The organism is Mycobacterium sp. E342 (genome assembly GCF_001667665.1).
GTDB lineage: Bacteria > Actinomycetota > Actinomycetes > Mycobacteriales > Mycobacteriaceae > Mycobacterium.
The window spans coordinates 1-56,212 of sequence record NZ_LZJM01000199.1; the positions used below are offsets into that span (position 1 = coordinate 1).

Consider the following 56,212-nt stretch of genomic DNA (forward strand, 5'->3'; position numbering starts at 1 on the left):
GGCGGGGTCGACGCCCACCGACGCCCAGGACCGCACGGTCGCCAGCGCCGGCAGGCCGAGTTCGTCGCTCGCGATCGTCAGCGCGGCCGCACCGTCGTTGGCGCCGCACGCGTTTCCCGCCGTGATGGAAAACCCCTCGATCTCCGGATGCAACGGCTTGAGTGCGGCCAGCTTCTCCATGGTGGTGTCGCGGCGGGGGTGCTCGTCGACCGCGAACAGCCCGTGCGGCGTCTCGATCGGGACGATCTCCTCTTTGAAGCGGCCCTCGTCGATCGCGAGCGACGAACTCGGCCTGCCGGCGCTGGCGACCGTGCGGTCCTGGGCGTCGGTGGGCGTCGACCCCGCCATCACCGGGCTGGCCCCGGTGGAAGCGATCCCGAAAGCGCTTGCCCGCGCCGGGCTTTCGATCTCGAACGTGGATCTGTTCGAGATCAACGAGGCCTTCGCCGCGATGTGCGTGGCCACCGTCAAGCTGCTCGACCTCGACCCGGACAAGGTCAACGTCAGCGGCAGCGGCTGCTCGCTCGGACACCCGGTGGCGGCGACGGGCGCCAGGATGCTGGTCACGCTGGTGCACGAGTTGCGCCGTCGTGGCGGTGGATTCGGGGTTGCGGCCATGTGCGCGGGCGGCGGGATGGGATCCGCGACCGTCATCGAGGTCCCCGCACCCTAAATGGAGATCGCCGACTTGATTGCCGGCGCGCGCAACGGATCTCCGCGCGCGACGGGTCGGCTCCTTTCCCTGGTCGAGGGCGAGCGCCGCGACGAGGTGCTGGCGAGCATCGAGCCCGCGCCGGTCAGCGTCATCGGTATCACCGGGCCGCCGGGGGCCGGCAAGTCGACGACGATCGCCGCCCTGGTCGGCGCCTACCGGGAACGCGGGTGCCGGGTGGCGGTGCTGGCGGTGGACCCGTCGTCACCGTTCAGCGGTGGTGCGCTGTTGGGCGATCGGATACGAATGGCCGCGCACATCAATGACTCCGACGTGTTGATCAGGTCGGTGGCGACCCGCGGTCATCTGGGGGGACTGGCCGCGGCGGTCCCGGCCGCGATCCGCCTGCTGGGGGCGATCGGTTACCACGTGGTCCTGCTGGAGACGGTGGGGGTGGGGCAGTCCGAGATCGAGATCGCCGCCGTCGCCGACCCTACCGTCGTCATCCTCAATCCCGGTGCGGGCGATGCGGTCCAGGCCGCCAAGGCGGGGGTGCTCGAAGTCGCCGACATCGTCGTCGTCAACAAGGCCGATCGCGACGGTGCCGCGCAGACCGTGCGGGACCTGCGAGCCGAGACCGACGCCCCGATCGTCAGCCTCATCGCTGAGCGCGGGCAGGGCGTCGCGGAACTGGTCGCCGCCATCGAGGACCACCACCGCGCCGACAGTCGCGCGCGCCGGCTGGCCCGCGCCAAAGCGCAGATCCTGTCACTGGCGCAGACGCGGTTGCGCACCCGGCCGGACCTCGACCGGCTCGCCGAGGCGGTCGTCGACGGCGACCAGGACCCGTACTCGGCGGCCGAGCGGCTGCTGTCACCGGCCCCGCAAGAGCCGGACTGACGCCTCGCGCTGTCCCCCGATCGGGGGAACGGGGATTCATCCCGTTTGCGGACCGATCGGCGGAGGCCCGGCCGCGCCGATCTCCCTACGTTGATCTTGTGCTCAACGGCACGATCCGCGATGAGTTAGGAGACCCGGCAATGGCTCGCACACCCGAACTGTCGGCCGCACACCTCGGTGAACAGCTGGAACTGTACCGCCGGATGTGGGTGCTGCGACTGCTCGACATGGCACTGGAAGAGTCGCGAATCGACGGTCTGCTCAACGGCCCCATGGTGGCCGCGTTCGGCCAAGAGGCTGTGGCCGTCGGCACGATCGCGGCGCTTCGGCCGGGCGACATCATGAGCACCGCGATCCGCCATTTCGAACACGCCCAGCGAGTCGGTCAAGTCCTGCCGTTGGGACCGGCCATCGCCGAGATGATCGCGCCGAGGCCAGTCGCCGCCTGCGGTGTGCAGGAAAGCCCGTTCGCGGCCGAATGGAAGCAGATATTCGCCACGTCGAACCCGCTGCGGCGATCGATCCTGTTCGCGCTCGGCGACGCCTACGCGCAGCAGGTGGCCGGCGGAGGCAAGGTCACGCTGTGCGTCGTCGGGGACGACGCGGTGAACTCACCCGAGTTCAAATCGGCCGCGACGATCGCGCTGTCGTGGCGCCTTCCGGTGGTGTTCGTCGTCGAAAACATTCGCGACGGGTCCGGTGTGCGCCGGGGTCCCCGCGAGCGCCACGGGCTGCCGGTGCTGTCGGTCGACGGCAAGAACGTTGTGACGGTGCATGACTCGGTCGCCCAAGCCGTGCAGCGTGCCGGTGCCGGCGGTGGCCCCACCCTGGTCGAGGCGGTCACCTACCGGACCAACCACCCCGCCGGAGTCGATCCGCTGGTTTACGCCCGGCGCCAGCTGACCCGTGCGGGCGTCAGCGCCGCCCACCTCTACGAGGTGGAACGCCGGGCTCGGCGCCTGGTCGGCGAGGCGGCCGCGTTCGCGAACGCACAACTGCGCGCGGAGCGTCCGGCCCCGGTGAGCGAACCGGGCCACTGGTCGTCCGCTAGCTGAGCAGACCTTGCCGCATCGCCTCGGCAACGGCGGCCCCGCGATCGCTGACGCCGAGCTTCTCATACAGGCGCTGCACGTGGGTCTTGACCGTGGACGGGGCCACATACAGCTCGGCCGCGATCACGGGGATGCTTTGGCCGCGTGCAATCCTGTTGAGTACCTCGCGTTCTCGCGCGCTGAGCACGGGACCCGTCGGTTCCGCCCGGTGACGGATCTCCGCGGTGAGACCTCCCACCAGTGCTGGCGCCACCACGTCGCGCCCCTGCGCGCAGTCGAGCACGGCCTTGACGATCTCGCTGCGCGTCGAGTCCTTCAACACGAACCCGGCGGCCCCCTGCTGCAGTGCCTGGTACACGATGGCGGGCTCGTCGTGCGCCGAGATCAACAGGACGCGAGTCGGCAACTGCTGACTCCGCACCGCCGCCGCCACCTGCCCGCCATCCATGCCGGGCATCCGGTAATCGAGCAGAGCGACGTCGGGAGAGTGCTCCTTGATCAATTCCAGTGCCGTCGAGCCATCCTCGGCCTCCGCGACGACATTCACCGAACCGCTCGACGAGAGCGCGCGCACAACGCCTTCCCGAAACAGCGGGTGATCGTCCCCGACAACCACCCGCACCTTTTCGGACGATGCTGGGCCGGCCATGGCGATGAGTCTAGCCCGCAAAGAGACGACGGCAATCGGCCGAAACGCTGATGCGCGCCGAAGCGGTTTGCCCCGACGGAACCGCCGCGGCTGAGTACTGTGTTCGCGTGGCGGTCGCCAGTGACGTGGAACTGGGTCGGGTGCGCAGGCTTCACCAGCTGCGCTCGTACCGGCTTGCAGCGGTCCTGCGGATCGGTGTGGTGGGCCTGATGATCGCTGCGATGATCAGCGGCACCCGCCGGTCCGAGTGGTTCCAGCAAACTGTGCTGATCATCGCGTACTCGGGGGTCGCGCTCTGCGCGCTGGCGCTGGCATTTTCACGCAGCCGGCGATGGCTCGGCCGGGGCCGGCTGGCCCGGGTCGGCCGCCTGGAGCCGTTCGCGTTCACCGTCATCGATGTTGTCGTGCTGACGGTCTTCCAAGTGCTGTCCACCAATGGGCTGCACCCGTTGCTGATCATGACCGCCCTGCCGATCCTGATAGGGCTCGATGTCTCGTCCCGGCGCGCGGCGATGGTGCTGATCTTCTCCATGGTGGGATTCGCGATCGCGGTGCTCGAGGACCCGGAGATGGTCGGCTCGATCGGCGTCACCGAAGCCACGTTCCGGTTCCTGCTCTACGGGTTCCTCTGTGTCACAGCGTTTGTGGCGGTGCGCGTTGAGGAGCGGCATACCCGGTCGATAGCCGGACTCAGCACCTTGCGCGAAGAACTGCTGGCCCAGACGATGACCGCGTCCGACACAGAGCAGCGCAGGATCTCGGAATCCATTCACGACGGGCCGCTGCAGGACATCCTGGCCGTGCGCCAAGAGCTCGTCGAATTGGATGCGGCGATGCCCGGTGACGACCGGGTGGAGCGCGCGCTTGCCGGACTGCAGATGGCGTCGGAGCGATTGCGGCAGGCGACTTTCGAGCTGCATCCGGCCGTTCTCGAGCAGGTCGGCTTGGCGGCGGCGGTCCAGCAACTGGCGACCTTCGCCGCCCAGCGATCGGGCATCGAGATCGCGACCGACATCGACTACCCGATTCGGAGTGACATCGACCCGGTGGTGTTCGGGGTGGTGCGCGAGTTGTTGTCCAACGTCGTGCAACATTCCCGGGCCCGCAGCGCGTCGGTCACGCTCGGAATCACCGACGAGATCTGCGTCTTGCATGTGATCGACGACGGTGTGGGATTCAACGACGAGACGGTTGCGCGCCGCCTCGGCGAGGGCCACATCGGATTGGCGTCACACCGGGCCCGCGTGGAGGCCGCCGGGGGAGTGTTCGTCTATCTCGATGTTCCGGCGGGCACCCACATCTGCGTCGAGCTGCCGATCGCCAGATGAAGTGATCGCTCGCTGCCCGTAGCCCGCTACGTCAGGTCGACGGACTTCCCGGTGGCGGCGGCGTGGCCGGCGCGGTATCCGAAAACCATTGCCGGGCCCAGGGTCCCGCCCGCGCCACCGTAGGCGCGGCCGGTGACGCCGGCCATCGCGTTGCCGGCGGCGAACAGGCCCGGTATCGGATCACCACCGACGTGCAGCACGCGCCCGTCGTGGTCGGTCCGCGGCCCACCCTTGGTGCCCATCGCACCGATGCGCACCGGCACCGCGTAGAAGGGAGCGGTGTCGATCGGGCCGAGGGTTTTCCCGGCGAGTGTGGTCGCGCTGTCGTCGCCCCAATAGCCGTCGTAGGCGCTGGACCCGCGCCCGAAATCGGGGTCGGCCCCTTCGGCGACGTGGCGGTTCCAATCCTCGACGGTGCGGACCAAGCCGCCCGCGTCGATGCCGGTCTTGGCGGCCAGCTCGGCGAGGGTCGTCGACTCGCAGAACCAGTCCGGGACGGGCTGTCCCGGTTCGGTGCCCAGGAACCCATAGCGCTGCAAGTGAATTGAATCGAACACCATCCATCCGCGGTCGTTGACGTAGCCGCCGCGGGGATCGAGGTAGTGAAAGGCGCCGGCCATCGAGTTGTAATCGCACGCCTCGTTGACGAAGCGGTGCCCCGCCGAGTTGACGATGATGCTGCGCGGCCGGGTGCGCTCCAGACGCACGCTGCGGCTGCGTGGCTTGCCGTCGATGGTGTCACCGGGAATTTGTACGATCGGCACCCACCACGCTTCGCCCATGTTGGCCAGGTCGGCGCCGTGCGCCATGGCCATGCGCAGGCCATCGCCGGTGTTGTTGGGTGGAGACACCGCGCCGTGCATCGGGCCGCGCAGGAATGCCTGCACCAGACCCGGATCCCATTCGAAGCCACCGACACCCAGGACGACTCCGCGGCGCACGCGCACGTTGATCGTTCGCTCGGCCAACGCGATGCGCACCCCGACGATTTCGCCATCCTCCGCGATGAGCTCTTCGGCCCGGGCGTCGGTGTGCGGTGTGATCCCGGCGTCGAGCAATCCCTTGAGCAGACCCGCAATCAACGCCGTGCCGGCGACGCAGAGGTCGCTGCCTTTGTCGATCGTCACGTGCAGGCGCGCCCTGGTTTCGGCGTCGATACCGACGTTGGACCAGTCGGCGGGAAACGAGGTGATCCGCTTGCCCCACTCCCCGATCTGGTGCAGGTCGAACGGCCCCGCACTCAGTGATCGGCCTCCGCTGGGCTGTCCCCCCGGCAGCTCCGGCCGGTAGTCGGGGAAGCCGGTGGCGATCTCGAAACGCAAACCGCTGTGCGCCTCGACGAAGTCGAGCATCGCCGGTCCGGTGTGCACGAACGTTTCGACCAACTCGTCGTCCATCGAGCCCAGGGACTGCGCCCGCAGGTAACGCAATGCGTCCGCAGGCGTCAATTCCCCTTCGGGGCAACGGTTATGGGCGGGAATCCACACCACGCCGCCCGACACCGCGGTGGTCCCGCCGACGGTCGGCGCCTTCTCGAAGACCTCGACCGAGGCGCCGGCGGCGGCCGCCGACAGGGCGGCGGTGAGCCCGGCGCCGCCCGTGCCGAGCACGACGACATCGATTTCTGTGTCCCAGGACATGGACTGCTAACCCTTCAGCTCAGCAGCTCGGACAGCTGCTTCGCGGCTTTGACGACGGCATCCTTTCCGCGCATCACGACGTCTTCGCGGTGGGAGATGAGGTTGATGCAGGTGGGCGGGGATGGGGCCGGGCGGCGGACCGCCACGGCGAGCCCGTAGGTGTTCGGCTCGATCTCTCCGTACGTGGTCACCCAGCCGCGTTCGCGCGCGCGGGTGACCAGCTCTCGTTCCCCCGGCCGCGGCGGCATGCTCGCGAGCAAGGCGATTCCGGCGGCGCCGCGGTTCAGCGGATAGCGACTGCCCTCATGGAAGGACAGTTGGTAGGCCACGTGGCTCGGGACGATGACCGCGATGGCCACCTGCTGGTCGCCCTCGGCGATGAGCAACGACACGGTGGTGCCGAGCTCGTCGGCCAGCGCGCGCAGCGTCGGAAGGCTGACTTGGCGCACGTTGCGGTCGAATGATGCGCCGAGCACGGCCAGCCCGGCGGCGGGCCGGTAGCGGCCGTCCTCGCCCTTGGCCACCAGCCGAAACTCCGCCAGCGTCGTCAGCAGTCGGTAGGCGATGGTGCGATGCACCCCGATCTGGTCGGCGAGCTGTTGCACGGTGAGCCCGCCGGGGGAGTCCGCGACCGTCTGTAGCGCGGTCAGTCCCCTGGCCAGCGTCTGCGAACCCGTAGCCGAACCCGTCACAGCCTTGACAGACCCACATCCGAAAGCGAAGCTCTATATATAACGCACATCAATGTGCGATATTAGCACAATGGGTACGGCAAAAACGAGAACGAGATTTCCCATCTTTCGGCCGGAGAGGAACCGTGGCGGAGTTCGAGAGCATCTGGAGCGATCTCCAGGGCGTCGCGTTCGAGCAGGGCTACCTCGACGCCGGGGGGGTGCAAACCCGTTATCTACGGGCCGGCGACCCGGGCAAGCCGGTGCTGGTGCTGTTGCACGGCTCCGGCGGGCACGCCGAGGCGTACGTCCGGAACCTGGGGGCTCATGCCGAACACTTCTGGACGTGGTCGATCGACATGCTCGGGCACGGCTACACCGGCAGGCCCGGCCACCCGCTGGAAGTCCGCCACTATGTCGAGCACCTGATGGCGGTCCTGCGCACCGTCGGCGTCGACCGCGCCAGCATCAGCGGTGAATCGCTGGGCGGCTGGGTGGCCGCCCGCGCCGCCATCGACCACCCCGACGTGGTCGACCGGCTCGTTCTCAACACCACCGGCGGCTCCCAGGCCGACCCGGTCGTGATGAAGCGCATCATCACCCTGTCGATGGCGGCAGCCGAGAACCCGACCTGGGAAACGGTGCAGGCACGGATCAAGTGGTTGATGGCCGACAAGTCCAAGGACTACGACGACCTGGTCGCCAGCCGTCAACGCGTCTACCGCCAGCCGGGATTCGTCGACGCGATGCGCGACATCATGGCGCTGCAGGACCCGGAGATTCGGGCGCGAAACATCATCGGTCCCGACGAGTACGGCGCGATCACGGCGCCGACGCTGGTGCTGTGGACCAGCGACGATCCCACCGCGGACGTGACGGAGGGTCGCCGCATCGCGTCGATGATCCCCGGCGCGCGCTTCGAGGTGATGCCCGGCTGCGGGCACTGGCCGCAGTACGAGGACGCCAAGACCTTCAATCGTTTGCATCTCGACTTCCTGCTGGGGCGGTGATGGTCGAGGCGGGGCGCGAGCAGGCAGCGACCGAGACCGACGTTGTGGTGGTCGGGGCGGGGCCGGTCGGGCTGACGTTGGCGAATATTCTTGGCCTGCAAGGCATCCGCACGGTGGTGGTCGAAGAACGCGACACCCTGATCGATTATCCCCGCGGGGTGGGGCTCGACGACGAGGCCTTACGGACCTTCCAGTCGGTCGGACTCGCCGACCGGGTGGTGCCGCACACGGTGCCCAACCAGATCCTGCGTTTCGTCGACGCCAAGCGGCGCGTGCTGGCCGAAATGGCCCCGCCGGATGCGCGTTTCGGATGGCCGAAGCGCAACGGCTTCGTCCAACCGCTCGTCGACGCCGAATTGCTTGCCGGCCTGGGACGATTCGATCACGTCGAGGTGTGGTGGGGGCGGCCGATGACGGCGTGCCGGGAGGACGGCGACGGGGTCACCGTCGAACTCGGCGGCGGGCGCGACCACGAAACGTCCAGCCTGAGCGCGCGTTACGTGGTCGGCTGCGACGGCGGTCGCAGCATGACCCGCCGCATGATGGGTGTGTCTTTCGACGGGACGACCTCGTCGACCCGGTGGCTGGTGGTCGACGTCGCCAACGACCCGCTCGGCCATCCCAACAGCGAGGTCGGCGCCGACCCCGAACGTCCGTACGCCTCGATCTCGATCGCGCACGGAATTCGCCGGTTCGAGTTCATGATTCACGCCGACGAGACCGACGAGCAGGCGGAGGATCCGGCGTTCCTGACCCAGATGCTGGCCCGGATGGTGCCGCATCCCGACCGCGTCGACGTGATCCGGCGCCGGGTCTACACGCATCACTCGCGGATCGCCGGCGCGTTCCGCAAGGGCCGCATGCTACTGGCCGGCGACGCCGCGCATCTGATGCCGGTATGGCAGGGCCAGGGTTACAACAGCGGAATCCGGGACGCGGCCAACCTGGGTTGGAAGCTCGCCGCGGTGGTAAGCGGCCGCGCCGACGACAAGCTCCTGGACACCTATGACGTGGAGCGCCGCAAACACGCGCGGGCGATGATCGACCTGTCCACGATGGTGGGTCGAGTGATCTCACCGACCAACCGGCGGATTACCGGCGCCCGCGACCTGCTCGTGCGGTCGGCGTCAATTGTGCCCTCGCTCAAGCGGTATGTGCTGGAAATGCGGTTCAAACCGATGCCGCGCTACGAGCAGGGCGCCGTCGTGCACGGCCCCGCCTCCAGTCGGGCGGATTCGCCGGTGGGCACCCTGTTCATCCAGCCCCGGGTCGACACCCGCGATCGCCACAACGTGCTGTTGGACGACGTGCTCGGGGACTGGTTCGCCGTGCTGTGCTGGAACAACCACCCCCGCAGGATCCTCGGCGACGTCGCCTTCGCGAACTGGAAAGCGCTGGGCGCCCGGTTCGTTGCGCTGCGGCCCCTGACCCAGCTGCACTGGACCGGCCACGACGATCCCGACGTCGTGGTCGTCGGCGATCGCGACGGGGCCGTCAAATCCTGGTTCGACACCCACCAGGAATCGGTGTTGTTCCTGCGTCCTGACCGGTGCATCGCCGGCGCCTGCATCGCTCAACGCGCGCCCGACCTGAGCGTCGCCCTCCTCGACGCACTCACGCTCACGCCGCGAGGGGGTGATCCGCAAAGTGGCACTGGCTCTGTGCTGTATGTCGCACAGCCCGCTCCTGAATCTTCCGGGGCCGTCGCGGGACCTGCTTGACGACATCGAATCCGCGATCGCCGACGCCCGGCATTTCGTCGACGACTACGACCCCGAACTCGTCGTCGTCTTCTCCCCGGACCACTACAACGGCTTCTTCTACAAGATGATGCCGCCCTTCTGTATCGGCACGAGCGCCAACGGGGTTGGGGATTACGGCACCCATGCCGGTCCGCTCGACGTTCCGGAGCAGCTGGCCACCGAGTGCGCGAAGACTGTGCTGGACGCGAGCGTCGACATCGCCGTCTCGGCCTGCATGGACGTCGACCACGGCACCGTGCAGCCGCTCGAGAAGCTGCTCGGCGAAGCCGCCTCTCGCCCGGTCATACCCATCTTCGTCAACGCGATCGGCGCGCCACTGGGGCCGTTGCATCGCTGCCGGGCGCTCGGTTCCGCCGTCGGCGCCTATCTGGTCACACTGGACAAGCGGGTGCTGGTGCTGGGATCCGGCGGGTTGTCCCACAGCCCGCCGGTGCCGACCCTGGCGACCGCGCCGCCGCCGGTGCTCGAGCGCATTGTGCACGGCCGGCCGATGACAGCCGAGCAGCGGCAAGCGCGGCAGGCGGCCGTGATCGACGCGGCCAAGAGCTTCGCCGCCGGCGACAGCGACCTGCAGGGACTGAACCCGGCGTGGGATCAGCGGTTCCTCGAGATCGTCGACGGCGGCCGGCTGGGTGAACTCGACCGGTGGTCGAATTCGTTCGTGGCCCACGAGGGCGGCAGCTCCGCCCAGGAAATCCGGACCTGGGTCGCCGCGTTCGCGGCGCTGGCGAGTGCGGGCCCCTACGAAACGGTGGGGCGCTACTACAAACCGGCCGCTGAGCTGATCGCCGGCTTCGCCATCAGGACGGCGGTCCCGAAATGACCGCGGCGCCAGACGGCTTCGACCACGTTGTCGACGTGGTCGTCGTCGGATCGGGCGGCGGCGGCATGACGGCAGCGCTGACCGCCCAGGCCGCCGGCCTGGACGCGTTGGTCGTGGAGAAGTCGTCCTTCTTCGGCGGCTCCACCGCTCTGTCCGGCGGCGGCATCTGGGTTCCCGGCGCGCCCGCCCAGCGCAGGGAGGGTTATAGCCCCGAACCCGAACGCGTCGTCGAATACCTGCACCGGATCACCGACGGACTGGTCAGTGAGGCGCTCATCCGGCAGTACGTCGAGTCGGCCCCGAAGATGCTCGGATTCCTCGAACGTCTGTCGGGATGGTGCGAGTTCGTCTGGAAGCCCGGCTACGCCGACTATTACCCGGAACTGCCCGGGGGATCCGAACTCGGCAGCACGATCAACGTGCCGCCCATCGACCTGCGCAAGCTCGGCCCCGACGAACAGCGGCTGCTGCAGCCCCTGGCGCTGGCGCCCAAGGGAATATGGCTGGGCCCCAAGGAGCTTCGCACCTTCTACCGGATCCGGCAATCGTGGGCCGGCAAGGCCGTTTTGCTCAAGCTGATCTCGCGGATGGTCCGGGCGCGGGTCTTCGGCGAGCGCATGGCGGCGATCGGCCAGTCACTGGCGACTCGGCTCAGGTTGACCATGCGGGAGCGCGGCATCCCGCTGTGGCTGGACTCCCCGATGACCGAGTTGCTCACCGACGCCGCGGGGGCGGTGAGCGGTGTGGCGGTCGAACGGAACGGCGAAACGCAGCGGATCGGCGCGCGCCTGGGGGTCATCCTGGCTTCCGGAGGCTTCGACCACGACCTGGCCTGGCGCAAGGAACTCCTGCCCGTTGTGGACCAGGACTGGAGTTTCGGCAACCCCGCCGCTATGGGTGACGGTATCCGTGCGGCCCAAAAGATCGGCGCGGCAACGGACCTGCTCGACGAGGCGTGGTGGTTTCCCGCCATCCAATGGCCGGATGGCCGCATGCAGTTCATGCTCAACGAACGCATGATGCCGGCGCAGTTCATCGTCAACGGCGACGGCAAGCGCTTCATCAACGAGGCCGCACCGTACATGGACTTCGGTCACGCGATGATCGACGGGCAGAAATCGGGGGTCACCCACATCCCCTGCTGGTTGATCACCGACCACAGGTCGTGGAATCGCTACGTCATCGGCGGCCACCTGCCGATACCCAAAATCCCGGGAGCGCCGGTGCCCACCGGCCGTAAGGTCCCCGCGGGGTGGCTGGAATCGGGCGTGGTCAAGGCGGCGACGACGTGGCGGGAAATGGCGGCCAAGATCGGTGTGCCTGCCGACAACCTGGCCGAAACCGCCCGTCGTTTCAACGAACTCGCCGGCAAGGGCCACGACGACGACTTCAATCGCGGGGACAGCGTCTACGACAACTACTACGGCGACCCGACGCTGCCCAACCCGAACCTGTACCCGTTGGGCAAACCGCCGTACTACGCATTCCGGATCGTCCTCGGCGACCTCGGAACCTCGGGTGGCCTGCGGACCGACGAGTACGCGCGCGTGCTCCGCGACGATCAGACCGTGGTGCCGGGCCTGTACGCGGTGGGCAACACCTCCGCCCCGGTGATGGGACGCAGTTACGCCGGTGCGGGGGCAACCATCGGCCCCGCCATGACCTTCGGCTTCGTCGCGGCGAATCACATTGCCGCACGCGCAGCCAAACGGACCCTTAGTTCTCATAGGAGGTAACGATGAAAATCTCGCTGTTCTACGAATTCGCCCTACCGCGGCCCTGGGCGCCCGACGACGAACACGTCATGATGCAAGAGTGTCTCGACGAGGTCGAAGCCGCCGACAAGGCCGGCTTCTCCACCGTGTGGCTGACCGAGCACCACTTTCTCGAGGAGTACTGCCACTCGACGGCGCCGGAGATCTTTCTGGCCGCGGCCAGCCAGCGGACCAAGAACATCCGCCTGGGGTTCGGCATCATGCACCTGCCCCCCGTGGTCAACCACCCCGCGCGGGTAGCCGAACGGATCGCCACGTTGGACCTGCTCTCCAACGGCCGCGTCGAGTTCGGCACCGGCGAATCGTCCTCGGTCGGTGAGCTCGGCGGATTCAACATCGACCCCGCCGACAAGCGGGCGCAATGGGAAGAGGCGCTGGAAGTCTCGGTCCGCTGCATGATCGAGGAACCGTTCGCCGGCTTCTACGGCGAGCACGTCCAGATGCCGGCGCGCAACGTCGTTCCCAAGCCGCTGCAAAAGCCGCATCCGCCCGTCTGGGTCGCCTGCACCCGGCCGGCGAGCGTGCAGATGGCCGCCCAGAAGGCAATCGGCGCACTGAGTTTCGCCTACACCGGTCCCGGGCCGCTGACCGAGCGGGTGAATGGCTACTACAAGGAGTTCGAAGAGAGCGGCGTTCCCGTCACACCGCGGATCAATCCCAACATCCTGGCCATCGGGGGCGACCTGTCCATGATGGTCGCCAAGACCGACGAGCAGGCGCTGCAACGGCTGGGGCAGGGCGGCGGATTCTTCTCGTTCGGGATCATGCACTACTACATGACGGGCGTGCACACTCCCGGGCGGACCGGCGTGTGGAAGCGTTATCTCGAAGAGGTGGAGAAGGATCCGACGCTGGCCTATGGACCGGGACGGGGCGCGATCGGGTCGCCGTCGACCGTCCGGGAATTCCTGCGCGGCTACGAGGAAAGCGGTGTCGACGAGATCATCCTGCTGCTCAACCCGCGCAGCCACGAGGGCACCATGGAATCCATCGAGCTGATGGGCTCCGACGTGCTGCCCGAGTTCATCGAGCGCGACGCCAAGGCGGTCGCCGAGAAGGCGAAGCGGCTGGAACCCGTCATCGAGAAGGTGGAATCGCGGCGTCCGGCGTCCACCGCGCCGGTGTTCGACGAGAAATACTCGTTCGGGGGCCTGCCCACCGGCCGGGGCGGTAAGTTCACCGCCAGTGAGATCCCCGAAGCCATGGCGGAGATCAACGAGGGCCGCGTCCAGGCGGCGCAGCGCCTGAAGGACCAGCAGCAGAAGAAGTGACCCCGCAAGGTCGCTGAATGAGGAGCCGGGCTTGGGATCGATCGACGAGCTCTGGCGTTACGACGGCCGCCGCGCGGTGGTGACCGGATGCGCCTCGGGCATCGGCGCGCACGTGGTGCGCCAGCTCACCGAACTCGGTGCGGACGTCATCGGGCTGGACAAGCGCCGGCCCGACTTCCGGCTCAACGGCTTTCGTGAGGCGGACCTGGCCGACCCGGGTTCGATCGAGGACGCCGTGGCATCGATCGACGGGCCGGCCGACGCCCTCTTCAACGTCGCCGGTGTCTCGTCCGGGATCGGTGATCCGGCGCTGGTCGCCACAGTCAACTTCCTGGGCCTGCGTCATTTGACCGAGGCGCTGGTCCCGAACATGGCTGCGGGATCCTCGATCGTGAGCGTCTCCTCCCTCGCGGCGGCCGCCTACCGCGAACATGCGGCGGAGGTGGCACCGCTGCTGAACACCGCGACGATGCAGGAGGGCATCGATTGGTGTCACGCCAATCGCGAAGGCCTGGGCAATGGCTACCAACTGTCCAAGGAAGCGATCATCTATTACACCATGCGAAGTGCTACGCCGTTGGGCGCCAGGGGAATCCGCATCAACTGTACGGGACCCGGGGTTACCGAGACTCCGATCCTCGACCAGCTGCGCACGGCGTACGGGCAGGGCTTCCTCGACGACATCCCCAAACCTTTGGGTCGGGTTTCCGACCCCGCGGAACAGGCCGCGGTATTGCTCTTCCTGAATAGTGGTGCGGCCAGCTACATCACGGGGCAGATCATCTGGGTGGACGGCGGAAACGTGGGCGCGGCGATCGCTCGTGAGCTCTTGAATGGACGGGAAGGAGCCCCGTGACCGACTTGACTGATTTCCGCCGGGTCGCGCGTGAGGTCTCGAATTGGGGACGGTGGGGGGACGACGACGAGCTCGGCACTCTGAACTTCATCACCGCGGAGAAGGTCGCCCAGGCGGCGAGTTTGGTCAGGCACGGCAAGGTGTTCCCGCTCGGCGTCGACTTCGGCGCCTCGGGGCCGCAGGGCGCCTTCGAGTTCCGGCACAACCCGGTCCACATCATGACCGTCGACGGGGGGGACGTGAACACGCTGGCCAAGTACGGGCCCAGCTGGCCGCGTAACCCGTTGGCCCAGCAGCTGAGTGGTTACATGACGGCCGACAACCCGTTTCGGTTCAACGACGACATCATCATCATGCCGCTGCAGGCGGCCAGCCAGTGGGATGCGCTGTCCCACGTCTACTACGACGATCAGCTCTACAACGGCTTCGCCGCGGATTCGGTGACCAGCATGGGCGCCTACCACTGCGGCATCGACAAGGTCGACGTCAAGGGCATCACGTCCCGCGGCGTGCTGCTGGACATGGTTCGCCATCGGGGGGCGGAGGTCTTCCTGGAAGCCGGGAACCCGATCTCGCCGGAAGAACTCGACGACGTGCTTCGCGCCCAGGGTGTGACGATCGGCCGAGGTGACATCCTGCTCATCCGGACCGGCTGGTGGACAAGATTTCTGATGACCGGGAACAAAACGGAAGGCTATTCCGGGCTGGACTGGCGATGCGCCCAGTGGCTGCACGATCACGAGATCGCGGCCGTCGCCGCCGACAACCTTCAGGTCGAAGACCTGGTGTCCGGAATCGACGGCATCACCTTCCCCCTGCATCTGCTCTGCCTGCGTGATATGGGGATGATCTTCGGCGAATACTGGGATCTCACCGCGTTGGCCGAGGACTGCGCCGCCGACGGCGTCTACGAGTTCCAGCTCGTCGCCCCGCCCCTGCGGGTGGTCGGCGCCGTGGGCTCTCCGGTCAACCCGATCGCGATCAAGTGATGGACTTCCAGCGCAGGACCATCCTGGTGGACGGCCTGACGACCGGCTATTTGGAAGCGGGCGACGGCGACCCGGTGGTGCTGCTGCACGGCGGGGAGTTCGGCGCCAGCGCCGAATTGGGCTGGGAACACAACATCGCCGCGCTCGCGTCGCGGTACCGGGTGCTGGCGCCGGACCAGCTGGGCTTCGGCCAGTCGGCGAAGGTCATCGACTTCGTCGACGGGCGCGGGATGCGGATTCGGCACGTGGCGCGGTTCTGCGAGCTGCTCGGCATCGACTCGGCGCACTTCGTGGGCAACTCGATGGGCGCGATCAACCTGCTCACCGATGCCACCTCGGACGCGCCGCGGCTGCCCGTCCGCAGCCTGGTGACCATCTGCGGAGGTGGGGAGATTCAGCAGAATCGGCACTTCGAGGCGCTACAACAGTACGACGCAACGCTTCCCGGCATGCGGCGCATCGTCGAGGCGCTGTTCGCCGACCCGGGCTACCCCGCCGACGACCGCTACGTGCGGCGCCGCTACGAGTCCAGCACCGCGCCCGGCGCGTGGGAAGCGGTCGCCGCGGCGAGGTTTCGCCGCCCGGGCGCCACGCCGTCCGCCACGCCCTCGAGTACCCGCTCGTACGAACGCATCACGGTGCCGACGCTGGTCGTGGAGGGGAGAGACGACAAGCTGCTCCCGGCCGGCTGGGCCGCTCAGATCGCCAAGGCGATCGACGGCGCCCGCTCGGTCGTGGTCGACCAGGCCGGCCACTGCCCGCAGATCGAACAGCCGACCACGGTGAACCGGCTGCTCTTGGACTTTCTCGCCGCGAGCGCCTAGAACACGTAGTCCAGCCGGGTCTGCATGCCGGCTTCTTGGTGATAGGTGTTGTGGCAGTGCAACTGCCACAGGCCGGGATTGTCGGCCACCAGCACGGCGAGCAACTTCTGCTTGGGCAGCACCATGAGGGTGTCCTTGCGCGCACCGGGACTACCGTCGGCCTTGATCAGTTGAAACGTGTGGCCGTGCAGGTGCATCGGGTGATACATCATCGTGGTGTTGTCGAACGTGATCGTGGGCCGATCACCCTGACGGACGTGCAGCGGCTCGGTGTCGCTGTAGGGCTTTCCGTTGATCGTCCACTTGTATTGGGTCATGTTGCCGCCCAGGACGACCGGGAGGTTGAGGCCGGGCTGCGGCCGGCCCAGGTTGACGGGTGTTGTCGCGGTGAACATGTCGACGGTGCCCACCCGTCGGTCGAGTTCGGCCGGACGGAGCCCCGGGTCGGGTGCGCTGCCCGCCCCGGTGGACAGCAGCGTTCGCGCCAACGCGTTCTTCCCTTCGGCGAGCGCGACCAGCGGGAAAACGCCGTCGGCTGCGGTCACGATGACGTCGTAGCGCTCGGCCATGCCGATGAGCAGGGCGTCGACCTGGACCGGCACCACGGGATAACCATCGGTATGGGTGACCGTCATCGAATGGCCGGCCAGCGCGACGCGGAACGTGGTGTCCGAGCCGGCGTTGATGAAACGGATCCGGATGCGCTGTCCCGGCTTGGCGTTGAAGGTCATGGGGGCGGCGGGGATTCGGCCGTTGATCAAGTAGTAGGGGTAGGCGATGTCCCCGGCGTCGCCGCCGAGCAGATCGCTCTTGCCGACGCCTCCCCCCGGCGCCCCGGCTGCCGGGCTGCTCGAGGTGGTGGTGCTGATCGACGATGTCGAGGTCTCACCGGTCGACGACGTTGTCGTCGGCGTCTCACTGGCCGTAGTGGTGGTAGTGGTGGTCGCACTCGTCGTGGTCTCGGGGGCGCTTGGTGGGGCGGGTTTGTTCGGGCTGGTCAGTTCGGTGTACAGCTGCTGCGGCGACTTCCCGACCCCGTCGGTCCAATCATCAAGAACCACAATCCATTCGGCGTCGTAATTGCCTTCGGTCGGGTCGTCGACGATGACCGGCAGGTACAGGCCCGTGTCGGCGTCCAGACCGGTGTGCGGGTGGGCCCAGTAGGTGCCGGCATTCGGGACGGAGAAGCGGTAGGTGAAGTCCTGCCCGGCGGCGATGTTCGGGGTGGCGGGCGCGGCGCCGTCCATGTCGTTGCGCAGCGCGATGCCGTGCCAATGCACCGAGGTCGGGCGGTCGAGCCGGTTCGACACCGTCACCTCCAGCTCGTCGCCGATCCTGGCCCGGATCGGCTTGCCCGGAATGGTGTTGCCGTAGGCCAGCGTGCGCACGACCGGTCCACCCAGGTCGATCTGGACCTGCTGGGCGGTCAGGCCGGCGGTGACGGTGCGGCCACTGTGCGGTCGGGCGGCCTCGGCCGCGGCGATGGCGGCGGCCAGCTGAGCGTTGGCGGATGGCGGCGGCTTCGACTGACTGCACGCTGCCAGCGCGAAGCCGCCGGCGATTCCGGCGGCCATGAATCCGCGCCTGGTGAGCCGAGCGCCGGGGACAGTGGTCTCGCCCGTGGGAAGCACAGACATCACCGCTCCTCGTCGTCGTCGATCCTTGGCGTCCTATACGCTGCTCGGCCGCGGGGCTGCGCGCAACTACCTACGCGGTTCATGTCGAGACTGCCGCCAGGGTCGTGCAGTCGATGGCGGCCACAGCCCTCATGGCAATCTCGGATTGTCGGGTTGCCTACTGGGCGCCGTTGGGCGCGTGGGAAGCCATCCAGGCGCCGAACGTGGTGGGGTAGACGACGACGTCTTCGCCATCAACGGGGACGATGCTGCGGTCGTCGAGCACCGCACCGTAATAGCGGGCGTCATTGTCGGTGACCACCCGGCGCTCATCGCCGGTCGCGGCGAACCGGGTCCGGATGAAATCGTCCATACCGCGCTTCTCGGGGCCGGCGATGTTGATCAGCCCGTTGATGGGGTCGCCGGTCGTCGCACGGGTCACGGCCGTGGCGACGTCCGCGGCGGCGATCGGCTGGAACGCCCCGTGCGGGGCGCGGACGGTGCCACCGTCGGTCATCGAATCGGCGATGCCGTCAACGAATTCGAAGAACTGGGTCGCCCGCACGATCGAATACGTGGCTCCCGAGCCCACGATTTCTTCTTCCTGGGCGACTTTGGCTCGCATGTAACCACTTTCAGCCGTCCGGTCCGCCCCCACGATCGAGAGCGCGACGTGGTGCTGCACGCCGGCCGCCCGCTCCGCCTCGAGCAGGTTGCGGGTAGAGGTGGTGAAGAAGTTCAAAACGTCCTCGTCGGCCCAGGACGGCGAGTTGGAGACATCGACAACCGTGTGGACGCCGGCCAACGCGTCGGCGACGCCCTCGCCCGTGACGGCGTTGACCCCCGACCTCGGCGAGGCCGGGACGGCCTCGTGCCCCAGCTCGGTGAGCTGGGCGACGACCTGCGATCCGATGAGTCCGCTGCCCCCGACGACCAAAACCTTCATGACCACGCCTCCCGAATCTCCCGACGAACTGGCCCACCCAGCATGGCCCTTGCACGGGCCCTGCGGAACCCTCCGTGTTTCCGCGAGGCGACGCCGAGTCACGGCAGCCCTTAAATCAACTGCTTGACTTAATGCTCGCGGCCCCGATTAACTCGTCGGGTGGTCAACGAATTGGACGGCAAGGTCGCCATCGTCACCGGCGGGGCGTCCGGCATCGGCCGCGGCATCGTGGAACGGTTCGCCGCCGAGGGGGCGCGGGTCGTCATCGCCGACGTCGAGACGGCCATGGGCGAGGAACTGGCCACCACGCTGGGCGCCGCCGCGCTGTTCCGGCGGACCGACGTCTCCGATCCCGGACAGGTCGCGGCGTTGGTCGCCGCCGCCGTCGAGCAGTTCGGTGGCCTGCACGTCATGGTGAACAACGCCGGAATCTCGAGCCCGCTGCGCCGGCTGCTCGACGACGACCTCGCCGACTTCCACCGCGTGATGGGCGTCAACGTGCTGGGAGTGATGGCCGGTACCCGCGACGCCGCCCGGCACATGGCCGACCGCGGCGGCGGGTCGATCATCAACCTGACATCGATCGGCGGGATCCAGGCCGGCGGCGGGGTGATGATCTACCGTGCCTCGAAAGCGGCGGTCATCCAGTTCACCAAGTCCGCGGCAATTGAGCTGGCGCACCACGAGATTCGCGTCAACGCGATAGCACCAGGCAGCATCCCGACGCCGATCCTGGCGTCGTCGGCGGTCGACGTGGACCCGGCGGAGCTGGCGCGGTTCGAGGCGCGGATCCGCCAGGGGATGCGTGACGACCGGCCACTGAAGCGGGAGGGCACGCCCGACGACGTCGCCGAGGCGGCGCTGTACTTCGCCACCGATCGGTCCCGCTATGTCACCGGTGCGGTGCTGCCGGTCGACGGGGGGACCTCCGCCGGCAAGGTGATCCGCTCGCGCAACAGCGGGTGAGGGTTCGCGTCAGGGCCCTTCGGCGGGATGCCCGGCGTGGGTTTCCAGCCGTAGCTTGGCCAGGGCCTGCGCGCGCGTGAGGTCTTCGGTGCCGGCGCTTTCCGCGATCACGCTGTGGGAATGCGTCAACACGCTCAGCACCGCCTCGGTGGGAAGGTCGGGGAACTGGCGCGCCAGCAATTCGGCCGCGCTCCTCAACTCGAACAGTTTGGGATACGCGCGGTCCGCGGGGGTGGGCGGCACCACGCGGGTGACATCCTGGGCGTGTTGCAGCACGGCGACCGTCTTCTTGCCTTCTTTGATCGGCGAATTCATCGGTGTCCACACTTTGTAGACGAATTCGCCCGGATTCCGCGGGTCGGGAAGGTCGTAGCGCTGCACGCCCAGCCAGTGCCGGACCCCGCGGCGGAGGACGAACTCCAGCGACGCCGAGACGTTGGCCACGCCGTCGGCTTCCGGGTCGGCCGGGTTCTCCGGGAAGGCGTCGAACAGCGGACGGCCGAGCAAGCTTTCCCGCGGGTGCCCCGACACCCGTTCGCAGGCCACGTTCACCGCACGGATCCGCCAGTCGGCATCGGTCACCAGGTACGGCGCCCACTTCGACTGGAACCACGCGGAGTCCTCGATGGCCGAGACCCGGTTGGCTGACAACATGACTACCCCCACCGGTCCTTCACTGTCCTGGCACCACCACGCTCCCGACACGCAAGAAACCATCGTGACCCCGCGGGGCCGACCCCGGCGAGGGACCTTTGTCACCCGCCGTCCGCCAAGTGGCATCCAAGCGGTCACCCAGCCGCAAATCCCAGAATTAAATCAATCGCTTGACTTAATCGATGGGCCACGGTTGACTGACCGGGTGACCACCATCGGCCGGACCGTTCGCACCGAACGGGCCAGCTCCACCCAGGAAGCGATCTTGGTCGCGGCCGAGCGGCTGTACGCCGAGCACGGCATGTTCGCGGTGTCGAACCGGCAGGTGAGCGAGGCCGCCGGCCAAGGCAATAACGCCGCGGTCGGCTACCACTTCGGCACGAAGGCCGACCTGGTGCGGGCGATCGAACACAAGCACCGCGGGCCGGTAGAGCAGCTACGCGAGCAGATGGTGGCCGAGCTGCTCGAGTCGGGCGGTTCCACCGAGCTGAGGGATTGGGTCGCCTGTCTGGTGCGTCCCCTCACCGACCACCTGGAGGAGCTCGGCAACCCCACCTGGTATGCGCGATTCGCGGCGCAGGCGATGACCGATCCCGCCTACTACAACATCATCGTCAAGGGCGCCCTGAGCTCGCCCTCCCTGGTTCAGGTGGTCGAGGGCATCAACGGCTGCCTGCCGGAGCTGCCGGCCGAGGTGCACTTCGAACGAAACATCATGGCCCGCAACCTGTTGATGCACACCTGCGCCGACCGGGAACGCGCGCTCGCCGCGGGCGCCTCGCCACCGGGGCGGTCCTGGCGGGCCGCCGCATCGGGCCTCATCGATGCCATCGTGGGGCTGTGGCTGGCACCCGTGACGTCGTACGAGTGAAAGGTCTGCAGATGAAAGTGACTGTCGACCAAGACGTCTGCGCCTCGTCGGGAAATTGCGTGATGAACGCCCCTGAGGTGTTCGACCAGCGCGACGACGACGGCGTCGTCGTTCTGCTCAACCCCAATCCGTCGGCCGAGCAGGCCGAGGGCGCGCGGCGCGCCGCCGCGGCCTGCCCCGCGCTGGCCATTCACATCGAGGAATGACATGCCCGAGACGATGACGAACACTTCCGCGACCGACGCGGCCGCGGAGATCCCGGAGTATCCGATGCCGAGGCAGGCGGGCTGCCCCTTCGCCCCGCCGCCCGGTGTCACGGCGCTGGCCGAGGCGCGACCGCTGTCGCGGGTGCGGATCTGGGACGGCAGCACGCCGTGGCTGGTCACCGGCTATGAGCAAGTGCGGGAACTGTTCTCGGATTCACGCGTCAGCGTCGACGACCGCCTGCCCGGGTTCCCGCACTGGAACGCGGGCATGCTGTCCACCGTGCACAAGCGCCCGCGGTCGGTCTTCACCGCCGACGGCGAAGAGCACACCCGGTTCCGCCGCATGTTGTCGAAACCGTTCACGTTCAAGCGGGTCGAGGGTCTGCGACCGACCATCCAGCAGATCACCGACGACCACATCGACGCGATGCTGGCCGGACCCCAGCCCGCCGACGTGGTCACCGCGTTGGCGCTGCCGGTCCCGTCGCTGGTGATCAGCCAACTGCTCGGCGTTCCTTACGAGGACGCGGACATGTTCCAGCGCCACGCCAACGCCGGGCTGGCGCGCTATGCGACGGGCGACGACACCGTCAAAGGCGCCATGAGCCTCAACAAGTACCTCGCGGAGCTGGTCGAGGCGAAAATGGCGAACCCGGCCCAGGACGCGGTCTCCGACCTCGCCGAGCGGGTCAAGGCCGGCGAGCTCAGCGTGAAGGAAGCGGCCCAGCTGGGCACCGGACTGCTGATCGCCGGGCACGAGACCACCTCGAACATGATCGGCCTCGGGGTGCTTGCCCTGCTGATGAACCCCGACCAGTTGGCCGTCATCCGCGACGCCGAGGATCCCAAGGTCATCGCCAGCGCGGTCGAGGAACTGTTGCGCTACCTGAGCATCATTCAGAATGGGCAGCGCCGCGTCGCGCTCGAAGACATCCACATCGCCGGGGAGACCATCCGCGCCGGCGAGGGCATCATCATCGATCTGGCCCCGGCCAACTGGGACCCGCACGCCTTCCCCGAACCCGAACGGCTGTACCTGCACCGCTCCGGGGCCGACCGCAACGTCGCCTTCGGCTACGGCCGGCATCAATGCGTGGGGCAGCAGCTCGCCCGCGCCGAGCTGCAAATCGTCTACCGCACCCTGTTCCGCAGGGTGCCCACGCTGGAATTGGCCGTCCCCATCGAGGATGTTCCCTTCAAGGATGACCGACTCGCCTACGGCGTCTACGAGCTCCCGGTGACCTGGTAGCCCCAGGCCGCAACTGTCCCAATGCCGATCCGAATGGAGGGTCAACGATGACGACTCACACCAGCACCGCGACGCTTTACCCGCCTGGCGGCTTCGGCGCCCCGAAGGATCGGCGCGGCCACGCCGCGGGCGCGGACGTCGGCCTCCCGCCAGGGACCGTGGTGTTCTCCGCGGACAACCACATCTCGCTGGCCGACGACATTTTCTACCAACGCTTTCCGGACGACCTCAAGGACAAGGCGCCGCGGATCTGGTACGAGGACGGCGCCTACCAGGTCGGCCGCAAGGGCCAGTCGTTCCTGCCGGGTGACTTCAGCGCGGTGCTGATGCAGTACGACGACCTGCCCGGTGCGGCGAGCACCAACATCGAGGCCCGCATTCAAGAACTGCACGACGACGGCGTCGAGAAGGAATTGGCCTTCCCCAACGCGATATTGGCGCTGTTCCACTACCCGGACAAGAACCTGCGCGAGCTGGCCTTCCGCATCTACAACGAATACATCGCGGAGCTCCAGGAGCGCTCGGGCGGCCACTTCTACGGTGCCGGGCTGATCAACTGGTGGGACCCCCAAGGGGCCAGGCGCACGCTCGACGAGCTGAAGTCGTTGGGGCTCAAGACGTTCCTATTACCGTTGAATCCCGGCAAGGGCGACGACGGCAACCCGATCGACTACTCCAGCACGTCCATGAGGCCGGTTTGGGACGAGATCGAGGCCGCCGGCCTGCCGATCACGCACCACATCGGGGAGACGCCGCCAAAGAGTCCGACCGAATTCAACAGCGTCGTCGTCGGAATGATGATCAACATCGACGGGTTCCGGGAAACCTTCTCCAAGTATATCTTCGGAGGGATCCTCGACGACCACCCGGCTCTGCGGATCGGCTGGTTCGAGGGCGGCATCTCCTGGGTTCCGTGGGCGCTGCAGGACGCCGAGCACCTGGTGGCGTCCTACCAGCACATGTTCAACCGGCCGTTGCAGCACGACGTGCGGCACTACTGGGACAACCACATGAGCGCGTCGTTCATGGTCGATCCGCTCGGGCTGGAGCTGATCGACAGGATCGGGGTGGACAAGGTCATGTGGTCCAGCGATTACCCGCACAACGAAAGCACTTACGGCTACTCCGAGAAGTCACTGGCCGCCGTTGTCGACGCCGTCGGTCCCGCGGACGCCGCGAAGATCGTCAGCGGCAACGTCACGAAGTTCCTGGGCCTGTAGGGGCGGCCCGATGACGACGTTCGCGCAAGCGGGCGCGGGCACCAGCAGCCTGGTGATCCCGGAGACGCCCGACCTGAGCCGCATGCGCCGGGAGACCGGGACGCGGCTGCGCTCGGCGATGGCCGAACGCGGTGTCGACGCCATGATCCTGCTGGGCAACAGCGCGGTGGTCTACGCCACCGGCACCAGCTGGCCGCTGGGTGATGCGGGCCTGTCCTACGTGGAGCGGCCGGTGGCCGTGGTGCTCGCCGCGGACGAGTGGCCGCACCTGTTTTTGCCTTTCCGCGAGGGCGCCTCGCAAGAGTCGGGTCTGCCCGCCGATCACGTGCACGGCCCGGTGTATCTCGAGTTCGACGAGGGCGTAGACGATTTCGCTCGCGTGCTGGCCGACCTGATTCCCGCCAAGGCGGTGATCGCGGTCGACGAATGCACCGGCGCGATGACGCGGGCCGCAAAGTCGTTGTTCCCCAGCGGTGCGCCCGTCGATGCCGCGGCCATCGTCAGCGCCGCCAAGTCGGTCAAGACACCGGACGAACTGTCGTGCATGCGCACCGCCATCCGGATCACCGACGAGGCGATGGTCGAGGTCCACAAGCGGCTGGCCCCGGGAATCCGCCAAACCGACCTGTCGGCAAGCTTTTTGCGGCGGGCCTTCGAATTGGGTGCCACGGCCAGCATGCTCGAGCCGATCTGGCAGGTGATGCCGCCCAGCAAGGCCGAGGGCGTGTGGACCACGCACGGCGACCTGGCGTTGCCCCTGCTGAGCACCGAGCGCGAACTGGCCGAGGGCGACGTGCTGTGGACCGACGTCAGCATCACCTACCACGGCTATTGCTCGGACTTCGGACGCACCTGGATCGTCGGCCGGGACCCGTCGTCACGCCAGCAGGCGCAGTTCGACCGGTGGTTCGAAATCATGTCCGCCGTCCTGAGCGTCGCCAAGGCCGGTGTCACGGCGGCCGATCTGGGGCGGGCTGCCACCACCGCCAACGGCGGCAGCAAGCCGTGGCTGCCGCACTTCTACCTGGGCCATGGCATCGGCGTAAACGCGGCCGAAATGCCGATGATCGGAACGGATCTCGGTCAGGAATTCGACGAGAACTTCGTCCTGCAAGCGGGCATGGTGCTGGTGTTGGAACCCGTGGTGTGGGAGGACGGCACCGGCGGATACCGCAGCGAAGAGGTCCTGGTGATCACCGAGGAAGGCTGGATCCGATTGACCGACTACCCCTATGACCCCTATGGCTCCCATGTCAGTTGAAGTTTGCCCCGACGACCGCGCGCTGCGCTCGGGCCGCCGTCAGCGCGTGCTGGAACAGATGGCGGCGCACGACCTCGACGTCCTGGTCCTCGGCCGCCAAGCCAACGTCCGTTACGTCACCGGTGCACCGCAGTTGTGGGTCGCGGGCACCCGGCCATTCGGTCCGACATGCGTGCTGGTGCGCGCGAGCGGCGCCATCCATCTGCTCAGCACGTGGGACGAAGGCGTCCCCGAGGACATCCCACACGAGAACCTGTACGGCATCTCGTGGAATCCGATGAACACCATGTCGGCGCTGCGCCGCATCGATGGCGCCGCCACCGCCCGACGCGTCGGGACCGACGCGATGTCACCGGTGTTCGCGCAGCTGCTGCCGACGGCGTTTCCGCAGGCGGAGCTCGTCGACGGCGAGCTGGCGATGCGCGCCGCCCGGCGCGTCAAGACGGCCGAAGAAGCGGTGTCGTTGCGGGAGGCGATCGCGGTGGCCGAAAAGGGTTTGGCCGCCGCGGTGTCCGAACTACGACCGGGCGTGAGCGAGCAGGCGCTGGCCGGGGCGCTGCTGGAGGCTGTCGCTGCCGGCGGGGTGAGCACCCCGTCGAACCAGGATGTGGCGTGGGTGACCTCACCCGATCACCCGTGGCGGCGGGCCGCCGGCGAAGGCCGCGTCAAAGACGGTGACCTGGTGGCATTCTCCGCCGGTGTGCTCGCCGGTGGTTACATCGGTGAGGTCGGGCGAACCTGGCCGGTGGGCGAGGCGCGGGGTGCGGTTGGGGTGTATCGACGATGGGAACGCCTGTGGGGCAGGCTGCTGGCGGCATGCCGACCCGGGGCGGGGGCAGGCGAATTGCTGGACGCCTACCGGGCCGCGGGCGAGCCGGCGCCGCCGATGCCGGTGGCCCGCGGCCTGGGCATGGGGTTCGACCCGCCGGTGATCTCCCGGCACCTGCCCGCGACCGCGGCCGCCGAACGGTTGGAGCAGGGCATGGTGCTGGCGGTCACGGGCTACGTCTGGGAGTCGGGCGTCGGCGCCGTTTTCGGTCGGGAGGCCGTGTTGATCTCCGCCGACGGGCCCGAGGTGCTGACCTCCAGCCCGTCCTGGCGCGAATAGCCATGTCCGGCACGTCCGGTCCGCCCGCCGAGGAGATCATCAAGTACCACAAGGACCCCGAGACCCACATCGCCACCATCACGTTCGATCGCCTGGGTCAGCTCGACGCCCCCACCATCGCCGCCCGCCTGCGCTACGCGGACCTGCTGCACCGCGCCTCGATCGACGACGAGGTCAAGGTGTTGGTGATCCGCGGGTCCGGCGAGGACCTCGGCTCGGGCGCGGATCTCGTTGAGGAAATGGCGGCGCAGACCTCGGCGGACGAGCATCACCGGCTCGCCGAGTACCGGATCGGCGACGAGGATGTCCACTTCCCCCCTGAGGGTTCGTTCCGGCATGGCGCGACCCTGGGCCAGTGGTACGCCAACCCGAACTCGGGAATACGCGGCCTGCAGGATTTCAAGAAGATCAGCATCCTCGAGGCCAAGGGCTACTGCTACGGCTGGCACTTCTACCAGGCGGCCGACGCGGACCTGGTGATCTCGAGCGACGACGCGCTGTTCGGGCATCCGTCGTTCCGCTATTACGGCTGGGGGCCGCGGATGTGGTGGTGGGCGCAGACCATGGGAATCCGCAAATTCCAGGAAATGGTGTTCACCGGAAGGGCTTTCACCGCAGCGGAGATGTACGACTGCAACTTTCTCAACAGTGTGGTGCCCCGCGCAGAGCTCGAGGCGGAGGTGGAGAGGTACGCGCTGGCCTGCGCACGCAACCGCCCCACCGACACGGTGTTCATGCAGAAGGTCTTCTTCGAGATCATGAAGCAGTTCCAGGGCGAGTATATGGGCAGCATGCTCAGCGGCTTCTTCGAATCGATGGGCGGCCGCGTCCGGCCGGACGGTCCCGACGATTTCACCCTCGGCGACGCCATCGAACGGGGCCTCGGCGCAGCGGTGAAGGACAACGACGACAAGTTCCCCCCGGAATGGCGCCTGAGCAAGAAGGGCCGCAAAGGCGGGGGCGGCAAGGGGGAGCGCGACCGGAAACGGAAGCGCTAGTGGCGGAATCCACCGTGGAACCACCGCTGGCCGGGTATACCGTGGTCGAACTGTCCACCGGCATCGCGGGTGCCTACTGCACCAAGTTGCTGGCCGGCGGCGGGGCGGACGTCGTCAAAGTCGAACCCCCCGAAGGTGATCCGCTGCGTTCCTGGTCCGCCTCCGGGGCGGCCATACCGCCCGGCGGCGACGGGGCGTTGTTCTCCTTTCTGGCCGGGTCGAAACGCAGCGTCGTCGCCGATCCCGGCATCGCCGACGACGTCGAGCTGGTCGACGGGTTGCTGACGGCCGCGGATGCGGTGGTCTGGTCCGGCGGCTCGAAAATCGCTGAACGTCAGGACTTCGCGCCCGCGGCGATGCACCGGCGCCATCCGCATCTCACCGTCATGTCGATCACGCCCTTCGGGCTGGAGGGGCCCTGGCGGGGTCGGGCGGCCACCGAGTTCACGCTGCAGGCATGGTCGGGCGGAATCATCGGCCTCGGGCGCGGCGAGGCCGACCGCGCCCCGGTGTACGTCGGCGGCCAGGTCGGCGAGTACCTGGCGGGCCTCTACGCGAGTGCGGCCATCCTGGCATCGCGCCACGGCCGCAACGGCGATGGGCCCGGTGAACTCGTGGACCTGTCGATGCTGGAGACGCAAATTCTCTCCCTGACCTACTATCCCGTCACGTACTTCGAGATGCTCGGGCGCCCCTGGCGGGACGCGCGTCGCATCACCGTGCCGGGCGTGGCGCGCGCCAAGGACGGCCTGGTCGACGTCGGCTGCGGGACGGCTCAGCAGTGGTTCGACCTGTGCGCGATGGTCGGGCACCCGGAATGGATCGATGAGGATTCATCGCTGACGATCACCGAACGGGCGAACATCAAGGCCGCAGAGATCTACGCATGGTTCGAAGACAACACGATCGACGAGATTCGCGAACTCGCAACGGCGTTCCGGATTCCCAACGCCCCGGTGGCCAACGGCGCCAACATCGCATCGCTGGACCACTTCCGAGCACGGCGCTCCTTCGTTCGCAACCCGGCCGGGAAGTTCCAGCGGCCGGGCCATCCCTACCGCATGGCGCCCGCGCGGCTGCGCGGGCCGGAACGGGCGCCGCGCCTGGGCGAGCACACCGCGCAGTACCGCGCCGCGGAGCCCGTTTCCCGCCCCACACCCACCGGAGAAGCGAATCGGTTGCCGCTGAGCGGGCTTCGCGTGCTGGACATGACAACGTTCTGGGCGGGCCCCTGCTGCACCCACTTCTTGGCGATGCTGGGTGCCGAGGTCATCCACGTCGAGTCCGCCCGCCGTCCAGACGGGACGCGGCTCATCGCCGGCGTGCCCGTCACCGAAGATCAATGGTGGGAGAAGTCACCGATCTTCGCGGCGCTGAACACCAACAAGAAGGGCCTGACGCTGGACCTGCAGAGCCCGCGCGGCCGGGAACTCCTGCGCCGGCTCATCGCGACCTGCGATGTGGTCGTGGAGAACTTCACACCGCGGGTGCTCGACCAGATGGGGTTGGATTTCGCCGCCGTGCAAGCCATTCGACCCGACGTGGTGATGGTCCGGATGCCGGGGTTCGGGCTGGACGGGCCGTGGCGCGACAACCCGGCCTTCGCCTACGTTATCGAGGCCGCATCCGGACTGACGTGGCTGACCGGGTATGCCGACCGCCCTCCCTACGACCCGTATTCGATCGGCGACCCCAACGCGGGCGTGCACGCCGCTAATGCGCTGCTGCTGGCGCTGGAGCATCGGCGCCGCACCGGGCAGGGCGTGTTCGTCGAAGCGGCGATGGTGGACGCCGCGCTCAGCATCGCCGCCGAGCAGATCATCGAATACTCCGCCTACGGGGCGCTGCTGGAACGCGCGGGCAACCGGGGACCGACTGCGGCGCCCCAAAACCTCTATCGCAGCGCCGACACCGACGAATTCGGCCTGCGCGACTGCTGGGTCGCGATAGCGGTGAGCACCGACGAGCAGTGGAACGGCCTGTGTGCGGCCATCGGATCCCCCTCGTGGGCAACCGATCCCGAGCTGGCCTCCGTAGCCGGCAGGAAGAAATACCATGACGCAATCGACAAGGGGTTGGCCGAATGGTGTGAGCGGCGAGGCGGCGACGAGATCGTCGCAACCCTGTGGGACGCCGGCGTCCCGGTGGCCAAGGTGATGCAACCACACCGCCAGACCGAGCTGGAGCAGCTCGCGTTCCGCGGCTTCTTCGAGGAAGTCGACCACCCGGTCAACGGCCCCGCTAGGCTCAGCACCGTGCCGATGAGAATGTCAGCCGGCCCGTCGAGGTTCCACACCCGGCACGCGCCGCTGCTGGGGCAGCACAACGACGAATTGCTCGCCGGACTCGGCTTGAGCGACTCCGAGATCGCCCAGCTGGAAGCCGACGGCGTCATCGGCCGAGCGCCGGTGATGTGACCGCAGATGGCGATCGATCCCTCGGACATCATGCTCACCGGCCGCGTGGCGGTGGTCACCGGTGGGGGAGCGGGCATCGGTCGCGGCATCGCGGCCGGCCTTAAGGCCTTCGGTGCGTCGGTCGCGATCTGGGAACGAGACCCGCAGACCTGCGCTGATGCCGCGGAATCCATTGGGGCGCTGGGCATCGTGACCGATGTACGGGACAGCGCCCAGGTCGACGACGCGCTGCAGCGCACGAACGCCGAACTCGGCACACCGACAATCCTGGTCAACAACGCCGGCGGGGTGTTCTCGTCGCCGCTGCTGGAAACCAGTGAGAACGGCTGGGATGCGCTCTACCGGGCCAATCTGCGCCACGTGCTGCTGTGTACGCAGCGCGTCGCGAGGCGGATGGTGTCCGAGGGCGTCGGCGGCAGCATCATCTCGGTCACCTCGATCGAGGGCGTGCGCGCGGCGCCGGGCTACGCGGCGTACGCGGCGGCCAAGGCCGGTGTCATCAACTACACCCAGACCGCCGCGCTGGAACTGGCGCCCCACGGCATCCGGGTCAACGCGATCGCGCCCGACATCACGCTCACCGAAGGCCTGGCGCAGCTGGGCGGCGACGCCGCGCTGGGCGGCGACGCCGCGCTGAGCGGGATCGGCCACGTGGTGCCGCTCGGGCGCCCCGGCCATGTCGACGAAATGGCCGGCGCCGCGGTGTTTCTGGCGTCGGACATGTCGTCATATCTGACGGGGCAGACCCTGCACGTCGACGGCGGCACCCACGCGGCGAGCGGTTGGTATCACGACCCCCAGACGGGCGCCTACCGGCTCGGCCCGGCCGGCTAGTGGGTCCACCCCTCGGCGGCCTGCTCGGAGAAGGTGTGGTCGATGCGCTCGAACCTGCGACGAATCGAGGCGCGGGCGGCCTCGTGCGGCAGCACGTACAGGCGGTTGGCCAGGATCGCGTCGGCCGTCAACCGGGCGACATCTTCCACGCCGACGCCCTCGTCCTGCGTCGGTAGCGTCCCGTCCGCCGCCTTCGGCGAAGACGACAGCCCGTAGTCCGCGCCCCGGATCCGTTCCGAGTTGGAAACCAGTTTGGTCTCGACGACCATCGGGCACAGCACCGAAACGCCGATGCCGTTGTCCTTGACCTCGCGGGCGAGCGTCTCGGCCAGGCCGACCACACCGTATTTGGCGACGCCGTACGCTCCCAGGCCGGCGTTGGGGACGAGGCCGGCGAAGGACGCGGTGAAGGCGATGTGGCCGCCCGTGCCCTGTTCGAGCAGCCTCGGCAGGAACGCCTCGACGGCGTGGATGTTGCCCCACAGGTCGATGTCGATGACCCAGCGCCAGTCGTCGTGGGTCATCTGCGCGATCGGACCCGCGACCACGATGCCGGCATTGCTGAAGACGACGTCGACGCGGCCGAGCAGGCGGAAGGATTCTTTCGCGAGGTGAACCATTTCGTGGAGATGCCGGACGTCGCACACCACGCCGTGTGCGTCGAATCCCTGGGCGCGCAGGTGGTTTACCGCCTGCTCCAGGCCGGGCTGATCGACGTCGGAGAGCACCACGCGGGCGCCCCGGCGGGCGAATTCGGTGGCGGTGGCCAGCCCGATACCGCTCGCACCGCCCGTGACGACGGTTCCGCGACCTGCAAATCCGTCCATGCGACGGAACTCTATTTCAAGCAGCTACCCGCATCGATGGGCAGGGTCACGCCGGTGATGTAGCGGGATTCGTCCGAGGCGAAGAACAGCACCGCGTTGCTGACGTCGATCGGTTCCACCCACGGAATCGGCAGGGTGTGGAACAGCTGACAGATCGGCGCCATGTCGTCGGGGCCGGGATTCTCCAGGTCGGGGCGGAACATCTTGAAGGTGCCCTCGTTGTGCAGCATCGGCGTCTTGACATGCGTGGGGTGCACCGAGTTCACCCGAATCATGTGCTGTCCCAACTCGACTCCGAACGCGCGCATCAACCCGACCACCCCGTGCTTGGCGGCGACGTAGTGGCCGGTGTGGGGGTAGGCCTTGAGCCCCCCGACCGAGCTGGTCAGGATGATCGAACCGCCCCGGCCGCCCGACAAGAGATGCGGTACACCGGCTTTCACGGTCTTCCACACCCCGGCCAGGTTGATGTCGATCATCTCCGTCCAGTCTTGCTCGCTCGTCTTGTCCAGCGTGTCACCGCCGTTACCGATCCCGGCATTGGCCACGATGACGTCGAGCCGGCCGAGTTGTTCGACGCCGCTGTCCACCGCGGCCTTGAGCGCCTCGAAGTCGCGCACGTCGACTTCGGCGGTGACGATCCTGCGGTTGTGTCCCTTGACCAGGTCGGCCGTCTCGGCGAGATCCTCGGGTGTCGACGCCGGGATCGCGGTGTCGGTGACGCCGTCGCGGATGGGCTTGCAGATGTCGACCGCGATGATGTCGGCGCCTTCCTGCGCCAGCCGCACCGCGTGGCTGCGGCCCTGACCGCGCGCAGCTCCGGTGACGAAGGCGACTTTGCCCTCAACACGTCCCGTCATGGCTTTCTCAACTCCTGACTAGTGATCGCACGCCTGGGTGCGGAACGGCCCGCGTCCCCGGACCGGTATCTCCCCGCCTTCGCACAATGTCACCACCCCGTCGCGGGTGTCAATGGCGAATCCGTTTTGGCTATTTATCGTTCTGGATATTAGAGAATTAGATTCTCCGCAGCAAATGGCCTGTGCGCTATGTGGTCAGCCGTGGCAATTGTGGGGCCGCTACGCCTCGCGGCTACCCGACGAAGCCGCGCGAGCAGAAATCCCAGACCTCGTCGCCGGTGATGGGGTGGACCGTCGCGTCGTCGGAGCCACCGCTGGATTGGGCGATGAACATGACGGTCTGCATGGTCATCGCGGCCATTCGCTTCGGATTGACGCCCGTGCGCAGTCTACCGGCGTCCGACGCCGCTTCCATCAGTTCGGTCAGCAACGCCAAGAGGGGCGCATGCGCCACCTTGACCTCGGCCGGGTGTGTGACGAGCAAACGGGGTGCAAAGTCGGTGAACAGCGGCCGCTTGGCGGTCGGGTCCGGCCGCGAGGCCTCATACAGGAGCTGGACGGCGACCTTCAGCCGCTCCAGCGGATCTGTCTGGCTTTCCGTGGCGGCGCGAATCTGGTCGGCGGACCGGCTCAGCGCGTCTTCGAACAGCGCCAGCAGCAACTCATGCTTGCCGTCGAACTGCAGGTAGAAGCTGCGTAGCGACTGGCGGGACCGGTCGACGACCTCCTGCACGGTAAAGTCCGTGGAGCCCTTCTCGATGATGATGGCCTGGGCCGCGTCGAGGAAGCGCTGAACGCGTTGGGCGGCGCGCAATTTCGCCGTCTTGATCGACCTCTCGACGGCGCGCTGCTTCCAGGCGGGCTCTTCGCTGGGGCTGGTCACAGCCGGCTCGGCTGATTGCCGCGAGGGGAGAACATGATTGGACTCTACCGGAGAACGCCGTGACATCGCTGCGCTCGACCCCCTCACGGATCATGTGTCGGAGATTGTAACTTCCTCGTCACGAGAATACTATTCTCTTAGACGTGTGTATGGAAGCGTAATCATAAGAGCGAACCGGGCCGTCGGCGGAAATCGTGATCTACCGACGTGGGGAAGTGCTCACGACCGTTGCGGGGAGTCGCGTGCAACTCACCTTTGACGCCGACGTGGAGGCGTTCCGCGCCGAATTCACAGCCTTCCTGGATGCGCATTCGCCGTCGGAGGCCGAGGCGTCCGAACGGCCCCGCTCCAGCTCGCACGTCCCGCCCTGGGCCCGGCGGTGGCAGCGGTTGCTGTTCGACAGCGGATGGCTGCTCCCCGGCAATCCGCCCGAGTTCGGCGGACGTAACGCGACGCTGTTGCAGCAATACGTGTACTTGGAGGAGCTGGGGCGGCGGCGCGTCTATCAAAGTTTCAACCCGCAGGGCGTGGGCATCATCGCGGCCTCGTTGTTGACCTTCGGCTCGCCGGAACAAAAGCGGAAGTGGGCGGTGCCGATCCTGCGAGCCGAGATCACCGCGTCGCTGGGGATGAGCGAGCCCGGAGCGGGTTCGGACCTGGCGTCGCTGAAGACCCGGGCGGTGCTCGACGGCGACCACTTCGTCGTCAACGGCCAGAAGGTCTGGACATCCGGCGCCCACGACGCCGACGTGCTGCTGACGTTCGTGCGCACCGATCCAAAGGCGCCGAAACACAAGGGCATCAGCGTGTTGCTGATCCCCACCGACACGCCCGGTGTGGTGCGCCGCCCGTTCGCGTCGATGTGCGACAGCGACGAGGTCGACTTCAACGAGGTGTTCTTCACCGACGTGCGGGTGCCGGCCGAGAACCTGGTGGGTGAGCTGAACCAGGGATGGCGGGTGGCCACCGGTTCTCTGGGGCACGAACGCGTCATGCTGTGGATGGGATACGTCGACCTGTTGCACGAACTGAGCATCGATTTCCGTCCGTCGGGCCCGCTCGAGCGTGACCGCTACGCCAGTCTGGTGATGGACGCCTACGCGCTGCGGCTACTGGGCTCCACCGTGTTATCGCGGGCCGCCCGCGGGGACGAGGACGTTCCGGCCCAATCGGTGCTTAAGCTGCTGGGCTCCGAGGCCCTGCAACGGGCATCCGAGGACGCCCTGAATGCCGCCGATGCGGAGGGGCTTGTGCACCGCGCGGTGACCGCCCCGTTCGCTCCGCTGAACCTCGACAGCCACTACCGCAGCTGGTTCGACCGGTACGCGCGCACTTTCGCCGCCACGATTGCCGGTGGCACGTCGGAAATTCAGCGGAACATCATCGCCGAGCGTGTGCTGGGGATGCCGCGGAACTAGCGGGCGTCCAGCCAGGCGTAGTACCCGATCGCGACGAGCCCGGCGGCGATCGACACCGCCCCTAACACCATGCCCGCCAGCGCGGTTCGCAGGTTGCTCGCTTCGCCCCGCAGCACCCGCCTGCGCGCCACGTCGCCCGTAATCACCGCCGCGATGCCGAACGGCACCCCGACCAGCATCCAACACGTGCCGACCGCGACCAGACCCACGAGCAGCGAGGCGACGCCCATCTCGTTTCGGGGGGCTGGCTCCGGCTGACTCATCGCGTCCCCTCCTGTTGGCGGCCAGACGCAGTCTACGCGCCGGTTCCGGGCCGCGCTTGACGGGCCTGCGAGGCTAGAGCTGGGCAAGGCGCGGCGCAAACCGCTTGTCCACCAGAAGTTTTCCCGCCTCGTGGGTCAGCTCACGAGTGTTGCCCAGCAGGCCGTCCAGGATGAGTGACCGTTTGACGTGGTGGTGTAGCGGGTGCTCGGCGGTGAAGCCGATGCCGGCCAGCACCTGCTGGCAGTGCCGGGCGGCGGTCAGCGCGGCCTGGCCGGCGGCGGCCTTGGCCAGTAGCGAGGCCAGCCCGTCGTGGTCCTCGGCCTGTGCGGCGACGTGCAGCGTCGCTTCGGCGCCCTCGATCGCGACGAGCGTCTCTGCCAACCGATGCCGGATCGCCTGGAACGAGCTGACGTGCCGGCCGAACTGCACGCGGTCCAACGCGTGCCGGCGTGCCAGCGACAGCATGGCCCGGCCGGTGCCGACCAACCACCAGCCCAGTGCCCGCCTGCCGGCGTCCAACGCGGCCGGCGGCAACGAATCTCCTTGCGGCGCCCGCCGTATCGGCAGCGCGTCGTCGAGGGCCGACCCGACGCGTTCGCCACGCTCCCAGATCACCCACGAGGCGCCGGCGAACGGTAGCGGTGGGGTACCGCCGCGTGCCGCGCCGATCTCGCGTGACACCACGTCGTTCAGCACCGGGGCATGCGCGCCCGTCTCGCCGAGTAATCGGAACACCAAAGGAACTGCGGTGGCGGGCATCTCGTCCAGCATGTCGCGCCAGCCCAGCTCGGTCAGCGCCGCGTCGAGCTTGCCCCCCGATGCGGCCGCCATCGTTGTTCGCAGCGAGGTTTCGAGCAGGCGCAGCGACTCGAGATCCGTCGACTCCACGGCTCAGTCCTTCCCGAGGTCGAGCAGCCGGCGCGCGATGATGTTGCGCTGGATCTCGGCGGTGCCGCCGTAAATGGTCGCCGCGCGCGAGTACAGGTATTCCGGGCGCCACGGCGTGTCGTCGAGTTCGAGCGTTCCGGGCAGCAGGTCGCGGACGGTGTCGTAGAGCCGTTGCTCGGCGGCGGCGAGCAGCACCTTGTCGATCGACGTGTCCGGTCCCAGCCGCGCCCCGTCGCGCAGCCGGTGCTGGGTGTTACGGGATCGGCAGCGCAGCGTGTGCAACGCCAAATACGCTGCCCCAAGCGCGGATTCGTCCGTCTCGCCGGCGTCGCACGTCTGGGCGATGAGGTCGTCGAAGCGGGAGTACAGGTAGGCGATCCGCTGCCAGAAGCACGTGGACCGCTCGTAGGGGAGCAGATCCATTGCGAGTCGCCAGCCGTCGCCCGGGCCGCCGAGCATCCGGCTTGCCGGGATCACCACGTCGTCGTAGTAGACCTCGCAGAATTCGTCGACGCCGTGCATCGTCCGGAGCGGCCGGATGGTGATGCCCGGGGTGTCGAGGTCGACGAAGAAGGCGGTGATGCCGTCGTGTCCGGGCGCGGTGCGGGTCAGCAGGACACAGCGGGTGGAGAACTGCGCGAAGCTGGTCCAGACCTTTTGTCCGTTGACGATCCAGTCGTCGCCCCGTGGCGTGGCACGTGTGGTCAGCGAAGCCAGGTCGCTGCCGGAGCCCGGTTCGGAAAACCCCTGACACCAATGCTCTTCACCGCGGAGCAGCCGTGGCACCATCTCGGCGGCGAGCTCTGCCGGAGCGTAATCGATCATCGTGGGCGCGAGCACCTCGAGCATCGAATAGGGGCCCGGCTCGGCGAGGCGGCGACCGACCACCTCTTCGCCGACGATCGCTCGCAGCACCGCGGGACCACCCAACCCGCCGACATCGGCGGGCCAGCCGTACCGCATCCAGCCGGCGTCGTAGAGTGCGCGGCTGACCCTGGCGAACTGCCGCATGTGGCCCTGCAGGGAGTGGTCGGGACCGGGGGTCAGATCATTGTCGTCGAGCCACGCACGCAAACCCGCCCGGAACTCCGCGACATTCACGGCGTGGGACGGCCGACGGCGTGCGGGCGCCCGGAGTCGTGCACGCCGCTGCGGCGGATGAACGTCATGGCACGGGTTTTCAGGCGCCATCCGTCGGGGGTGCGGGCGTAGGTGTCGCGGTAGTAGCCGATCCGCATGTCATGGGTGGCGTGGTCGATGAAGCACAACGGCTGGGTGCCGCTGGCGGAGTCGCCGTCGATGTCGACGAGCGCTGTTCCGGTGAGGAACAAGCCCTTTGGCGCGGCCGCCACCAGCTCCGGAAATCTGTCCAGCCGGTAGGTGTCACCGAACGCGCTGTAGGTCCCATCCGGGGTGAACACCCCGATGAGCCCGTCGATGTCTTCCTGGGTGATGGTGACTGCGTAGCGGGCGAGCAGTTGCTGGATCTCGACCAGGTCGTCAGTTCGAGTTGGCTGTCTTGTCGACATAGACCTTGCCGCCTTTCATGACAAAGCTCACGTTCTGGGTAACGGTGATGTCTTCCAAGGGGTTTCCCGGCACCGCGATGATGTCGGCGAGCTGACCCGTCGTGAGCCTGCCCCGGTCGGTCGAGTTGATCAGTTCGGCCGCGGTCACCGTCGCCGCCCGCAACACGGCCAGCGGTGGCAGGCCCCAGTTCACCAGGGTGACCAACTCGTCGGCGTTGCGTCCGTGCGGGATCGCGGGCGCGTCGGTGCCGACCGCGATCTTCACGCCGGCTTCGTGCGCCGCCAGGATGGACGTCCGCGCCTTGGGGAACATCTCGGCGGCCTTGGTCTGCAACTCCGGGGCGGCGTGCGAGACGTCCATGGCATCGCCGTCGGCCAGGCGCCGGGTGCTCACCAGGAAGGTGCCGTGCTCGACCATCGACGCGATCGCGTCGTCGTCGATCAAAAACCCATGCTCGATGCAGTCGATGCCGGCGTCGACGGCATGCACGACCGCCTCGGCGCCATGCGTGTGGGCGGCGACGCGCAGCCCTCGCCGATGCGCCTCGTCGACGATCGCGCGCAGTTCCTCGTCCGAATAGTGTTGCGCGCCGGGCGGACCGGTCAGTGACATCACTCCGCCCGAGCAGCAGACCTTGATCAGCTGGGCGCCGTGTTTGATCTGGTAGCGCACCGCCTTGCGGATCTCGTCGATGCCGTTGGCGATGCCCTCCTCGACGGTCAGCTCCAGCGCGTGCGGCGCGAACGCCGCGAACATCGTCGGATCCAGGTGGCCGCCGGTGGGGGTGATGGCATGCCCGGCCGGCACCACGCGCGGGCCGTCGATCCAGCCGGCGTCGATGGCCTTGCCGAGTGCGACGTCCAACAGGTAGCCACCGGTCTTGACGAACAGGCCGAGGTTGCGCACGGTGGTGAACCCGGCGCGCAGCGTGCGTCGCGCATTGCCGACCGCGCGCAGCACCCGCGTCGGCGGATCGTCCTGAACCTGGGACAGGCCGGGCTTCTCCCCGCGGCCGCCCATCAGCAGGTTGACCTCCATGTCCATCAGCCCGGGTAGCAGGATCGCCTCGCCGAGGTCGATCAGTTCCCCCTCGGGCTCCCCGCCGACACTCGCGATCCGGTCGCCCTCGATCTGCACCAAGCCGGGGGAGACGATCTCGCCGGCGTCGATGTCGAGCAGGCCGGCGGCCTTGAGCGTCAACACCGGTCAGATCACCGGTTCCCGGATGCACTCCACCCAGGCCGCGCCGCTGTCGGGCACCCGGGCCTGTTTCCACGCCTCGATAGGAAACGACACCATGACGAGCGACTGCATGATGTGCATGAGAGTCTTCGCGTCGTCGGGCAGGTCGTCCAGCGGGTACTTGTCGCAGTACTCGATGACATCGTTGAGGCGCGGGAACGCGACGTCGTAGAACGCCTGCATCTCGGCCATCGTCGAGGCCAGTCGCTTGGCGTAGCGCTCCGGCTCGGTGGCCAGGTCCCAATCCAAATACGGCTGCAGGTCCGCGAATTCAGACGGTAACGCCATTGTTCTGGTACTCCTTCACGTAGTCGCCCGTCGTCTTGTGCAGATGGCGGATCAGCACTTCCTGATCGCACAACAGGAATTCTTTGACGGCCCGGGTGCCGATCATGGTCTGGGTCGCCTCCAGCGTGTTGGCGTCTTGTAGCGCATACTCCTTGAAGGTTACGGCGGCCAACTCCTGCGCCAGGCGTTCCCGCGCATTGCGCGGCGGGATGAAGTACAGCGTGCACTCGAAGATGTGCTTGTCCACGGCGGTCGGCCAGTAGTGATAGGTCAGGAACCAGCCCGGCTCCCAGATCAACAACATGAAGTTGGGGTAGAAGAGCCACGAGTCGATGCCCCATTGCGGCACTCGCTTCACGTTGACCCCTGGCGGCAGCTCCAGCTTCTCGATGATCTCCGGCTTGTCCCAGGGACCGAACAAACCGCTGCGCAACACCTGGTCCATCGGCTTGACCATGGACATGTCCGGAGGCGGCGCCTGACCGCCCCAGGTCGACTGCAGGCTGTGCGGGCCGGCCACCTCGTAGTGCAGCGCCTCATAGCCGAACTTCTGGATCTTGGCGGCTTCCTCCTTGGTGTACTGCCCCTGGTGCAGGATCGGCGCGTGGTAGAACTCGACGAACGCGTCGATGAACAGTTTCCAGTTGCTGCCGACGTCGGCGCGGTACGAGTAGGTCTCTGTCATCTCGCCGAAGGGGTAGCCCTCGATGCTCTTGGCCAACGGCCCGAGGTAGTCGATCAGGGGCGCCGCGTTGTCATCGAAGTTGATGAAGATGAAGCCTTCCCACACCTCGCACCGTACGGGTGCCAGGCCGAATTTGCTCTTGTCGAGGTCGAAAAACTCTTCTTCCTGTTGGACGAAGGTCAGGTCACCATCGAGGCTGTAGCGCCAAGCGTGGTACTTGCAGGTGAACTGCCGGCAGGTGCCGGAGGTTTCCTCTTTAGGAAAGTCGTTCCACACCAACTTGTTTCCGCGGTGGCGGCAGACGTTGTGGTACGCCTTCACCGTCCCTTCCTTGGTCTTGGTGATGATCACCGACGTGCCCTTGCCGGCCGACGGCAGTTCTTTGGTGAAGTAGCTGCCGGTACGGGGGAGTCGCTCGACCCGGCCGACGTTGAGCCAGGTCCTCCGGAAGATTGCCTCGCGCTCGGCTTCAAAGAACGCCGGATCGATCGAGTCCGTGTAATCAACCGGCGCGGTCCCCAACTCGGGGTAGTTTTCTGTCCAGCTGCCGGCGGCTGGCTTCGGGAAGTGCGGCAACTTTCTTACTCCTCTTGTCAGTGCTGATCGGCGTGTTCGAGCTCTACGCCAAAAGTGTTGAAGGCCATGGCCAGCAGGGCGTAGCAGCCGACCGTGAAGACGAGATCCATGCGCTGCTGGTCGTTGAGGCGCTCGCCGAGCGCGGCCCAGGTCTCGTCGGACAACTGAGACTTGCCGTCGAGTTCGTCGACGGCGGTGAGCACCGTTTGGTCGAACGCGTCGGCGGCCTCACCGCGCCGCAGCGCCGCTATCTCGTTGTCGGTGATTCCCTCGTTCTTGGCCATGCGGACGTGGTGAGACCACTCGTAGGCGGACTCGCGACGATGCGCGATCCGCATGATGGCCAGTTCGCGGATGCGCGACGGCAGTGTGGACGAGGTCAACAGGTGGACGTTGAAGCGGAGAAACGCCTTGGCCAGTGCCGGGTGGTGGGCGAGGGTGCTGAGCGCGTTGTTGGTGCCCGCGTCATGCATTGCCGAGAGCGCCTTCTGGGTAGCCTCGTCCCACTGATCGGCCGGCAGCGGCGGCAACCGCATCCGTGCGCTCCTCTCGCCCTCCTCCTGACCACCTCTCAGTCAAGGAGAATCATATTCTCATTTCCAACCAATAGAGTTGCATGGATCGAGCGGCGGGTCAATGCCGGCGGACGGGAGCGCGGCGGATCCTGGCGCCGTGCGCGCACCCCGTCACCGAAACGGCAGCCTTCCAGCGACAACGTCGGCGGCAATACCCGCCTCGTTCGCGAGGACGCCGTTTACCTCGGCGCATCGACGCTGCCGGGCGGGCAATTTACGGGCCGTGTTCCGCCACTGGTCAGCCGATGCAGTACGGCCGGGACGTCCCCTGGATGTTGATTCTCGCTTGGCGAGAAGATAGTTTTCATTTTAGTGATCTTGGCACGGGACAGTGATTCGCCGAGGCTGCGTGGGAGCGGAATCGAACAGAGGGATCCGACGGAAGGGCAACGGCCATGAACAAAGAAGACATGATCCTGATCAGCGTCGACGACCACACCGTCGAGCCGCCGGACATGTTCAAGAACCATCTGCCGAAGAAGTACCAGGACGATGCGCCGCGGCTGGTGCACAACGCCGACGGCTCGGACATGTGGAAGTTCCGCGACACCGTCATCCCGAACGTGGCATTGAACGCGGTCGCCGGACGGCCGAAGGAGGAGTACGGCATCGAGCCGACAGGGCTCGACGAGATCCGGCCGGGTTGTTACAACGTCGACGAGCGCGTCAAGGACATGAACGCCGGGGGCATCCTGGCCTCGATCTGCTTCCCGTCCTTCCCGGGTTTCGCCGGCCGGTTGTTCGCCACCGACGACAACGACTTCTCGATCGCGCTGGTGCAGGCCTACAACGACTGGCACATCGACGAGTGGTGCGGCGCGTACCCCGCGCGCTTCATCCCGATGGCGATCCCGGTGATCTGGGACGCCGAGGCGTGCGCCGCCGAGGTGCGCCGGGTGTCGAAGAAGGGCGTGCACGCGCTGACCTTTACCGAAAACCCGGCCGCGATGGGCTATCCCAGCTTTCACGACGAGTACTGGAACCCGCTGTGGAAAGCGTTGGTGGAGACCGACACTGTGATGAACGTGCACATCGGCTCCTCGGGCCGGTTGGCCATCACCGCGCCCGACGCGCCGATGGACGTGATGATCACGCTGCAGCCGATGAACATCGTGCAGGCCGCCGCCGACCTGTTGTGGTCGCGGCCGATCAAGGAGTACCCGGACCTGAAGATCGCGCTCTCCGAGGGCGGAACCGGCTGGATCCCCTACTTCCTGGAGCGCGCGGACCGGACCTACGAGATGCACTCCGCCTGGACGCACCAGAATTTCAAGGGCAAGCTGCCCAGCGAGGTCTTCCGCGACCACTTCCTGACCTGCTTCATCAGCGACAAGGTCGGCGTGGCGCTGCGCAACATGATCGGCATCGACAACATCTGCTGGGAGGCCGACTACCCGCACAGCGACTCGATGTGGCCGGGTGCGCCCGAAGAGCTGTGGGATGTGTTGTCCATCAACAACGTTCCAGACGACGAGATCAACAAGATGACGCACGAGAACGCCATGCGCTGGTACTCGTTCGACCCGTTCACGCACATTTCGCGCGAGCAGGCTACGGTGGGCGCGCTGCGCAAGGCCGCCGAGGGGCACGACGTGTCCATCAAGGCGAAGGGTCACGACAAGGACTCCCGGGGCGGCTCGTCCTTCGCGGAGTTCGCGGCCAACGCGAAAGCCCTTACCGGCAACAAGGACTGAGGCCCGACCCGACCGGGCCCGGGTGAGCTGCGTCGAAATTGCGCTCAAGGTCGCCCTTTTCGGCAACTCACGACCACTATGGCAATCTCGCTGTCAGCAACGAAGAGGAGATTCAGCAGTGCCCGGCGCCGGAATGAACTTTGAGCTGACTGACGACCAGGAACTGATCCGGCGGTCGGTCGCCGAGCTGGCGGGGAAATTCGACGATCAGTACTGGATGGAAAAAGACCAGGCGCACGAATTTCCCTCCGAGTTCTACAACGCCATCGCCGACGGCGGCTGGCTGGGCATGACCATCCCGACCGAGTACGGCGGGCATGGCCTCGGCATCACCGAAGCCACCATCCTGCTCGAGGAGGTCGCCAAATCCGGCGGCGCCATGAACGCGGCCAGCTCGATTCACCTTTCCATCTTCGGCATGCAACCGGTGGTGGTGCACGGTTCTGACGAACTCAAGGCACGCACGCTGCCCAAGGTCGCGACAGGTGAAGTGCACGTCTGCTTCGGTGTGACCGAACCCGGTGCCGGACTGGACACGTCGCGCATCACCACCTTCGCCAAACGCGACGGGGATCGCTACATCGTCAACGGCCGGAAGGTGTGGATCTCCAAAGCCATGGAGTCCGACAAGATCCTGTTGCTCACCCGCACGCAGAGCTATGAGGAAGTCACCAAGAAGACCGACGGGATGACGTTGTTCATCACCGACCTCGACCGCAGCCACGTCGACATCCGCCCCATCCGCAAGATGGGCCGCAACGCCGTCAGCTCCAACGAATTGTTCATCGACAACCTCGAAGTGCCGGTCGAGGACCGAATCGGCGAGGAAGGCAAGGGCTTTCAGTACATCTTGGACGGTCTGAATCCGGAGCGGATGCTGATTGCCGCCGAGGCGCTCGGCATCGGCCGGGTGGCGCTGGACAGGGCGGTGAAATACGGCAACGAGCGTGAGGTGTTCGGCCGGCCCATCGGCATGAACCAGGGCCTGCAGTTCCCACTCGCCGACTCGCTGGCACGCCTGGACGCCGCCGAGCTGATGTTGCGCAAGGCCACCTGGTTGTACGACAACGGCAAACCCTGTGGGCGCGAGGCGAATACAGCCAAATACCTGTGCGCCGATGCCGGCTTCACCGCCGCCGACCGGGCGTTGCAAACCCACGGCGGCATGGGTTACGCGGAGGAATACCACATTACGCGCTACTTCCGCGAGGCCCGGCTGATGAAGATCGCGCCGGTCAGCCAAGAGATGATCCTGAATTTCCTGGGATCCAACGTCTTGAAATTGCCGAGGAGCTACTGAGAGTCAGCTTCGGATGCGCCGAGCGTGTACCCACTGCGATATTTTCGAGATTTTCTCGCCGTCAGTACACGTTCGGCGATCCGCGCGCAGGTCGTCGAGGCCGGCAACGTTTACTGGGTGTCGAAAGTAGAGGGATCGGAGTAGAGGCATGCGAGAAACAGTCATCGTCGAAGCCGTGCGCACCGCGGTGGGGAAGCGCAACGGCGGCCTGTCCGGCATGCACGCCGCCGACCTGTCGGCCGTCGTCCTCAACGAGCTGCTCGAGCGCGCCGGCGTCGGCCCGGAGATCGTCGACGACGTGATCTGGGGATGCGTGTCCCAGGTCGGTGACCAGTCCAGCAACATCGGGCGTTACGCGGTCCTGGCCGCCGGCTGGCCGGAGACCATCCCCGGCACCACCGTCAACCGCGCCTGCGGGTCGAGCCAGCAGGCCCTCGACTTCGCCGTGCAGGCGGTGATGTCCGGCCAGCAAGATGTCGTCGTGGCCGGCGGTATCGAGGTCATGAGCCGCGTCCCGCTCGGTTCGGCCAGGGCGACCGGCATGCCGTACGGCCCCAAGGTCCTCGCCCGCTATGACGACTTCTCCTTCAACCAGGGGCTGTCGGCCGAGATGATCGCCAAGAAGTGGGGCTTGTCGCGGACCCGGCTCGACGAATACTCCGCCCGCTCCCACGAACGGGCCGCCGCGGCGCAGGACGCGGGCGCGTTCACCGAACAGATCGTGCCGGTGTTCACCGATGACGGATCGGTCATCGCCGCGGACGAGGGGGTGCGGCGGGGGACCACGGTGGAGAAACTCAGCGGACTGAAGCCGGCGTTCACCGAGGACGGCGTGATCCACGCCGGTAATTCGTCGCAGATCTCCGACGGCGCGGCGGCCTTGCTGGTGATGACGGCCGAGATGGCCGTCGAGCTGGGTTTGACCCCGGTGGTGCGCTACCTGGCCGGCGCGGTGACCGGGGCGGACCCGGTGCTCATGCTCACCGGTCCCATCCCGGCGACCGAGAAGGTGCTGAAGAAGGCGGGCGTGCCGCTGTCGGAGGTCGGCGCATTCGAGGTGAACGAGGCCTTCGCGCCGGTGCCCCTGGCGTGGCTCGCCGAAACCGGGGCGGACCCCGAGCGGGTCAACCCGCTCGGCGGCGCGATCGCGCTGGGACACCCGCTGGGCGGGTCCGGGGCGGTGCTGATGACGCGCATGGTGCACCACATGCGCGACAACGGGATTCGCTACGGGCTGCAGACCATGTGTGAGGGTGGCGGCACCGCCAACGCCACCCTCGTCGAGCTCGTGCGATAGCGCCGGCGTCCGCGCACGCCGAAAATCGACCCCTCCGGTGACCCTTGTCACAGCGGTCAAACTAACCTACTGTGTGTTCACTAGGTTGGTTCGGCCCGCCGATCGGTCAAAGGAGTCCGGTGCCCGACGCTCGGCGATACGACACGCTGCTAGCCAAAGGCGAGGACCGCAAGCAGCGCATCCTCGCCGTCGCGCAACGGCTGCTGACGCGCAACGGCTGGCGGAGCACCACCCTCGCCCAGATCGCCGGCGAGGCGGGGGTCACCCCCGCGGGGCTGCTGCATCACTTCGAATCCAAGGAGCAGTTGCTGCACGCCGTCCTCGACGCGCGCGATCTCGACGACGACCTCCACGCCGACCGGACCGGCGATCTCTTCGCCCAGATCGCCCAGGTCGCCGATCGGTTCAACCGGGCGCCCGAGCTGGTCGGGACGTTCACGGTGTTGCTGGTCGAGAACATCCTTCCCGACGCTCCGCTGCACGACCGGATGCTGGCCCGGCATCGCGCCGCGACCGACATCGTCGCCGACCTCATCCGCCGCGGGCAGGCCGACGGCCGGTACCGCGCGGACATCGACCCCGCTGTCAAGGCAGTAGAGATTCTCGCCTTCGTCCACGGAATGGAAACCACATGGTTGCTCGATCCATCGATACCCCTGACCGAGGTGTTCAAGCAGTACGCCGAGACGCTGGCGCGGGACTTCGCGCCGTAGAAGAGCCGCCGCGTGAGGACATGAGATACCGCCTTGACGTGGTCGCCGCGACCGTCGTCGACGCGGTGCGGTTCGCCGGCGGCTGGCTCTTCGACCGGGCGATGGCGGGCTGGGACGTCACCGTGCTGGTTGCCGACCATCCCGACGATCGGCCGTTGCAGATTCTCGGTGCCAGGGTGGTCGACCTCGAAGACGCCCTGGCGTCAGTGCATTCGCGTCCTCGACCGCAGGCGCTGGCAGCCGCGGCGGATCTGTTCGGGTGCGACGCGCGGGTGCGGCAAGGGGTGTTGCAGGCCCTCGATCACGGGGCCACCGAGGTCACGCTGTGGGGCGAGGGCTGGCCGGCCGAGCTCGACGAGAGCGTGGGCCTGGTGCAGCACCGATTGAGCATGGCCGCCCACATGTTCAAGGCCCAGGCCATGGCGGCGGCCGCTCTGCCCCTCGCCCCGCTCGGTCACGTCGAGACCTTCCGCAGCGGGTTGCTGGCGTGGCCCTCGGTGGCCGCGGACCTGATTCCCGCCAGCTGAGCCGCGTATCGGCACCGGGCCCCGTCGTTGACGGCCGGCATGCCCTATGGAAATGTAATACTCATCTGCGAGAGGCGCGTTCTCACTAGCCGAGATTCAAGGAGCAGGAGATGGCGAACGAATTCTCCGAGTTGGACTTCTTCCGCGGCAGCGAGCTGATCGACGACCCGTACCCCTACTACGAGGCGCTGCGCCGGCAGTGCCCGGTCACGCGCGAGCCCCACCACGACGTCACCATGATCACCGGTTGGGACGAGGCCTGCGCGGTGCTCAACGACGCCGAGACGTGGTCCTCGTGCATCTCGGTCACCGGCCCGTTTCCCGGCTTCCCGGTGCCGCTGGAGGGCGACGACATCACCGACGTGATCGAGAAACACCGCGACGAATTGCCGTTCAGCGACCAGCTGCCCACCCTCGATCCGCCGACCCACACCAACCATCGCTCGCTGCTGATGCGGCTGATCACCCCGAAGCGCCTCAAGGAGAACGAGGACGCCATGTGGGTGCTCGCCGACCAGGTGCTCGACACGTTCCTGGCGCCCGGCCGCGGCGACTGGATCAAGGGCTTCGCCGGCCCGTTCACGCTGCTCGTCATCGCCGATCTGCTCGGCGTGCCCGAGGAGGACCGCGACAAGTTCGTCAAGGGCATCCGCGACCACTCGGGCGGCGGCGTCGGGGGCACCAAGGGCTCGCTGGCGCACAGCCCGCTGGAATTCCTCTACGGCCTCTTCTCCGACTACGTCATCGACCGTCGGCGGGAGCCCCGCGACGATGTGCTGACCGGCCTGGCCACCGCCACGTATCCGGACGGCTCGACCCCCGACGTCGAGGACGTGGCCCGCGTCGCCAGCAACGTGTTCTCCGCGGGCCAGGAGACCACCGTGCGGCTGCTGGGCGCGGCCTTGCAGACGCTCGGGGAGCGGCCCGACATCCAGGCGAAGTTGCGCAAGGACCGCAGCCTGATCCCCAATTTCATCGAGGAGTCGTTGCGCCACGAGAGCCCGGTCAAGGGCGACTTCCGGCTGAATCGGGTGCCCGCCAACGTCGGTGGCGTCGACCTGCCCGCGGGCACCACCGTCATGGTTGTCCAAGCGGCCGCCAACCGCGACCCCCGCCGGTTCGATGACCCCGCCACCTTCGACCCGGCCCGCAAGAACGCCCGCCAGCACATCTCGTTCGGGCGCGGTATCCACAGCTGCCCCGGCGCGCCGCTGGCGCGCGCCGAAACCCGGGTGGCGATCGAGCGCCTGCTCGACCGGACCTCGGACATCAGGATCAACGAGGACGTGCACGGCCCGGCGAATGACCGCCGCTACCAATACGTTCCGACGTACATCCTGCGCGGACTGACGGAACTGCACCTGGAGTTCACGCCGGCATGAAAGTCACAGTCGACGACCAGCGCTGCCGCGGTCACGGCGTCTGCACGACGCTGTGCCCGGAGGTGTTCAGCCTCACCGACGACGGTTACGCGGAGGCGATAACGTCTGACGTTCCAACGGAATTCGAGGCCGCCACGCAAGAGGCCATCGAGTGCTGCCCCGAGCAGGCCATCAGCAAAATCTGACCCAAAGGAGATTCAGTGCCGAAAGGGTACGTCATCCTCACGGAGGCCATCACGGATCCGGAGGGCATGAAAGCCTATGCGCAGGCCGCTGGTTCGGCCATGGCCGGTGCCACCATTCTGGCGGTGGACACCGCTCCCAAGGTGATCGAGGGCAGCTGGCACGGCGACCAGACCGTCGTGCTGGAATTCGAATCGGTGGACGCGGCTCGGGCGTGGTACGAGTCCGAGGGCTATCAGAAGGCGGCGAAACTGCGGCAGGCCGCGGCCGACTGCAACGCCGTCATCCTCGCCGGGTTCTGACCGCCGTTACTCGCCCACGATGGAGATGGCCTGCCGCGGGCACTGGCGAACTGCCTCGCGCACGTCCGCCTCGTTCTCCGGGGTGACTTCTTCCTGCAGCACGGTCAGCATGTCGTCATCGCCCAGCAGAAAGATGTCCGGGTTGATGCCCATGCAGACGCCGTTGCTCTCGCAGAGCCCCCAATCGACTTCGATCTTCTTGGTCACCGCGACCCCCTTTACCGAAGCACTTTGACGGGCACGTTCTTCCAGCCCGCGACGTTTTGCATGTTCACTCGCTTGCACCCCGCCCAGTCCACCTCGTAGCGCGGCATGAAGTCGAGGAGCCGCTCCAGCGCGATCCTGCTTTCCAGGCGGGCGAGCGCCGCGCCCAGGCAGCTGTGGATCCCGTACCCGAGACCGAGGTGTTGCGCCTCGGTCTGGTCACGCTCGATGTCGAAGGTGTCGGCGTCGGTGAAGGCCTCCGGGTCGCGGTTCGCCGCGGCGCCGCAAAGGAATACCGGCTTGCCGGCGGGAATGACGCCGCCACTGACGTGTGCCTCTTTGAGGGTGTAGCGCACGTTGTACTGCACCGGCCCCTCGTAGCGCAGTAGCTCTTCGACCGCCCCGGGGATCTTGTCGCGGTCCTCCTGCAGCTTCTGCCACTGGTCGGGGTTCCGGGCGAAGATCACCGCCGCGTTGCCGAGCAGCTTGGTGACGGTCTCGGCGCCCGCCCCGCCCAAAAGCGTCGCGAAGCCGGTGATTTCGATGTCATCGAGCTTGCGCAGCTGGCCGTCCTCGCCCGGGATTTCCGCTGCGATCAGCCTGCTGATCATGTCGTCCTGCGGCTCCGCGCGGCGCTCCTGGACGAGGCCGAAGTAGTACATCGCGGTGTCGATGTTGGCCTGCATACCGGCTTCGCTGATCTCGATCTGTCCCGGTTCGTGAGACAGGCTGGTGTCGATCCAGTGGCGGACCTGCTGGCGGTACTCCTCCGGCACGCCGGCCATCCGGGTGATCACCTCCACCGGGAACGGCCCGGAGAAGTCCTGCACGACATCGAAGTTGTCGGGGTCGGTGGCGCCGAGGTACTTGTCGATCACCTCGATGATCGTCTCACGCTGCGATTGAATCGCGCGGGGGGTGAACGCCTTGTTGAGCAGGCTGCGCATATGCCGGTGCTCGGGTGGATCCATGAAGATGATCGACTTCTGCTCGGGGGACACGCCGCGGCGCACCATCGCCAGGTCGCAGCCGCGCGCCGAGGAATAGGTCTCGAAATCCTTGAACGCGGCCGAGACGTCCTCGTGGCGGGTCAGCGCGTAGAAGTCCTCTTTCTCGTCGTAATACAGCGGCGCTTCCGCGCGCATCCGTCGATAGATTTCGAACGGGTTGTTGAAGTAGTCCTCGGAATACGGATCGAAGACGACCTTCGGTTTTGTCACTGAATCCTCCTCAGCGGCGAGGGCGGGCTGCAGCCGTTACAGCCGAGTCATTGACTGTAACGGTAACGGTAATACCTTCGTGACGAACCGGAAAGACCGAAACGCCAAGTTCTCAAGCCCTCTTCGCGACGTCGATGGAGTCGAAGGCGCCGTCGAGAGCGCCCAGGTCAGCGCCGAGTTCCGCGCTGGCGGTGCGCACGACGGCCACGTCCTTGTGCACGAATTCTCCGGCGACCTCGATGAACGACGCGACGGAACTCGCCGCCGCCACCAGCTCCAGGACACGGCTGGTCGAGCTGCCGTGCGTCAGCGCGGTCAGCAGCGCCGGCTCCGGCACCCCGAGCCGTTCACCCCATCGCACGGCCTGTGCGAGCAGCCCGATATGCCCCGCGAACAAGGCGTTGTTCACCAGTTTCACGGCTTGTCCGCACCCGCGGGCACCGACATGCAAAACCGGGTCGCCGTAGCACTGCAGCACCGGCCGCACGGCCACCACCGCGTCGTCATCGCCGCCCACGAACAGCGTGAGCCGGCCGGCCGCGGTGTCGTGCGGGCCACCGCTGACCGCGGCATCGATGACGTCGACCCCGTCGGCGCGCGCGGCGAGGGCGTCGATCGTCCTCGGGCTGGCGGTGGTGTGCACCACCAGCGCCGAACCGGGCCGCATCGCGGACAGCAATCCGCCGTCCAGACACACCTCCCGCACCTGTTGGTCGGTGAACACGCAGAGCAGCACGACGTCGGCCCGCGCACCCGCCTCGGTGGCGTCGTGGACCGCACGGGCGCCGAGCCGCTCGAGATCGCTCCGCTTTTCGGGCGTCCGGCCCAGCGCCGTGACGTGATGCCCCGCCTCGACCAGGCGGGCCACCATGGGCCGGCCCATCCGCCCGGCACCGATGAACCCGACCCTCACTGGGCCTTCATCGGGAAGTGCCCATCATGGCCAGCGCGGCGTCGGCCGCCTCCAGCACGGCGCCGCCGCTCGCCCCGGCCCGTTCGGCCAGGTCGACCACCAGGCGAACATCCTTTTGCAGCAGCGTCCCGGCCACACCCGCGAGCCGGTCCAATCCGCCGATCCCGCCAAGGGCGTTGAGCGCGAAGCTGTTCCCGCTGCTGCGGGAGACGACTTCGGTGAGGCGGTCCGGGTCGACGCCGAGGGCGCCGGCCAGCGACAGCGCGGTCGCCGCGGTGGCCAGGTGGGCGGTGAACAGCAGGTTGTTGAGCAGCTTGGTGGTTTGACCGGAACCCAGCTCCCCGAGGTGGACGATCGGATCGGCATAGGTGGCGAAGACGGGGCGGCACCGCTCGACGACGTCGGCGTCGCCGCCGACCATCACCAGCAGGCGCCCCTCGGAGGCCGCGGGCCCGCCGCCGCTCACCGGCGCGTCGATGACCGAGATGCCTTGGGCTGCGGCCTCGTTCGCCAGCTCCCGGCAGGTATTGGGGTGCACGGTGCTGTGCACGGCGATCACACCGCCCGGCCTCATGGCCGCCAACAGCCCGCGCTCGCCGTTCGCGATCTCGTCGATGTCGGCGTCGCCCACGACGCAAAGGCAGACCAGATCGCTGGCCGCGGCGAGCGCGGCCGGTGACTCGGCGACCTTCGCCGCCGTGTCGGCGAACGGCTCGAGGGTCGCGGCTCTGCGCGCCCACAGCGTCGTCTCGTAGCCGCCCTCGAGGATCCGCCGGGCCATGGGCCCGCCCTGACTGCCCAGGCCGATGAATCCGACCCTCATCCGGCCTCCAGGTCTTCTTCTGTGCCAAGGGAATTCGCGTGGGCGGCCACGCAGTCGTCGGCGAACGCGAACACCTTCGCGTGATAGGCGGCGGCGGTGTGGCCCAGGCTCATGTTGTGCCCCGCATCGGGCTGGCGGTGCACGACGAACCGGGGTGAGCCCGAGAACAGGCTCTCGATCTCGGCCACCGCGGAAGGGTCGTTCTGCCAGACCTTTTCGTGTTCGGCGATGCTGAATTGCACGGGGACACGGACGGCGGGGGCGAGCGCCGGGAAGTCCTGGCGAGCCCAGTTGGACACCATCTGGTCTTCGTAGGACGGCGCCGTCGGAGAGACCGTAACGCCGCTGAGGACCTCGGGCGGATACAGGCTTTCGGGATGCCACAGCAGCTCGCGCAGGCCGGCCGGGCGGCGTTCGCGTGTCGCGGTTTTCAGGATGTCCCTCGCCGCCGGGTGATAGCGCCGGCCCGTACCGGCCAGTTCGATGCCCAGCAGATCGGCGCCGCGCTCGTCGGCGCCCATCCGCATCACGAGTTCGCACCCGCCGGAATGCCCCATCAGGAACAACCCCGCGCCGCGAGGCCGATCACCGAGGATGCGGTCCACCGCGCCGTAGGCGAGGTTGATCCGCTGCTCGGGCAGCGCCATCGCCTCCGGGTAGGGGGCCGAGCTGCCGTAGCCGGGCCGGTCGAGGGCCACCACGGTGAATCCGGCCGCCGCACCGGTCCGCAGCAGGGACAACGAAGGGTGGCCCGGGCAATCGAAATAGACCGCGGTGGTACCTCCGCCGTGGATCGCGACGATCACGGCCTTGGGTTCGGCGGATTCGGCGATCAGCGCCGACATCGGCACGCCGTCGACGATCACCAGCCTGGGGCTGGGCGCCGGGCCGCTCATGTGTCCGCCCGCAACAACAGCACGCCGCTGGGGGTGAGGCCGCCGCTGCTGACCACGCCGACGCGGGCGTCGGCGACCTGGCGGTCGCCGGCCTCGCCGCGCAGCTGGGCGACGGCCTCGTGGACCAGGCCCATGCCGTGGGTGCGGCCGTGCGAGAGCTGGCCGCCGTGGGTGTTGAGCGGCAGCTGGCCGTCGCGGGCGATGTTCTTGCCGCCGTCCAGGAACTCTTTGGCCTCGCCGATGCCGCAGAAGCCCAGCGCCTCGATCCACGACAGGCAATTCATGGTGAAACCGTCGTAGAGTTCGGCGACGTCAACATCGTTGGGGCGCAACGTGGTACGTGTCCACACGTGCGCGGCCTGGCCCAGCACCTGCGGCTCATGGGTCAGGGTGCTCTGGTCCCAGTCGATTCGTTCGATGATCTGTGTGCCCACCGCCTCCACCAGCACCGGCGGCTTGGCGAGGTCCCGTGCGGCGTCGACGGCGGAGACGACGACCGCTATCGCGCCGTCGCACGGCACGTCGCAGTCGTACAGACCGAATGGCGTGGTGATCGGCCGCGCGTTCAGATAGTCATCCATCGTCATCGGGCTTCGATAGACCGCCGTGGGGTTGAGCTCGGCGTTGGCCCGCTGGTTCAATGCGATCCAGCCCAGCGTTTCCTTCGTGGTGCCGTAGCGGTGAAAGTGCCGCTGCGCGTTCATGGCGAGCGTGTGGGCCGCCGACGTGGCGCCGAACGGCATCAGCCAGCCGGCACTTCGGCCCATCGACGGGTTGATCTTGCCCTGTTTCATCAGTTCGTTGAAGGTGGCTTCCCACAGCGTCCGGAAGCACAGCACGTGACGGGCCAGCCCGCCGGCGACCGCGAGCATCGCGGCGATCAACGATCCGCCCGGGCCGAACGTCTCGATCCCGCCGTTGTGCCAGACCGGCCGGATGCCCAGGGCGGCCTCGAGCGAGGTGACCCCGCCCTCACCGAAGCCGCCGAGGTTGCCCCCGCCGGGATACGTTGACAGCCCGTCGATGTCGGCGAACGTCAGCCCGGCATCGGCGATCGCCGCCTCGCATGCTTGCACGGTCAGCGCCAGCGGCGGTTGCATCAACCGGCGCCCGATGGGCGACATCCCGATTCCGGTCAGCGCGACCTTGTCCTCGAATTTCTCGGTGGTCAGCATCGGGCGGACGTATTCGCCGAAACGCTCGGGCGCGATCTCGTCGGCCGGCAGGGGTGCGCGCGCGGAATCCGCGGTCGGCCGGAACAGCGGCAGCCACACGTCCTCGGCCGGTTCGAAGACGACCTCCAGCTGTTGGCCGAGTTCGAGCTGATCGGGATCGCACTCCACGACGTTGGTGGTCAGCCGGACCCGGGGGTCCTCGGCGATGGCGACCTGGGCGATCACGTAGGGCGCCGGCATGCCGGGCAGGCTGAACCGGTGGTTCACGGTGAAGCCGGCGAGCGTCGCCCTGCCGGAGACCGGCCGCACGCCCATGTCGCGCGATCGGCAGTACCGGCACACCGGAGCCGGGGGATGGATCAGTGATTCGCAGCAATTGCATTGCTGCAGCCGCAGCGTGCCGTCGGCGCCCGAGGTCCAGAAGAATTCGTTGTCCTGGGTGATCAGGGGCAACGGTCGTCCCGGCGCTGCTGACACGTCACCTCCGCGAGCCGGACGGCCCCTCGGCGCAACTTGGTAGGACCGTTATACGAATCGGAGAATTACGTTATCACCCGCCGGCCGGCGCGATCGAGACACGCCCCTTCACAGCGGCACCCAGACGCCGCCCACGTAAATGCCCCATTGGTGGAAGCCGACACTCCACATCGGGGGCTCCGAGGTCCACCACGGCTGTGGCGGGGGCGGCGGCACATCCTGCCCGGCGAATGACGGAGCGTACGGCGGCGGGGGCGTATACCACGGCGGCGGCGCCGGCGGCGGCGGCTTGCACTCGAGGGTCGCCGGATTCCACGACATGTTGTGATCGCAGTCCGCCGAGCTGATTGCCGGCCTCGCGATCACCGCGACCGCCATCGCCACGAAGGCGACCGCGACGGCGGCCGGACGACGAACGAACCACCTCATGGTGGGCCTCCCAGCGGGGCCATCCTGACCTTGGCTGGTGTCAGCCTATTCCGTTGACACCGCCATGACCAGGTGGAACTTCCGGGGGCGGCGACAACAGCGCTGCGTGATCAGCGCGACGCGAGACGGCTCACCGGGTGAATCCCCATTCCGCCTCGTTCTCTTCGGTTTTGAGGTGCTCGGCCGGGTCGTCCGCCTCGGTGAGCGGCGGGTGTGGTGCGGGGGACGTGCGCTCACCGATCTCGGCGATCGCGTGTACGGGGCAATCCATCAATGCGCGCATGACCGCGTCGCGATCCGCCTCCGCGACGGTGCCATCACCGATGAGGGACGCGTAGCCCCAGTCGTCCAGCGAGAAATATCCGGGCGCGTATTTCGCGCAGATTCCGAAGCCGTCGCAAACGGTGCGGTCCAAACGGATCCTCATGCGGGCCTCACAGCTTCCGCCTGGTAGGGCCGATCGGCGCGGAACGCGCCACGGGTGCAGTTCGGGCACGCGCCGTCGAGATGCGTGGCGACTTCCCCGGGGAACTGTCCGAGCAGGCTGGCGGCGACGTTGGTGGCGGCGTCCAGCGTTGCGCACGCGCCACGTCCGCGCAGCAGCACCGACCAGCGGCGTAACCGTTCGACGTCTTCCGTCGTCGCGGCGCCGTCCCGCAGCGCGCCGGCCACGGCGGCCATCGCGGCCGTCCCGTTGAAGCACGACCCGCATTGCCCGGCGTTCTCGCGGTTGAAGTAGGCCAGCACGGACGCCGCGACCGCGACGGGGCAGTCGTCGGTGATCACCGAGATCGCGCCGCAACCCAGGCCGCTGCCGAGCCGCCGCATCGTCTCGTGGTCCAGCGTCGTGTCCAGCACGGCGCGGTTGAGCAGGCCGGCGAAGTAGCCGCCCATCAACGCCCCGCGCACCTGCTCCAGCGGAACGCCGTGTAACGCAAGGAGTTCGGTGAACGGCGTACCGTGCGGGAGTTCGTAGAGAACCGGCGGGCGGCCGGCCCCGGTGATGGTCGCCAGGAAGGTGCCCGGGGACAGCGTCGTGCCCTGCGAGCGGAACACCGTGGCGCCGTGGCTTTGCAGGTAGGGCAGGTTGGCCAGGGTCTCGACGTTGCTCACCAGCGTGGGTCGATCATCGACGCCGGTTTCGAAGGGGCGTGGTGGCTTGTCGGTCGGCTTGGCCGGGCCGCCATTGATCGCTCGGACGGCGGCGGTTTCCTCGCCGGCCACATACCCGGGCTCTACGGTCACCACGCCGACCGCGAGGCCGCCCAGCGCGTCGGGATCGAGCTCATCGAGCGCGGTCTCGACGCTGTGCGCCGATTCCGGGTCGGACACGTAGACATAGGCGCGTTCGGTGCCGACGATCGCCGCGGCCAGCCGGAGACCGTCGATGATTATGTGGGGCCGGTTGCGCAGCAGCCAGCGGTCTTTGATCGAAGCCGGTTCCCCCTCTTCACCATTCGCGACGACCACGGCGCCGCCGGCAATACGGCCGTTATCGCGCACCGCACGCAGCTTCACGGCCAGCGGAAAGGCGGCGCCGCCACGACCGACCAGCCCGCTGGCGTCGACCTCGCTCAGCAACGCGTCGGCGTCGGCCAGCGGGCGGTATCCGCCGAGGCGTCGATACGCCGCCAGGTCTTCGCGCTGTTCGCTCAGCAGCCGGGATTCGCTACCGGGCAAGGTGGCGGTGGTGATAGGAGTGGATTGGGTGGTGTTCACGGCTGGCCTGCCATCGTCTTCGTTAGGCTTGCGCACATGCGAACTGCGGTGGTGCGCGTCAACGTTGATCCGGAAAGCGTGCTCACCGCCGCACAGCTACGAGACGGCATGGCTGCGCTCCTTGAACTCGCTGGTGCGGCCGGCGCCGACGTGGTTCACAACGATCTCGCTGCCATGCCCCCGAGCCGCCGCGAGGTCGAGTTGCTGATTGCGGCCGAAGACGGCGATGCGGCCAGAAACACCGCAATTGAGTTGTGCGCCAAAATATTTGGAGACAAGGCGGTTCCCGGGATCGTCACCTTCATCAGCCGGGGAACCGACGATGACGCGCACGGTGTGCTGTCCGGCTTCGGGCTCACCGGCGACATCGAGC

The 56,212-nt window shown here is 67.5% G+C and carries 58 protein-coding genes and 1 pseudogene (1 of these 59 cut by a window edge); 32 read left to right on the plus strand and 27 right to left on the minus strand.

Annotated elements, in window-relative coordinates:
- A pseudogene (locus tag A5692_RS14225) lies at positions 1 to 348 on the minus strand (hypothetical protein); the annotation flags it as partial.
- Here A5692_RS14225 and A5692_RS14230 point away from each other — a divergent pair.
- The 3 genes from A5692_RS14230 to A5692_RS14240 all read left to right on the plus strand — a co-directional run bounded on the left by A5692_RS14230 (position 329) and on the right by A5692_RS14240 (position 2,607).
- Positions 329 to 673, plus strand: coding sequence for a hypothetical protein (locus A5692_RS14230; protein WP_369830294.1), 345 nt, complete (start codon positions 329 to 331; stop codon positions 671 to 673). The pseudogene A5692_RS14225 and the gene A5692_RS14230 overlap by 20 nt on opposite strands.
- Positions 674 to 1,552: a methylmalonyl Co-A mutase-associated GTPase MeaB gene (meaB, locus tag A5692_RS14235; RefSeq protein WP_068056965.1), complete on the plus strand. Its 879-nt coding sequence runs from the start codon at positions 674 to 676 to the stop codon at positions 1,550 to 1,552.
- A gap of 140 nt (positions 1,553 to 1,692) precedes the next feature.
- On the plus strand, positions 1,693 to 2,607 hold the full coding sequence (locus A5692_RS14240; protein ID WP_068057080.1) for a thiamine pyrophosphate-dependent enzyme: 915 nt from the start codon (positions 1,693 to 1,695) through the stop codon (positions 2,605 to 2,607).
- Here the strand turns inward: A5692_RS14240 and A5692_RS14245 are convergent.
- Positions 2,600 to 3,253, minus strand: a complete 654-nt coding sequence (locus A5692_RS14245) for a response regulator transcription factor (protein ID WP_068056967.1) — start codon at positions 3,251 to 3,253, stop codon at positions 2,600 to 2,602. The genes A5692_RS14240 and A5692_RS14245 overlap by 8 nt on opposite strands.
- Before the next feature lie 107 nt (positions 3,254 to 3,360).
- Here A5692_RS14245 and A5692_RS14250 point away from each other — a divergent pair, with 107 nt between their 5' ends.
- On the plus strand, positions 3,361 to 4,581 hold the full coding sequence (locus tag A5692_RS14250; protein WP_068057082.1) for a sensor histidine kinase: 1,221 nt from the start codon (positions 3,361 to 3,363) through the stop codon (positions 4,579 to 4,581).
- 26 nt (positions 4,582 to 4,607) lie between these two features.
- On the opposite strand, the gene A5692_RS14255 is transcribed toward A5692_RS14250, so the two are convergent.
- Together A5692_RS14255 and A5692_RS14260 are read right to left on the minus strand one after the other, a co-directional pair.
- Positions 4,608 to 6,221, minus strand: coding sequence for an FAD-dependent oxidoreductase (locus A5692_RS14255; protein WP_068056969.1), 1,614 nt, complete (start codon positions 6,219 to 6,221; stop codon positions 4,608 to 4,610).
- Between the two features lie 14 nt (positions 6,222 to 6,235).
- Entirely contained in the window at positions 6,236 to 6,913 is a 678-nt protein-coding gene (locus tag A5692_RS14260; RefSeq protein WP_068056971.1) for an IclR family transcriptional regulator, read from the minus strand.
- Between the two features lie 125 nt (positions 6,914 to 7,038).
- Here A5692_RS14260 and A5692_RS14265 point away from each other — a divergent pair, with 125 nt between their 5' ends.
- The 8 genes from A5692_RS14265 to A5692_RS14300 are packed head-to-tail and all read left to right on the plus strand — an operon-like array spanning position 7,039 to position 16,203.
- A complete protein-coding gene (locus tag A5692_RS14265; protein ID WP_068056973.1) occupies positions 7,039 to 7,902 on the plus strand; it encodes an alpha/beta fold hydrolase in 864 nt (287 codons plus the stop codon).
- Complete coding sequence (locus tag A5692_RS14270) at positions 7,902 to 9,623, plus strand: bifunctional 3-(3-hydroxy-phenyl)propionate/3-hydroxycinnamic acid hydroxylase (protein WP_068056975.1); 1,722 nt, start codon at positions 7,902 to 7,904, stop codon at positions 9,621 to 9,623. Before A5692_RS14265 ends, A5692_RS14270 begins: the two co-directional genes overlap by 1 nt.
- Positions 9,571 to 10,488, plus strand: coding sequence for a 3-carboxyethylcatechol 2,3-dioxygenase (locus A5692_RS14275; RefSeq protein ID WP_068056977.1), 918 nt, complete (start codon positions 9,571 to 9,573; stop codon positions 10,486 to 10,488). The genes A5692_RS14270 and A5692_RS14275 overlap by 53 nt, the downstream gene beginning before the upstream one ends.
- Positions 10,485 to 12,224 (plus strand): FAD-binding protein, encoded by a 1,740-nt coding sequence (locus A5692_RS14280; protein ID WP_068056979.1) that lies wholly within the window; start codon positions 10,485 to 10,487, stop codon positions 12,222 to 12,224. The genes A5692_RS14275 and A5692_RS14280 overlap by 4 nt, the downstream gene beginning before the upstream one ends.
- 2 nt (positions 12,225 to 12,226) lie before the next feature.
- On the plus strand, positions 12,227 to 13,534 hold the full coding sequence (locus A5692_RS14285; RefSeq protein ID WP_068056981.1) for an LLM class flavin-dependent oxidoreductase: 1,308 nt from the start codon (positions 12,227 to 12,229) through the stop codon (positions 13,532 to 13,534).
- A gap of 31 nt (positions 13,535 to 13,565) precedes the next feature.
- Entirely contained in the window at positions 13,566 to 14,390 is an 825-nt protein-coding gene (locus A5692_RS14290; RefSeq protein WP_068056983.1) for a coniferyl-alcohol dehydrogenase, read from the plus strand.
- Entirely contained in the window at positions 14,387 to 15,379 is a 993-nt protein-coding gene (locus A5692_RS14295; protein WP_068056985.1) for a cyclase family protein, read from the plus strand. Before A5692_RS14290 ends, A5692_RS14295 begins: the two co-directional genes overlap by 4 nt.
- Entirely contained in the window at positions 15,379 to 16,203 is an 825-nt protein-coding gene (locus A5692_RS14300; RefSeq protein ID WP_068056986.1) for an alpha/beta fold hydrolase, read from the plus strand. The genes A5692_RS14295 and A5692_RS14300 overlap by 1 nt, the downstream gene beginning before the upstream one ends.
- Here A5692_RS14300 and A5692_RS14305 read toward each other — a convergent pair.
- Together A5692_RS14305 and A5692_RS14310 are read right to left on the minus strand one after the other, a co-directional pair.
- The gene (locus A5692_RS14305; RefSeq protein WP_068056988.1) at positions 16,200 to 17,840 is read right to left on the minus strand and encodes a multicopper oxidase family protein; all 1,641 of its coding nucleotides are present in this window, start codon (positions 17,838 to 17,840) and stop codon (positions 16,200 to 16,202) included. The genes A5692_RS14300 and A5692_RS14305 overlap by 4 nt on opposite strands.
- Before the next feature lie 157 nt (positions 17,841 to 17,997).
- Positions 17,998 to 18,765: an SDR family oxidoreductase gene (locus A5692_RS14310; RefSeq protein WP_068056991.1), complete on the minus strand. Its 768-nt coding sequence runs from the start codon at positions 18,763 to 18,765 to the stop codon at positions 17,998 to 18,000.
- Between the two features lie 159 nt (positions 18,766 to 18,924).
- On the opposite strand from A5692_RS14310, the gene A5692_RS14315 reads away from it, so the two are divergent.
- Positions 18,925 to 19,731, plus strand: a complete 807-nt coding sequence (locus A5692_RS14315) for an SDR family NAD(P)-dependent oxidoreductase (protein WP_068056993.1) — start codon at positions 18,925 to 18,927, stop codon at positions 19,729 to 19,731.
- Between the two features lie 9 nt (positions 19,732 to 19,740).
- Here the strand turns inward: A5692_RS14315 and A5692_RS14320 are convergent, their stop codons facing one another.
- On the minus strand, positions 19,741 to 20,385 hold the full coding sequence (locus A5692_RS14320; protein WP_068056997.1) for a PAS domain-containing protein: 645 nt from the start codon (positions 20,383 to 20,385) through the stop codon (positions 19,741 to 19,743).
- Positions 20,386 to 20,590: 205 nt separating this feature from the next.
- On the opposite strand from A5692_RS14320, the gene A5692_RS14325 reads away from it, so the two are divergent.
- The 9 genes from A5692_RS14325 to A5692_RS14365 all read left to right on the plus strand — a co-directional run bounded on the left by A5692_RS14325 (position 20,591) and on the right by A5692_RS14365 (position 30,549).
- Positions 20,591 to 21,256, plus strand: a complete 666-nt coding sequence (locus A5692_RS14325) for a TetR/AcrR family transcriptional regulator (protein ID WP_068057000.1) — start codon at positions 20,591 to 20,593, stop codon at positions 21,254 to 21,256.
- An 11-nt stretch (positions 21,257 to 21,267) separates the two neighbouring features.
- Positions 21,268 to 21,462, plus strand: a complete 195-nt coding sequence (locus A5692_RS14330; RefSeq protein ID WP_068057084.1) for a ferredoxin — start codon at positions 21,268 to 21,270, stop codon at positions 21,460 to 21,462.
- A 1-nt stretch (position 21,463) separates the two neighbouring features.
- Positions 21,464 to 22,711 (plus strand): cytochrome P450, encoded by a 1,248-nt coding sequence (locus tag A5692_RS14335; protein WP_068057007.1) that lies wholly within the window; start codon positions 21,464 to 21,466, stop codon positions 22,709 to 22,711.
- 158 nt (positions 22,712 to 22,869) lie between these two features.
- A complete protein-coding gene (locus tag A5692_RS14340; protein ID WP_197514464.1) occupies positions 22,870 to 23,931 on the plus strand; it encodes an amidohydrolase family protein in 1,062 nt (353 codons plus the stop codon).
- 10 nt (positions 23,932 to 23,941) lie between these two features.
- On the plus strand, positions 23,942 to 25,192 hold the full coding sequence (locus A5692_RS14345; protein ID WP_068057012.1) for a Xaa-Pro peptidase family protein: 1,251 nt from the start codon (positions 23,942 to 23,944) through the stop codon (positions 25,190 to 25,192).
- Positions 25,182 to 26,300 (plus strand): Xaa-Pro peptidase family protein, encoded by a 1,119-nt coding sequence (locus A5692_RS14350; protein WP_068057014.1) that lies wholly within the window; start codon positions 25,182 to 25,184, stop codon positions 26,298 to 26,300. The genes A5692_RS14345 and A5692_RS14350 overlap by 11 nt, the downstream gene beginning before the upstream one ends.
- A gap of 2 nt (positions 26,301 to 26,302) precedes the next feature.
- Positions 26,303 to 27,298, plus strand: a complete 996-nt coding sequence (locus A5692_RS14355; protein ID WP_068057016.1) for an enoyl-CoA hydratase/isomerase family protein — start codon at positions 26,303 to 26,305, stop codon at positions 27,296 to 27,298.
- Positions 27,298 to 29,715, plus strand: a complete 2,418-nt coding sequence (locus A5692_RS14360) for a CaiB/BaiF CoA-transferase family protein (protein WP_231984321.1) — start codon at positions 27,298 to 27,300, stop codon at positions 29,713 to 29,715. The genes A5692_RS14355 and A5692_RS14360 overlap by 1 nt, the downstream gene beginning before the upstream one ends.
- Positions 29,716 to 29,721: 6 nt before the next feature.
- Positions 29,722 to 30,549 (plus strand): SDR family NAD(P)-dependent oxidoreductase, encoded by an 828-nt coding sequence (locus A5692_RS14365; protein ID WP_068057020.1) that lies wholly within the window; start codon positions 29,722 to 29,724, stop codon positions 30,547 to 30,549.
- Here the strand turns inward: A5692_RS14365 and A5692_RS14370 are convergent.
- From A5692_RS14370 to A5692_RS14380, 3 genes are all read right to left on the minus strand, one after another.
- Positions 30,546 to 31,376 carry an SDR family NAD(P)-dependent oxidoreductase gene (locus A5692_RS14370; protein WP_068057022.1) on the minus strand — a complete coding sequence of 277 codons (831 nt, stop codon included), beginning with the start codon at positions 31,374 to 31,376 and terminating at the stop codon, positions 30,546 to 30,548. The two genes, A5692_RS14365 and A5692_RS14370, sit on opposite strands and share 4 nt — an antisense overlap.
- Positions 31,377 to 31,387: 11 nt before the next feature.
- On the minus strand, positions 31,388 to 32,236 hold the full coding sequence (locus A5692_RS14375) for a mycofactocin-coupled SDR family oxidoreductase (protein WP_068057024.1): 849 nt from the start codon (positions 32,234 to 32,236) through the stop codon (positions 31,388 to 31,390).
- Positions 32,237 to 32,468: 232 nt separating this feature from the next.
- On the minus strand, positions 32,469 to 33,119 hold the full coding sequence (locus A5692_RS14380) for a TetR/AcrR family transcriptional regulator (RefSeq protein WP_068057026.1): 651 nt from the start codon (positions 33,117 to 33,119) through the stop codon (positions 32,469 to 32,471).
- A 242-nt stretch (positions 33,120 to 33,361) separates the two neighbouring features.
- Here A5692_RS14380 and A5692_RS14385 point away from each other — a divergent pair, with 242 nt between their 5' ends.
- Positions 33,362 to 34,537, plus strand: a complete 1,176-nt coding sequence (locus A5692_RS14385; RefSeq protein ID WP_068057029.1) for an acyl-CoA dehydrogenase family protein — start codon at positions 33,362 to 33,364, stop codon at positions 34,535 to 34,537.
- Here A5692_RS14385 and A5692_RS14390 read toward each other — a convergent pair.
- From A5692_RS14390 to A5692_RS14425, 8 genes are all read right to left on the minus strand, one after another.
- Positions 34,534 to 34,800, minus strand: coding sequence for a DUF4190 domain-containing protein (locus A5692_RS14390; RefSeq protein WP_068057031.1), 267 nt, complete (start codon positions 34,798 to 34,800; stop codon positions 34,534 to 34,536). The two genes, A5692_RS14385 and A5692_RS14390, sit on opposite strands and share 4 nt — an antisense overlap.
- A gap of 73 nt (positions 34,801 to 34,873) precedes the next feature.
- Positions 34,874 to 35,632 carry an acyl-CoA dehydrogenase family protein gene (locus tag A5692_RS14395; RefSeq protein ID WP_082962709.1) on the minus strand — a complete coding sequence of 253 codons (759 nt, stop codon included), beginning with the start codon at positions 35,630 to 35,632 and terminating at the stop codon, positions 34,874 to 34,876.
- A gap of 60 nt (positions 35,633 to 35,692) precedes the next feature.
- Entirely contained in the window at positions 35,693 to 36,790 is a 1,098-nt protein-coding gene (locus A5692_RS14400; RefSeq protein ID WP_068057035.1) for an acyl-CoA dehydrogenase family protein, read from the minus strand.
- A complete protein-coding gene (locus A5692_RS14405) occupies positions 36,787 to 37,218 on the minus strand; it encodes a nuclear transport factor 2 family protein (protein ID WP_067921276.1) in 432 nt (143 codons plus the stop codon). Before A5692_RS14405 ends, A5692_RS14400 begins: the two co-directional genes overlap by 4 nt.
- Entirely contained in the window at positions 37,190 to 38,422 is a 1,233-nt protein-coding gene (locus A5692_RS14410; RefSeq protein ID WP_068057037.1) for an amidohydrolase family protein, read from the minus strand. Before A5692_RS14410 ends, A5692_RS14405 begins: the two co-directional genes overlap by 29 nt.
- A 3-nt stretch (positions 38,423 to 38,425) precedes the next feature.
- Positions 38,426 to 38,749 carry a hypothetical protein gene (locus tag A5692_RS14415; RefSeq protein WP_068057039.1) on the minus strand — a complete coding sequence of 108 codons (324 nt, stop codon included), beginning with the start codon at positions 38,747 to 38,749 and terminating at the stop codon, positions 38,426 to 38,428.
- On the minus strand, positions 38,733 to 40,010 hold the full coding sequence (locus A5692_RS14420; RefSeq protein WP_068057040.1) for an aromatic ring-hydroxylating dioxygenase subunit alpha: 1,278 nt from the start codon (positions 40,008 to 40,010) through the stop codon (positions 38,733 to 38,735). The genes A5692_RS14415 and A5692_RS14420 overlap by 17 nt, the downstream gene beginning before the upstream one ends.
- 17 nt (positions 40,011 to 40,027) lie before the next feature.
- Positions 40,028 to 40,546 carry a carboxymuconolactone decarboxylase family protein gene (locus A5692_RS14425; protein WP_068057043.1) on the minus strand — a complete coding sequence of 173 codons (519 nt, stop codon included), beginning with the start codon at positions 40,544 to 40,546 and terminating at the stop codon, positions 40,028 to 40,030.
- A 434-nt stretch (positions 40,547 to 40,980) separates the two neighbouring features.
- On the opposite strand from A5692_RS14425, the gene A5692_RS14430 reads away from it, so the two are divergent.
- The 8 genes from A5692_RS14430 to A5692_RS14465 all read left to right on the plus strand — a co-directional run bounded on the left by A5692_RS14430 (position 40,981) and on the right by A5692_RS14465 (position 47,983).
- A complete protein-coding gene (locus A5692_RS14430; RefSeq protein ID WP_068057045.1) occupies positions 40,981 to 42,279 on the plus strand; it encodes an amidohydrolase family protein in 1,299 nt (432 codons plus the stop codon).
- A 133-nt stretch (positions 42,280 to 42,412) separates the two neighbouring features.
- The gene (locus A5692_RS14435; protein ID WP_068057047.1) at positions 42,413 to 43,579 is read left to right on the plus strand and encodes an acyl-CoA dehydrogenase family protein; all 1,167 of its coding nucleotides are present in this window, start codon (positions 42,413 to 42,415) and stop codon (positions 43,577 to 43,579) included.
- A gap of 148 nt (positions 43,580 to 43,727) precedes the next feature.
- Positions 43,728 to 44,876 (plus strand): thiolase family protein, encoded by a 1,149-nt coding sequence (locus A5692_RS14440; RefSeq protein WP_068057049.1) that lies wholly within the window; start codon positions 43,728 to 43,730, stop codon positions 44,874 to 44,876.
- A 119-nt stretch (positions 44,877 to 44,995) separates the two neighbouring features.
- Positions 44,996 to 45,589: a TetR/AcrR family transcriptional regulator gene (locus tag A5692_RS14445; RefSeq protein WP_067925044.1), complete on the plus strand. Its 594-nt coding sequence runs from the start codon at positions 44,996 to 44,998 to the stop codon at positions 45,587 to 45,589.
- Positions 45,590 to 45,609: 20 nt separating this feature from the next.
- On the plus strand, positions 45,610 to 46,116 hold the full coding sequence (locus A5692_RS14450; protein WP_068057051.1) for a hypothetical protein: 507 nt from the start codon (positions 45,610 to 45,612) through the stop codon (positions 46,114 to 46,116).
- 110 nt (positions 46,117 to 46,226) lie between these two features.
- On the plus strand, positions 46,227 to 47,498 hold the full coding sequence (locus tag A5692_RS14455) for a cytochrome P450 (protein ID WP_068057054.1): 1,272 nt from the start codon (positions 46,227 to 46,229) through the stop codon (positions 47,496 to 47,498).
- Positions 47,495 to 47,683, plus strand: coding sequence for a ferredoxin (locus tag A5692_RS14460; RefSeq protein WP_067735446.1), 189 nt, complete (start codon positions 47,495 to 47,497; stop codon positions 47,681 to 47,683). The genes A5692_RS14455 and A5692_RS14460 overlap by 4 nt, the downstream gene beginning before the upstream one ends.
- Positions 47,684 to 47,749: 66 nt before the next feature.
- Entirely contained in the window at positions 47,750 to 47,983 is a 234-nt protein-coding gene (locus A5692_RS14465) for a DUF1330 domain-containing protein (RefSeq protein WP_231984322.1), read from the plus strand.
- Positions 47,984 to 47,989: 6 nt separating this feature from the next.
- Here the strand turns inward: A5692_RS14465 and A5692_RS14470 are convergent, their stop codons facing one another.
- From A5692_RS14470 to A5692_RS14510, 9 genes are all read right to left on the minus strand, one after another.
- The gene (locus A5692_RS14470; protein WP_067925061.1) at positions 47,990 to 48,190 is read right to left on the minus strand and encodes a ferredoxin; all 201 of its coding nucleotides are present in this window, start codon (positions 48,188 to 48,190) and stop codon (positions 47,990 to 47,992) included.
- A gap of 11 nt (positions 48,191 to 48,201) precedes the next feature.
- Entirely contained in the window at positions 48,202 to 49,407 is a 1,206-nt protein-coding gene (locus A5692_RS14475) for a cytochrome P450 (protein WP_068057058.1), read from the minus strand.
- 112 nt (positions 49,408 to 49,519) lie between these two features.
- Complete coding sequence (locus A5692_RS14480; protein WP_082962705.1) at positions 49,520 to 50,320, minus strand: NAD(P)-dependent oxidoreductase; 801 nt, start codon at positions 50,318 to 50,320, stop codon at positions 49,520 to 49,522.
- Positions 50,321 to 50,327: 7 nt separating this feature from the next.
- Positions 50,328 to 51,143 (minus strand): NAD(P)-dependent oxidoreductase, encoded by an 816-nt coding sequence (locus A5692_RS14485; protein ID WP_068057060.1) that lies wholly within the window; start codon positions 51,141 to 51,143, stop codon positions 50,328 to 50,330.
- Complete coding sequence (locus A5692_RS14490) at positions 51,140 to 52,039, minus strand: alpha/beta hydrolase (RefSeq protein WP_068057062.1); 900 nt, start codon at positions 52,037 to 52,039, stop codon at positions 51,140 to 51,142. Before A5692_RS14490 ends, A5692_RS14485 begins: the two co-directional genes overlap by 4 nt.
- Complete coding sequence (locus A5692_RS14495) at positions 52,036 to 53,691, minus strand: OB-fold domain-containing protein (protein WP_068057064.1); 1,656 nt, start codon at positions 53,689 to 53,691, stop codon at positions 52,036 to 52,038. The genes A5692_RS14490 and A5692_RS14495 overlap by 4 nt, the downstream gene beginning before the upstream one ends.
- 108 nt (positions 53,692 to 53,799) lie before the next feature.
- Positions 53,800 to 54,120, minus strand: coding sequence for a hypothetical protein (locus tag A5692_RS14500; protein WP_068057066.1), 321 nt, complete (start codon positions 54,118 to 54,120; stop codon positions 53,800 to 53,802).
- A gap of 130 nt (positions 54,121 to 54,250) precedes the next feature.
- Positions 54,251 to 54,547, minus strand: a complete 297-nt coding sequence (locus tag A5692_RS14505; RefSeq protein ID WP_068057068.1) for a ferredoxin — start codon at positions 54,545 to 54,547, stop codon at positions 54,251 to 54,253.
- A complete protein-coding gene (locus A5692_RS14510; protein WP_068057070.1) occupies positions 54,544 to 55,839 on the minus strand; it encodes an NADH-ubiquinone oxidoreductase-F iron-sulfur binding region domain-containing protein in 1,296 nt (431 codons plus the stop codon). The genes A5692_RS14505 and A5692_RS14510 overlap by 4 nt, the downstream gene beginning before the upstream one ends.
- 36 nt (positions 55,840 to 55,875) lie before the next feature.
- Between A5692_RS14510 and A5692_RS14515 the strand changes: the two genes are divergently transcribed.
- Positions 55,876 to 56,212 carry the 5' portion of a hypothetical protein gene (locus A5692_RS14515; RefSeq protein ID WP_068057072.1) on the plus strand. 137 nt of this gene lie beyond the right edge of the window, so the window shows 337 of its 474 coding nt (coding positions 1-337); it begins with the start codon at positions 55,876 to 55,878; the stop codon falls past the right edge of the window.

Excerpts from the sequence above, each read along its gene's own strand:
- meaB (WP_068056965.1), top strand. The coding sequence starts at position 674 with ATGGAGATCGCCGACTTGATTGCCGGCGCGCGCAACGGATCTCCGCGC.
- A5692_RS14240 (WP_068057080.1), top strand. The coding sequence starts at position 1,693 with ATGGCTCGCACACCCGAACTGTCGGCCGCACACCTCGGTGAACAGCTG.
- A5692_RS14245 (WP_068056967.1), bottom strand. The coding sequence starts at position 3,253 with ATGGCCGGCCCAGCATCGTCCGAAAAGGTGCGGGTGGTTGTCGGGGAC.
- A5692_RS14255 (WP_068056969.1), bottom strand. The coding sequence starts at position 6,221 with ATGTCCTGGGACACAGAAATCGATGTCGTCGTGCTCGGCACGGGCGGC.
- A5692_RS14270 (WP_068056975.1), top strand. The coding sequence starts at position 7,902 with ATGGTCGAGGCGGGGCGCGAGCAGGCAGCGACCGAGACCGACGTTGTG.
- A5692_RS14275 (WP_068056977.1), top strand. The coding sequence starts at position 9,571 with ATGTCGCACAGCCCGCTCCTGAATCTTCCGGGGCCGTCGCGGGACCTG.
- A5692_RS14280 (WP_068056979.1), top strand. The coding sequence starts at position 10,485 with ATGACCGCGGCGCCAGACGGCTTCGACCACGTTGTCGACGTGGTCGTC.
- A5692_RS14285 (WP_068056981.1), top strand. The coding sequence starts at position 12,227 with ATGAAAATCTCGCTGTTCTACGAATTCGCCCTACCGCGGCCCTGGGCG.
- A5692_RS14300 (WP_068056986.1), top strand. The coding sequence starts at position 15,379 with ATGGACTTCCAGCGCAGGACCATCCTGGTGGACGGCCTGACGACCGGC.
- A5692_RS14305 (WP_068056988.1), bottom strand. The coding sequence starts at position 17,840 with ATGTCTGTGCTTCCCACGGGCGAGACCACTGTCCCCGGCGCTCGGCTC.
- A5692_RS14310 (WP_068056991.1), bottom strand. The coding sequence starts at position 18,765 with ATGAAGGTTTTGGTCGTCGGGGGCAGCGGACTCATCGGATCGCAGGTC.
- A5692_RS14320 (WP_068056997.1), bottom strand. The coding sequence starts at position 20,385 with ATGTTGTCAGCCAACCGGGTCTCGGCCATCGAGGACTCCGCGTGGTTC.
- A5692_RS14330 (WP_068057084.1), top strand. The coding sequence starts at position 21,268 with ATGAAAGTGACTGTCGACCAAGACGTCTGCGCCTCGTCGGGAAATTGC.
- A5692_RS14335 (WP_068057007.1), top strand. The coding sequence starts at position 21,464 with ATGCCCGAGACGATGACGAACACTTCCGCGACCGACGCGGCCGCGGAG.
- A5692_RS14345 (WP_068057012.1), top strand. The coding sequence starts at position 23,942 with ATGACGACGTTCGCGCAAGCGGGCGCGGGCACCAGCAGCCTGGTGATC.
- A5692_RS14350 (WP_068057014.1), top strand. The coding sequence starts at position 25,182 with ATGTCAGTTGAAGTTTGCCCCGACGACCGCGCGCTGCGCTCGGGCCGC.
- A5692_RS14355 (WP_068057016.1), top strand. The coding sequence starts at position 26,303 with ATGTCCGGCACGTCCGGTCCGCCCGCCGAGGAGATCATCAAGTACCAC.
- A5692_RS14365 (WP_068057020.1), top strand. The coding sequence starts at position 29,722 with ATGGCGATCGATCCCTCGGACATCATGCTCACCGGCCGCGTGGCGGTG.
- A5692_RS14370 (WP_068057022.1), bottom strand. The coding sequence starts at position 31,376 with ATGGACGGATTTGCAGGTCGCGGAACCGTCGTCACGGGCGGTGCGAGC.
- A5692_RS14375 (WP_068057024.1), bottom strand. The coding sequence starts at position 32,236 with ATGACGGGACGTGTTGAGGGCAAAGTCGCCTTCGTCACCGGAGCTGCG.
- A5692_RS14390 (WP_068057031.1), bottom strand. The coding sequence starts at position 34,800 with ATGAGTCAGCCGGAGCCAGCCCCCCGAAACGAGATGGGCGTCGCCTCG.
- A5692_RS14395 (WP_082962709.1), bottom strand. The coding sequence starts at position 35,632 with ATGGCGGCCGCATCGGGGGGCAAGCTCGACGCGGCGCTGACCGAGCTG.
- A5692_RS14405 (WP_067921276.1), bottom strand. The coding sequence starts at position 37,218 with ATGTCGACAAGACAGCCAACTCGAACTGACGACCTGGTCGAGATCCAG.
- A5692_RS14415 (WP_068057039.1), bottom strand. The coding sequence starts at position 38,749 with ATGGCGTTACCGTCTGAATTCGCGGACCTGCAGCCGTATTTGGATTGG.
- A5692_RS14425 (WP_068057043.1), bottom strand. The coding sequence starts at position 40,546 with ATGCGGTTGCCGCCGCTGCCGGCCGATCAGTGGGACGAGGCTACCCAG.
- A5692_RS14430 (WP_068057045.1), top strand. The coding sequence starts at position 40,981 with ATGAACAAAGAAGACATGATCCTGATCAGCGTCGACGACCACACCGTC.
- A5692_RS14435 (WP_068057047.1), top strand. The coding sequence starts at position 42,413 with ATGAACTTTGAGCTGACTGACGACCAGGAACTGATCCGGCGGTCGGTC.
- A5692_RS14440 (WP_068057049.1), top strand. The coding sequence starts at position 43,728 with ATGCGAGAAACAGTCATCGTCGAAGCCGTGCGCACCGCGGTGGGGAAG.
- A5692_RS14450 (WP_068057051.1), top strand. The coding sequence starts at position 45,610 with ATGAGATACCGCCTTGACGTGGTCGCCGCGACCGTCGTCGACGCGGTG.
- A5692_RS14455 (WP_068057054.1), top strand. The coding sequence starts at position 46,227 with ATGGCGAACGAATTCTCCGAGTTGGACTTCTTCCGCGGCAGCGAGCTG.
- A5692_RS14460 (WP_067735446.1), top strand. The coding sequence starts at position 47,495 with ATGAAAGTCACAGTCGACGACCAGCGCTGCCGCGGTCACGGCGTCTGC.
- A5692_RS14465 (WP_231984322.1), top strand. The coding sequence starts at position 47,750 with ATGAAAGCCTATGCGCAGGCCGCTGGTTCGGCCATGGCCGGTGCCACC.
- A5692_RS14485 (WP_068057060.1), bottom strand. The coding sequence starts at position 51,143 with ATGAGGGTCGGATTCATCGGCCTGGGCAGTCAGGGCGGGCCCATGGCC.
- A5692_RS14490 (WP_068057062.1), bottom strand. The coding sequence starts at position 52,039 with ATGAGCGGCCCGGCGCCCAGCCCCAGGCTGGTGATCGTCGACGGCGTG.
- A5692_RS14500 (WP_068057066.1), bottom strand. The coding sequence starts at position 54,120 with ATGAGGTGGTTCGTTCGTCGTCCGGCCGCCGTCGCGGTCGCCTTCGTG.
- A5692_RS14505 (WP_068057068.1), bottom strand. The coding sequence starts at position 54,547 with ATGAGGATCCGTTTGGACCGCACCGTTTGCGACGGCTTCGGAATCTGC.